Here is a 57,671-nt window from a genome sequence, read left to right as displayed (position 1 = left end):
TGATCCATAGCAAATTCCTTCTCTGTAATTGTTCCACCTTTATAAGTCGCAACTGCCTTGCTATCATCAGCACTACTACCGCATGCTGCTAGCATAGAAAAGGAAACCGCTGCTACCAATGAAACGAGCAGTACTTTCCATGATTTTTTTTTATTTAACGACATTGTGTAGTTCTCCCTTCGATTTAAAAGACTGTTTAGCTTCCTTAAGAAACTGTTCAAGCAAGTCAAGCAGCTGTTTATCACTTAAGTCTTTCGACTTCACTCGGATACTGGCTTTAGCATCTCTATCGAATTGTACACGTCTTTCGAAGCTATTTCCAACTTTGGCGAGTTTCGCCGTATCCAGAGCGCCAAGACTCCCCTCATAGAAATTCAGGGTAACCTCATCACCACGTCTGATCATGGAATCAATGCCATACATTTTTCCATACACTTTCAGACGAGCCACAGTTAATAGATTAACAACGGCTTCAGGCAGTTCTCCGAACCGATCCAAGAGCTCATCCTCAAGCTCAGAAGCATCATCAAAGGATGTTACTGCCGCAACTTTTTTGTAGATTTCAATTTTCTGAATACTGTCGTAAATATACTCGGATGGCAGATATGCGTCAATCGACAAATCAATGACGGTATTGCCCTCTTTGAGCGAGGTATCTTCCTCTCCAAGCACAGTAACCTTACGCTTGCGGATCTCCTCCGCCAGCATTTGTGAGTATAAATCAAATCCTACCGATGCAATAAAACCATGCTGTTCTGCACCAAGTAAGTTACCGGCACCACGAATAGATAAATCCCGCATCGCTATTTTGAAACCCGAACCGAGTTCCGTAAATTCCTTAATAGACTGCAGCCGCTTCTCTGCCACTTCAGTCAGAACCTTGTCCCGCTGATAGGTAAAATAGGCGTACGCAATCCGGTTGGACCGGCCTACACGTCCACGTAATTGATAGAGCTGAGACAAACCCATCTTATCCGCATCATGCACAATAAGTGTATTTACGTTAGGAATATCTACCCCCGTCTCAATAATGCTTGTGCTGACCAGTACATCGTATTCTCCATCAAGAAAATCAAGGATCGTCTTCTCCAGCTCCGCTTCCGACATTTGGCCATGTCCGATACCTACTCTAGCCTCAGGAACAAGCATGGAAATTTGAGCGGCCATTTCTTGAATGCCCTGCACACGATTATACAGATAGTAGACTTGCCCCCCACGGGCTAATTCGCGCTCTACAGCTTCCCGAGTAAGTGTCTGACTATGCTCGACAACATAAGTCTGCACGGGAAAACGATTCTCCGGTGGCGTCTCAATGACAGACAGATCACGCACTCCCAGCATCGACATATGCAGTGTACGAGGAATTGGCGTTGCTGTCAGGGTGAGAACATCTACATTCGTTTTTAGCTTTTTCAGCTTCTCTTTATGAGTCACGCCAAATCGTTGTTCCTCATCCACAATCAATAAACCGAGGTCCTTGAATACAAGGTCCTGAGACAACAAACGGTGGGTTCCAATGACCACGTCGACCGTTCCTGCCCGAACGCCTTTAATCGTCTCATTCTGCTCCTTACGGCTGCGGAAACGACTTAAGACTTGAATATTAAGCGGATAATTAGCGAAACGTTCCCGGAAGGTCTCATAATGCTGCTGGGCTAGAATCGTTGTCGGTACCAGCACAGCCACCTGTTTACCTTCAATTGCTGATTTAAAGGCTGCTCGTATAGCTACCTCTGTCTTCCCATAACCAACGTCTCCACAGAGGAGTCGGTCCATTGGACGGTTCTGTTCCATATCCTTCTTAATCTCTTCTATCGCTCGAAGCTGATCACGAGTCTCCTCATAAGGGAACATTTCCTCAAATTCACGCTGTTCCTGAGTATCCTTCTCAAAACCATACCCTGCTGCACTTTGGCGTTCGGCATACAGTTTGATTAGATCATCAGCAATATCCTGAACGGAAGAGCGGACCTTATTAGTCACCCGCGTCCATTCATTACCGCCTAATTTATATACTTTCGGCTCTTTATCTTCTGAACCGACATATTTCTGAATCAAGTCAATTTGCTCAATCGGAACCGAGAGCTTATCGCCACCCGCATATAAAATATGCATGTAGTCGCGATGAATACCGCTGACCTCCAGCGTACCGATCCCCATATACTTACCGATACCATGGTTCTGGTGAACAACATAATCACCAATTTTCAGCTCAGTATAACTCTTGATCCGTTCAGCATTATCTATCCCTTTAGAGATCTTCCGTGCCTTCCTCTGCTTCTGAGAGAACATCTCTCCTTCAGTGATAACGGCTAGATGAATAGAAGGCAGCTCAAAGCCTGAACCCAGGTTTCCTTGTACGATCGTTGGCTCATCAATACCATAGTCATAAAGGACTCTGCGTACACGTTCAATCCGTTCTTCACTGCTCGCAAGCATCATTACCTTTACACCAGACTTCTGCCAACGCTCCATTTCCGATTTAAGCACATTCATCTGACCATGGAAATCCTGCATCCCACGACTAATAAACCCAAGAATATTCTGTGGTTGAATGTGTGGCACCTGGCGCAAAAAGATCGACATAAACAGGCTTTGGAACGGACGTTTGTACATCACAACATCTGTCTCGACAGAGAGATCCAGATCCGGCAATGTTTTGCCGTTTTGCATCAGATGGAGGTTCCACTCCGATTCATCTCTTTCGAGCTGTTTTGCCGTTTCAAGCAGTCTTGTCGGCTCATCGAGAATAAGGATCGTATCCTGGGCCATGTAATCAAATAAATGAGAGCGTTCAGGGTATAAAAGACTGATATATTTATAGATTTCAGGAAAATAGGTTCCTTCGCGCAGCATTTCTAGCTCGCGTCCAATTTCTTCTTTTAGACGCAACTTAGCCTGCCGATCCGCCATTTTCTCAAGCTGTCGTTCCAGCATAACAGATGCTTCAGCAGAAGCGGATTCCTGGCGAAACCTGCTCGCAATGATCTCTTTAGCCGGTGTAATCTTCACACTTCGTACTTTATCAATAGAACGCTGATCCACTGGATCAAAAGTTCTGATGGAATCAACCTCATCATCAAACAACTCAACACGATATGCCAAAGGAGAAGTCATTGGATAAAAATCAATAATTCCACCTCTAACGCTCAGTTCACCGCGATTCTCAACCCGCTCTACTCTTTCATAACCCATTTCGATCATGGACATCAAGAATTCGTCCAGAGCAAGCGTTCCATCCTGAGAAACCGTAACCTGCGCCTCTGCCATAACCTCTGGTGCAGGGAGCAGTCTGCGCACTCCCGAGTAGGGAACTACAACAATACCTCGAAAGCCCTGAGCACATTTGGTCAGTACATCAATACGCTGGGCTAATGTCTCTGGACTTGAGACAGCAGCTTCCGCAGCCACAAGTTCATTAGCAGGATAGAGCAGAACTCGTTCCGGGGAAAGCGCTTCCTGTAAATCATCGGCCATTTTCTGAGCCGAAAACATATTATGAGTCACCACAAGCAAGGGACGAGCTGTCTCTTCATGCAGTGCTGCAAGCATGATCTGTCTAGCTGAACCTGTAAGCCCCGATATGAGCTGCTCTTTCATACCTGCAGCTACACCCTGGGTGATAGACTGGAAATCGGGATCCTTGGAAAAAGCTTCTATAATACCTTGTAACAACAGGCGCACCTCTCTTACTAAACAGGCTAACGGAAGTCAAAGCGACCGTCACCTATTATGATTGGAATCGAAAAGAAGCCTCAGCTGTAACGCCAAGGCTTGCGGATGACGATAGAGACAGGCGCTATCACCTACTGAAGCGGACTCGTCAGCAGGCTAAGCTCCGGATTATGCTCTAAAGCCTCCTTGCAATAGTCGCAAGTCACCTTTATCGTGATCTCACCTTCTGAATTATACGCTATTATATCTCTGCGCTCCGCAGGGGTCAAGGAATGAAGGCCCAACTGCATTTCTGTAACATCACTTCTATTAATGCTGCCTAGAGATGTCTTGCAGTGCCTACATACATAGTTTATTGCCATCTATATGCCTCCTGAAGGTACTATATACCTTCAGTATGTCCGGGGAGCATCATCTTTAGCCTCATAACAACAGAGTTTACAGATCAACCATTGAATTTTGCCATCGTCTGTTCGAATGAATTCTTTAAGCTAAACTCCAGTGCATCACAAGTATTAAGGATCATCTGCTTCAGAGGATCCCCTTCTTTTTTAGGAAAAGAAGAGAGAACATAATCCACTATTGCAAAACCCGGTTCAGGACGAGAAATACCCATTCGTACCCGATTAAAGCTTTGTGTACCTACATGCTGAATGATCGATTTAATTCCGTTATGTCCACCAGCACTACCTTGATAACGCAAGCGAATTTTCCCAATTTCGGTATCCAGATCATCGTAGACGACGATCATATCTTCTAGTTTAACTTTGTAATAATCCATATAAGCTCGAACAGCCTCACCGGACAAATTCATAAAGGTCATCGGTTTAATCAATACGGTTTTGACTCCCCCGATAACGCCTTCACCGATCACAGATTTACATTTGCTTTGGTTGAAAGAAATCCCGTTCTGAGCCGCAAGCTCATCCAATGCCATAAAACCAACATTATGCCTGGTTTTCGCGTATTGTGTTCCCGGATTTCCCAATCCGACAATCCATTTCATTATCGAACCTTTCCTTTCCATGCGGGCTCTCCGGCAAGAGAAGTCCGTTTTTGGTACAATAGATCTTATCTGCATACTCTTAAGCAACCAGAGCGAAATTATACTCCGAAGACAGGTGATAACCTATGCAACATCAAGGTGGAATCTTAACACATCAGCGCGATTTTCAGTACCATATCCAATATGCTGTGCCTGTGGAAATATACAGAGGCGACGTGCACATTGACATTGGTGTATTGACAGCAGTGGACGAAGGATTCGTGGAGCTGCAAGGGACACTCTATAACCGCAGCATATTCACCTTCGTCTCCCGCGCCGGGTATTGAAGCCAGCGCTTCTACCTGCATCACGCCGATAAGGGTTACATCTCCGAGAACGGAGGTGTAACCCTTTTTTACAAATATAAGAAAGTATAAGCTTCACATTATACTATATGTCTTATATTTCTCGCTTAAACGCTTACCGACCTTATAAGGACGGTAGAGCATTTATGCTTGTATTCATTGATTATATTTATTCAATTTCAAACAATTTACTAATCGACAACTCTTCATGAACGCGGATAATTGCCTCACCCATAAGTGGAGCCACGGACAACACTTTGAGTTTAGAAGTTGGGTTCGCGCTGCGAATTGGAATCGTATCTGTCACGATAATCTCTTTAATTGGAGAATTCTCCAGACGTTCATGTGCAGGACCAGACAATACCGGGTGTGTACAGCAAGCGTATACTTCTTTCACGCCGCCTTCCATCAAAGCATTAGCACCAAGTACAATAGTTCCGGCAGTATCGATAATATCATCGATCAGAATGGCTGTTTTACCTTCAATATTACCGATAATGTTCATGACTTCGCTGACATTCGGCTCTGGACGACGCTTGTCTATAATTGCAAGCGGAGCGTTCAGGAAGTCAGCAAGCTTTCTTGCACGTACTACACCGCCGTGATCTGGCGATACGACAACTGGGTTCTCGATTTGTTTGGAACGGAAATACTGAGCCAGGATGGGAACACCCAGCAAGTGATCCACTGGAATATCAAAGAATCCCTGAATCTGCATAGCATGGAGGTCCATCGTAATTACACGGTGAGCGCCGGCTTTTTCAATCAAATTTGCTACCAGCTTGGCCGTAATAGGGTCACGGGAACGAGCTTTCCGATCTTGACGAGCGTAACCATAGTAAGGGATAACCACATTGATGCTTTTTGCGGAGGCGCGTTTGAGTGCATCCACCATAACTAAAAGCTCCATTAGGTTGTCATTAACTGGGCCGCAGGTGGATTGAACAATATACACATGACAACCCCGAACGCTCTCTGACAGCTTGACCTGGATTTCTCCATCGCTAAAACTTGTAGTATGCGATTCACCCATCGGAATTCCGATGTAATCAGCGATTTGACTAGCAAGCTTTGGGTTGGAGTTACAGGTGAAAATCTTTAATTTGGAATCACAATAAGTCATAAAATTTAAACCCTCCGTGACGGAATTTAGCTTTCCAAAGGCGCCGGCGCGGAAATATAAGTCCGTCCGGCGCTTCTTAGCAACGCTTTACGATGGACTCGAGTGGTCTTTCTTCGCTTTTGCACGGGAACGGATCTTCTCTGCATATCCCGGTTTATTCTCCTGCCGTACTCTGGCAACAGCCAGATCGTTCTCTGAAACGGAACGTGTAATTGTCGAACCAGCTACAACAAAAGCCCCCTTGCCCACAGAAACCGGTGCGATAAGGTTAACGTTACTGCCAATAAAGGCATCGTCTTCAATTGTTGTCGTAAATTTATTATACCCGTCGTAGTTAACAGTAATCGCACCGCAACCGACGTTTACATTCTTACCCACAGATGCGTCGCCAATATAGCTAAGATGCGACACCTTAGAACCGTCACCTATCGTAGCATTCTTGATCTCAACGAAATCGCCAACCTTCACTTCTTCTCCAAGTATAGAACCTGGACGCAAATAGGCAAAAGGCCCAACGGTAGTCCGTGCGCCAACTTGTGCTTGATTCAATACGGACTGCTTAATCGTTGCGTCATCCATGATCTGACAATCTTCGATTTCACTTGCCGGTCCGATCACACAGTTCTCACCGATTACAGTTTTACCCTTCAAGATGGTTCCTGGATAAATCGTTGTATCTGACCCAATGACTACATCTGCTCCGATATATGTCGAGGCAGGATCGATTATGGTTACGCCACCCAGCATATGTTTGCGGTTAATACGTTGACGCATAATACCTTCCGCATCAGATAAAGCTAGACGGTCATTAACACCAATAGACTCGTTAGCATCCTCAGTCTGGAATGCTAGAACAAGATCACCTTGCTCACGCAGAATACTGATAACATCTGTCAAATAATACTCCTGTTGATTATTGCTGTTAGTAACCTTCTCTAAAGCTGAAAATAACTTGATGTTATCAAAGCAATAAATTCCTGTGTTGATTTCATGAATAGCTGCCTGTTCGGCATTACAATCTTTCTGTTCGACGATCTTCATTAAGCCGCCATCTTCACTACGTATAATCCGTCCTAATCCAGATGGATCATCCATTACTGCAGTTAATACAGTCGCTGCTGCCTGACGCTCCTCATGCAGAGCCATCAATCCTATCAGCGTCTCCGATGTAATAAGCGGAGTGTCACCATAAGCAACAATCGTCGTTCCTTCTTCACCACCGAGCAAATCCTTAGCTTGTTTGACAGCGTGACCCGTACCGAGCTGAGTTTCCTGCAGCACGTATTCCGCACTTTGCCCTACATAGGCCTTAACCTTCTCTGCGCCATGCCCAACAACAACAACGGTGCGCTGGCATCCGGTCGCTTCTACTGTATCAAGCACGTGCCCTACCATTGGCTTACCGCAAACGGGGTGCAGCACCTTATATAATTTAGATTTCATTCGCTTGCCTTGACCTGCGGCAAGAACTACAGCCATTCTTTTCAAGAATGCCAACCTCCTACTCTTGAACTCACTACTGAATATATCTCATTCCGGGCAAAAAGAAAAGAGAACCATGAAGTCATGGTTCTCTTTTCTATAAACCCCATGTTAGAAAAGCATTTATCGCTGCCTTTCGAAGATGTCGTCAAATCCTTCACTAGCGCTAGCTTTTCTTGCAAGATCAAGCTGCTTAAGTCATGAAGTATATTCGGTATGATCTTATCAAAAACGGCGGATCCTACGCCACCCAAAAGGTAGCCGTCTTCCGAGGTAGCCTAAGCTCCCTCTTCAATAACTTCTTCTTCTTCTTCAGTAGCGGCGCGATCGTACTCGGCCAGAACCGCGGATTGAATCTTCTCGCGTGTTCCCGAAGAGATCGGGTGAGCGATATCGCGGAATTCGCCATCCGGTGTACGCTTGCTGGGCATTGCAACAAACATCCCGTTATTACCATCGATGACGCGAATGTCATGAACAACAAACTCGTTATCGATTGTAATGGATGCGATTGCTTTCATTCTCCCCTCAGAGTTAACGCGGCGGAGTCTGACATCCGTAATTTGCATGTGTGTGTTCACCACCTTTTTCCATCAGAGACTTGGTGTATAATTCCACACAGCAAAGCGAATTCCTTCTTTTTGATTCCATAAAATACCTAAAAAAGAAATATATTTTTTAGGATTTGTTGTTTTCGACACGCATCGGGTCATTTTCTTAATATCTCTTACGTTTTCGACAATTTCCACGCTTTTTGAAAACAAAGAAATACCAATCTATCAAGAGGAAAAGTAGTTGCCCGGATGCGCGGAAATCCGCCGCTCTTTCGAGTCTACCTCGCTGAGCTTCACTAAAGAAACATAGTCATGCAACAGACGCTCTTCCGTCTCTACTGCGCCTGATTCGACCAATACACCCACTCCAGCAACTTCGGCATTGAACTCACCGAGTAAATCAACCATCCCTCGAACGGTTCCGCCTGCCTTCATGAAGTCATCTACAATGAGTACCCGCGATTTCTCCTTGAGTGCTCGTCTAGAAAGAGACATGGTGTGTATGCTCTTATGTGATCCAGATACATAATTAATGCTTACTGCTGAACCTTCTGTAACCTGATGGTCACGTCGTACCAGCACTACTGGCAAGCCGAGCTGCGCTGCCGTTGCATAGGCTAGCGGGATCCCTTTAGTTTCTACTGTCATCACCACATCGATTTCCGATCCATAAAAGGCCGTTGCGATGATCTTCCCCGCTTGCTCCATCAAAGATGGCAGTCCAAGCAGGTCCGACATATACAAGTAACCACCAGGCAGTATCCGATCTGTCTGTTCCAACTGCACACATAAACGTTTAACAAAAGAGAGCGCCATTTCTTTAGGCATCACAGGAATATAACGTACTCCACCTGCTGCACCGGCCAAGGTCTGAAGCTCACCAATGCCCTCACCTTCAAATACTTCTTTTATGATCGCCAAATCTTCACTGATGGAGGACTTAGCCGCTCCATACCGATCGGCAAATATAGACAGCGGCAGTAGGTCATGTGGCCGCTCAAGTAAAAACTGAGTCATGTCTACCAAACGTTGGCTTCTTTTTAATTTCTTCACGGAATGCTCCTCGCCAAAACCGAATATTTTATGAAAAATATATCACTTTTGTACGGGTTTACACAAGAGAAGCATACTAATTGAGTGATCTCACTGCATAGACTTCCTTGCAGAACCCACGCAGTCCATTATAAATTCTTGCTACTTTAGACTGCTTGGACACTAAACCGAATACAGTAGGTCCGCTGCCGGACATTAACACTCCGTCTGCTCCGAGCTTAACCATCGCCTCTTTGAGCTGCTGGACCTCTGGATGAAGCTTTAGGGTAACATCCTCAAGCACATTGCCTAAATGATTACATACGCCCCCAAAATCTCCAGCTTCGATCGCATCCTGCATCCTTCTAGCCGAAGGATGCACAGCTATATTATTGCTCCGAACACGTCCGTATACTTCCGCTGTCGATACATTGATAGGTGGCTTAGCCAAAACTACCCAGCATTGCGGAGGGTTCTTAATCGGCGTCAGCTTCTCGCCACGACCTGTTGCCAAGGCAGTACCACCTGTAACACAGAAAGGCACATCTGAGCCAAGCTCAGCGCCAAGCTCCTGCAGCTCCTGCGCAGGTATTCCTAGGCGCCACAGTCGGTTCAGGCCACGTAACGTAGCCGCTGCATCGCTGCTGCCGCCAGCCAGGCCAGCTGCAACCGGTATTCTTTTATCCAGATGGATATGTACACCACTCTTCACGTTATAACGCTCTTTAATAAGCCTAGCCGCTTGAAAGGCCAGGTTCTTCTCATCTAGAGGAATATAACCCGCTTGACTTGATATTATAATAGTATCCCTTGGCAGCTCAGACAGCTCTAAACGGTCTGCTAGATCTACCATGGTCATAATCATCTCCACCTCATGAAAACCGTCAGCACGCTTGTTCAGCACATCCAGCATCAAATTGATTTTAGCTGGTGCCTTCTCATACATTTTCAAGGCGTTCACCCACCTTCAGCTTTTCCCGTAAAAACAACTTAACATATTATATGAAAAACTTCTAATGAAGTCCAATAATAAAAGGGTGTCGCCAGTTGGACGCACCCTTTTTCGTTAAATAATTGTTCACACGCTAAAGATTAAGATTTCCGCGCGGCCTCTTCAGCGAGCTGAATCGCTCTTTTTACCATATTGCCGGCATCCTTCGCCCGTATTCCTCCCCAGCCTTCACGTTCCACAGTTTCGTAAAAACCAAGCTCCTTGGCTAACTCTGTCTTTAGTTCTTCCGACATCATGCCTCGTTTTCTGCGGCTCATTACGGAATTCCTCCCTTATGAAAGAAAATGATAAACCGATTGCTCAATTAGTATGCTTGCTAAGAACAAGGATCATTCACTGAATGTTTATCTGCACAAATAAAAAACAGCCCCCAAAGGAAGCTGCCCGTGAAACATTAAGCTTTAATATACATAATCCGCATCTGCCCATCATCTTCACATACTGTAATTTCCACAGATTCAGTCAGGATATCGGCATAGCTATAGGAGACTCGCTTGAATGTTTGCTGCTCCTGATCCAGTTTGACAATAAATACAGAAGGGTACGTTTCTTCCAGGACACCGGTGCGTTCTACGGTTTTACGACGACCTCCGTTTGCACGCAACGTGATCTTATGACCGACGTGAGCTTCGAGACTGCGTTTGATTTCCAACAGCGCGTTATTAGCCATTGCCTGACGACCACCTCTTTTCTTGTCCATTATACAACTTCCCCAGGTGTTTGTCAAAGCAAATAAATAATTATAGATGATGAATATTTGGTTGTCAACGGAATTTTTTTGCGGATAATCAGAGGCGAACTAATATCCTTGTTATCTGTAATAGGTTCAGCACAAAGCAAGAAAAATAACATTGTAGATTTTTAAAGATAACTACCATTTCACGCAAAAAAAGGGTTAAGCTCATCGCTCACCCTTTCTTCGCGTTACTCTATTCGGCCACTCCAAATTACCTATTAGCTTTGAAAAATATGATCAGTGCATGTCGATTAAATTGCGGAAGGTGTCACTTTTAGTTCTGACAGGTTCTGCAGACGCGGCATCCCAATACGGAAGCTGCCACGGGTCTCAATACCGCCGATTCCCTGATTACCACTAATGGTGTTGTTCAAAACCTCACTCAGATTCACCGTATCCCTAATGGGCGTGAACGACGATTTTGCCGCTACATAAACTGGGTCTAAGGCATGGATCAATATCCGTCCAGGAGAACTGGCGAAATTGGCCCCTGCCCCCAGCAGTGCTTCAAAATGTGACTGACAAGCACCTGCAACAATCGTCAACGCATCAAAATTTCGCTCATAGTCCCTAGCCACCCTAATAGCAGCTACGAAGTTTTGCGAATTTTTATAGCTGCTCAGACTGTGAAGATCGTAAGTATGCTGTTGCTTCAGCACCCCGTCATGACCGGTAATCACCACAATGTCTGGACGCACGCGGGGCAGCAGCCGGTATAAAGTGTCAGCCATTGCGGACTCATGAACATGATGACCTTCAGCAGGGATCCGCAATTGTTCGTATAAGCTAAGGCTCTTATTCAAATACGCTGGATCGCCATCCAGATGCAGTACTTTCCCCGGTACTTCAAAATAAGCAGCTTCCTTAGGCGATGGAGCCCATGCGCCTTCTGATAGAGCGCTCCCGCTCCGCTGACTTTGCTCCTGTCGGTCTTTCCGCAGCTGTGTCAGTGATTCATTCGCTTTAATCTGTGCCTGCTGTCCTCGTTCCGTAATCCGGGTAGGAGGCACTTGAACCAAGTCATTCAGAGGAGAATCCGCCAACAGACGGAAATCTGTGCCTTTGATGACCGCTCTGTCCTGCACAATATGATCTACACGAAAAGTCAAATCTCCGCCATAAGATTTACGAACGACCAAGTCTCCTAAATTCATTACAACCACCACCTCTACCCCATCGTATGGGCAAAGGCCTCAGTTGGTTCATAACTAGCTATGTTTTTAGCTTATTCAATTCCAGCAGCCAACAGAACACCGCTCAATCGGGCGTATTCTTCTAGACTTAACGTTTCTCCACGACGGGTTGGTTCAATCCCAGCTTCTGCGAGTAAAGCCTCCAGACGCTCACGTCCCTCTCCAGGGAAGTAACGAGCCTTGAGATTGTTAGCAATCGTCTTACGGCGCTGTGTGAAAGAAGCTTGGACGACCTCAAAGAAGTGCTTCTCACTCTCAACTTCTACCGGTGGACGCTCTCTTACCTTTAGACGGATTACAGCGGACTCCACATTAGGTTGAGGAATGAACACCGTACGCGGCACAATGCAGACGAGCTCAGGCTCGCTGTAGTACTGCACGGCAATGCTAAGGCTCCCATATTCCTTTCCTCCCGGAGAAGCAGCCATACGCTCCGCAACCTCTTTCTGAATCATTACAACGATGTTATCAAGTGGAAGCTTCTCTTCGAGCAGCTTCATCAGAATCGGAGTAGTCACATAATACGGCAGATTGGCAACTACGCTTACCTTGTTCACGGATGCAAAATCTTCTTTGAACAACTCCTGCAGATTTACATTCAGAACATCATCATTACGAACCTTAACATGCGGATAAGGGGAAAGTACGTCTCTTAAAATAGGAATCAATCTACGGTCGATCTCCACAGCGGTTACCGCTCCAGATGTTAGCGCCAAACGTTCTGTCAGCGCCCCAATGCCGGGACCGATCTCCAATGCCCCAGAGCCGCTATCTAGCCCGGCAGCGTCTACAATCTTGTCCAATATATTTTGATCAATCAAAAAATTCTGTCCTAAGCTCTTCTTGAACTTGAATCCATAACGTTGAATAATTTCTTTCGTCCGTTTTGGAGTTGAAATTTCCTCTCTACCACTCATGAAGTAATGCCCCCCTGATCAATTTGGGCGAGAGCTCCGGCAAATTCCTCCCGCGTAATTCCAAACATCGCCAGCCGCTTGTACAGCTGTTTGCCATTACAATATCCGATTCCAAGCAAATTACCAAGTGCCATACGTCTTTCAGCTGCCCGAGGGTGTACAAGCATTCCAGCGGCCATTAGATCATCAAGTCCGATTAAAGCAGGTGCTCCTTCAAAAGAGGTATGTACATTCCGCAGCGCATGACGAATCGCCTCTGGAGAAGCGTTCTCCACACCGATATCTCCTTTGCGGGTTGCGTCCTTCTCCGGAATGAAGGCATGCTTGCAGCCCGGCACCTTTGCAGACACAATCTTGCGGATTCGTTCACCGGCGTGATCCGGGTCCGTAAGAATAATCACCCCTCTACGCTCCATAGCAAGCGCGATCTTCGCAATTACGGTCCGGTCTACAGCCGAGCCCCCTGTTTCGATCGTATCTGCTTCTACAGCGCGTTTAACAGCGACGGTATCACTCTTACCTTCGACGACAATTAGTTCCTTAATCATATCTCTGACTCCTTCCAAAAAAAGCAAAAAAGAAGAGGTTTCGCTCCTCTTCTTTTGGTTAAAGAATGTATAAGTGATGAGCGGTTGCTCTGCGATCAACGAAATGATCATCTGGCGTTCCTTAACGGTTATCATCACTATAGCTTATCAAAGAATAATTTGCAAAAGCTTCAGCCTAGTTTAACTCCGGCTTCACAGGTCCAATCACATAAACGGTTCGTGATTTACGACCGAAATTACGAACATGGCTCAGTGAATCGTAGTAGACATCTACTTTATTGCCCTTAATGGCACCGCCAGTATCTTCTGCTCGGCGGAATCCAAGTCCCTCGATATATACCCACCAGCCAATAGGAATTACATTCGGATCTACAGCAATTGTGCGACCTTCCGTTACGCGTGTTCCGGAAGCCGTTTTGGTACCTATACCTGCCTCTTCTGACGAATAAGCTGTCATGGAGACATTCTTAATCATCTTCTTGTACTCAAAGTCTACGCCAGCCTTGCTTGTGACGTTATTAGTCTTGGCGCTAACTTTAGCCGTTTTTGAAGTGGTGTTTGATTTGGAAGTTGTTGTAGTCTTAGCTACAGCCGGCTTAGGAAGTGCTTTGGTACCAACGGCAATAATCTTATCTTTCGTTACCGTTTGTACTTCCTTACCAATCATGCGCATAGAGGCCAGTTCTCCGTCTTGGTAGATCTTTTCAATATGCTGAATCATGACGCCTGGTTTGCCTGCCTGTGCCACTCTAACTGTTCCCACAGTAAGGGAGGGGTCTGCTGTCTTGATGACTCTGAAGGGTAAGTCAGTTGTTCGCTGTACGGTCTGTTTGTTGATGCGAACAATCTTAACCTCCATGTTTGCAGAAATGGTGGTGTCTAACGAAGGGAAAATCTTATCATGACCTTCTAGGGTAATGCCCATTTTCTCAATTGCTTTACCAATTGTATCCTCGGTCGTATATAACGTTTTTGTTGCTCCATCCGCAGTAAGACTAATTTTCTGCGCACGATTGATAACGACACGGTCACCGTCTTTTATTTCATCACTCAGACCTAAAGATAGTTCATCATGCGGCTGTAGCGAAATTTGCTCTTTCTCCAACACATCACCAAGAAGCGCTTCCCGCGTTTCAAGCGTCTGTGTTTGCCCGTCTATTACTAAAAATAATTGTTTGTTACTTTGACCGTGTACGTACAGCAGAATAAGTAACGCGATAGCGACTGAAATCACGCCTGCAAGTAAAAGCACGCGAGTATTTACTTGCTCCCACCGTAATGCGAAAGACCTGCTGGATGACTGCGAATCATGGGATACTTCTGGTTGGAATACGCCCATTCTCTCCATCCTCCTTACATAGCCCCGTCGTCAATTGTATATCATGAGGACTGAATTCCTTTGACGAAACTATTTGAGATTGTCACAGGACACGCACGTAATAACTTAGCGTCTCCTGCTCATGGATCGCCTGCTCGGCACAGCTACTCCCACCCCTGTTATATAACAGTATGTGGGTAACATTCTATTTATTCAAAAATAAAAAAGCCTAAAAAGAGTTCAACTGAGGACTCTTTCGTGGCTTCTCCAATATCAGAATAGAGAATGCTTGTGCACGAGGTTGCCTCTCTTACTTGCGCTTACGGGGTTAGCTGTCGGGTTCGGACGAAAGAGAGACGCCCTATTTCAGGTCACCCGCTCATGGCGGTTGCCCTTAAATTCACCCCAAAGACCACGTGAAGAAATCAAATACTGTCCTACGGCACGTCTAAACCGTATTTTAAATACAGGCATGCGGCAGGTCAATATTGGTTCCCCCGTTCTCCATACGGAGACTCAGCGAGACGATCCATGAATATATGGCTGTCACTGTAACACAGCTCACATCACTGAAAAGATGATATCCTGTTTTGATGCATGTTGTAAAGGACGATTCAACCACGTTTAAGCAAAAATATGGTTAAAATATTGTAATATTCAGCTGTTTTTATATTAAAAAAGTTTAATATATCGGCCATTCTCTATTTTTCGCCTGTTTTTCTCCCGTTTTCACTCAATCCCAAATCGTTCCAGTGCGTTCGCATACGTTATTTTAGCCAATTCTTCCCATGTTAACCCTTTAATTTCAGCTGCTGCCTCTGCTACCAGCTTCACATGAGCGCTCTCATTTCGCTTTCCGCGGAAGGGGTGCGGAGTCAAATATGGAGCATCGGTTTCGATCAATAATCGGTCTAGAGGGGTCTGCGCAAGTACTTCTTTTGGCACTCTTGCATTTTTGAACGTAATAGGTCCTCCAAAGGATAAATGAAAACCAAGATTCAAGCACATCTTAGCCGTTTCCCAGCTTCCAGAGAACGAGTGCATCACGCCTCCAACCTCATTTGCTTTTTCCTCCCGTAAAATCCGTACAACATCCTCATGGGCATCACGATCATGAATACAAATCGGCATATTCAGTTCGCGGGCTAGTCCAATTTGCTTGCGAAAAACTTCATGCTGCACATCCTTGGGAGAAGTATCCCAGTAATAATCCAGTCCGATTTCACCGATCGCCACCACTTTCTTATGACTGCATAGAGAAGCGATCCAATCGAGATCTCCATCTTTCATATCAATCGCATCCTGAGGATGCCAACCCACTGCCGCATAAATATAATCGTAAGATTCCGCCAGCTTCATCGTTGAGGGAATCGTCTCCCGATTAAATCCGATATTAATCATCTTGCTAACTCCTGCTTCTACAGCACGAGCGATAACTTCTTCGCGATCCTCGTCGAATTGAGGCGCATCCAGATGCGTATGTGTGTCAAACAGATACATTTTAACCTTCACTCCTTGTCAAAAATGCTATATTTTTTTGTATTATTTTGCAAAAATCTCTGCGATAGAAGAAGGCAATCGTGTAAGCACTTTTCTCAACTTATCCTGAGGAAAATAAAGATGATATCTGCCACGGTGAATGCCGCTAATAGAACGTACAATATCGGATACCTCTGAAATTTCCCGCAGATGATCATGCCGATCAAGCAGCAGAATTTGTTTATTGTCAAAAGCTTCTCCCGGACGGAACACATCATAGGGCAGATCTGTCGGAAAATCAATCTCCAAATCATATTCTGGGTGAAGACCCGCTGCCGCAAAACTGCTGCGAATTTCAGTAATCATATCTGTATCGAGATTCTCCATCTCAACGTATTTATACAGTTTACGATGAATAAAACGGGTGCACAAGTCGCTTAGTAGCTCATCTTTTTCAAGCGTCCACTGCATAAAAGCCGTCTGTACCAGTGCTTCATCCAGCATTAAATATTGCTTTACTGTCACCTCACCACGGAACAAATCCTCCAGCGGATTAATCATGAAACTAAAATTGTACCCCTCTTGGAAAAGCTCCTTGGCTCTACGGAAAATTTGTCGCAAAATAATCTCTGAGCTACGTGTCACCGGATGAAAATACACTTGCCAGTACATTTGATAACGCGACATTAAATAATCTTCAATGGCATGCATTCCCGATTCTTTTACAACAACTCGACCATTATAAGGACGCAGCATTCTTAAAATCCGATCAATGTCGATCGTTCCATAGTTTACACCTGTATAGTACGCATCACGCAGCAAATAATCCATGCGATCAGCATCTAGCGGACTTGAAACCAGATTTACAACAATTTCATGCTCATAAGTTTTAGCGATTACTGAGGCTACTTTACGAGGAAAATCCTCCTCCACATCACGCAAGATCTCAGTAATCTCTGTGTCCTCCAGAATAATTCGACAAGTCCAATCCTCATGATTCATTTCAAAGGCTTCTTCTATAGAATGGGAAAATGGACCATGCCCCAGATCGTGCAGCAAAGCCGCACACAAGGTGAGCAGACTTTCTTCAGGAATCCAATCCTTATAACCGCTTCGTTCAAATTGCGAAATAATTCTACGTGTAATTTCGTATACCCCTAGAGAATGAGAAAACCGACTATGCTCTGCGCCATGAAAGGTGAGATACGAGGTACCCAGCTGGCGTATCCGGCGTAAACGCTGAAATTCCTTTGTATTTATTAGTCGCCAAATAATAGTATCCTGCACGTGGATATAATTGTGAACCGGATCTTTGAAAACCTTTTCTTCTGTGAGCGGCTGCTTCATGAGATCAACTCCTTTATTAAATTTAATATGATTTTAACCAATATAAGTATATAATAAGTAATTATGTCGTACTTTGTCGAATGATGACGTTTTTAGTCTTGGTAAATCGACAAAGTTTATTTTTACTTTTTTTTTAGAATTCGCAATTGGTATAGGCAATTCAAAGTTTTAGTGAAAAAGTTCTTAATTCAACCTATGAAAAAAGGTTGACTGTTTTGGGAATCGTTGGTATTATGAATATCATAAAACAGTGAACAATGTCGAATAATGACGTTTTTGGAACATTGAGAGGAGTAACGATTGGTATGATGAAATCAACAGGAATTGTAAGAAAAGTAGACGAACTTGGACGGGTAGTTATTCCCATCGAATTGCGCCGTACTCTTGGCATTGGTGAAAAAGACGCACTTGAAATTTACGTTGATGGTGAGCGCATTATGCTTAAGAAATATGAGCCTGCCTGCATTTTCTGCGGCAACGCTGAGAACGTAACTTACTTCAAAGGAAAAATAGTTTGTCATGAATGCATTTCTACTATCCCTACCCCTGTGACAAACTAAAATAAATAGTATATAATAGAACTAATCAAATTGTTAATTCTAACCTTTTCATATCTCCTTGACCTCCCGTGACCGCGGGAGGTATTTTTTTTCTGCAATCACCTGTGTTTCCCGCCCCAAAAGATGTCTACAAGGATTTACTCCCCCCATGATACCTAATAATGATGGGGAATGCGGTGAGAGCATGAAGTAAAACGAGTTTTTACCATGATCTGGTCTATATTGGGCTTCCTTTTGGGAACCACCTTCAGGCTAGAATCTCGTCAGCTTCGTAATACCCCTCCGCACCTTGTTAACCTCTTAGAATTAGAATCCGTCAATAACACTTACTGCTGCTCCGCTTTATCCAGAAGTGCGTTATAAATATCCCGCTTTGACACACCACGATCAGAGGCTGCTTTTTTCATAGCTTCTTTACGCGGCATATCTGCTGCTTCGTAATGAGCAACATGTTCTTCAATACTTAACTGGCGCCACCAAGCCGATTCCGCCATTTCAGCATCTTCCTTGCTCTCACCTTCAACGACAATGACATACTCACCAAGCGGTGGATGTTCAGCGAGCCAATCCGTACATTCCTCGATCGTCCCACGTAGAAACTCCTCATATCTCTTCGTCAGTTCACGAGCAAGCACAATTCGCCGATTGCCAAATGCTTCATGGAGATGAGCCAGTGTCTTCACCACGCGATGTGGAGATTCGTAGAACAATATAGTCCCTTGCGCCGAACGAAGTGGACTTAATACCGCACGGATATCTTTACGTTCTCGAGGTAAGAAGCCGATAAAGGTGAAAGTAGTCGTAGGCAGACCAGAGGCAATCAATGCTGACAAAGCTGCGTTAGCTCCGGGTATAGGAATTACTGGTATACCGTGACTTATGGCAAGGGCTACAAGGTCTGCACCAGGGTCGGAAATGGCTGGTAAACCGGCATCGCTGACGAGTGCCAAATTTTTTCCTTCTATTATATAGCGGATAAGTTCAGGTCCACTTGCAGCCTTATTATGCTCATGATAACTGAACAGCATAGAGGGTGTAATTTCAAAATGACTCAACAATTTCCGGGTTTGTCTTGTATCCTCAGCTGCAATAATATCGCATTCCTGCAATGTGCGAACAGCACGATAAGTCATATCCTCTAAATTACCGATGGGTGTTGCCACCAAAAAGAGTGAACCGGTTGATTCCTGCTTATGTGTATTGTTATTGTTCTGAAAACTGCTTTGGCATGATATCGTCATGATTTACCCTCTTTAGCACCATAGTAGATGTCCATAATTTCTGGACAGTATTGATTGTCCTCATTATATACAATGAGTGGTGGATGTAAACGAACCTCCGGCTTACCATCACGTATCGCTTCGATTAATACCATGTTAGCCTCCAGATGCGCACGTGGATGTACAAAGCGGATAATTTTGGGCTCGAGCCTATATTTTCTCATCAGACTAATAATATCGACCAATCGTTGTGGCTTGTGAACCATACTTACCTTTCCTCCGGTGCGAACCAGTCTCACACAGGCTTGAATAACCTCCTCCAGTGTACATCCGATTTCATGACGAGCCATAGCCTGATGAGTGTTCAGCTTGAGGTCACTGCCGTTAAGCGGCATATAAGGAGGATTGACTGTTATTGCATCATATACGCCATGTCCTGCTACTTTATATAACTCACGTAAATCGCCTTCATGGATCACAACCTGATCCTGTAGCCCATTTAGAGCCACGCTACGTCGAGCCATATCCGCTAAACGGGGCTGAATTTCAATCCCTTCTATAGAAGCTTTAGTTCGGGTCGTCATCAAAATAGGAATTACACCATTTCCAGTACAAAGATCCAGGACTCTCCCACGGGGCGGAACGCTGGCGAAACGGGCAAGCAGTACAGCATCCATAGAAAAGCTGAATACTTCATCACTTTGAATAATTCGCAAGTCATGCGTTAATAAATCATCCACCCGCTCCGTCGGCAGCAGAGGAACAGATATATCGTTAAAAGAATTTGTCATGTAGTAATCTCCTAAAAATTTTTGTTGAGCTAAAATCTCTGTGCATAATCATCGAAACAAGACTATCTTCATTCAGCTGAAATTCAAAAAAAACCGTAGGATCAATCTCCTACGGCTGGATATCCTCATTTATTAAGAAAAGAAAGACAGAACAGACAATCACCTTCCGTGCGTAAATGTCCAAAATAAACATTACAGATGTGAAAGCCTTCATGGTAAAGCCGGGCCAAGTTGTCATAACCTTCCCCGACAACCTCTTCTGTTCCCTCTCCGGCAGCTAAAAGAGCTTCCGCCTCCGCAGAATCTACGGTAGGATCCAAAGGTGCATCCCGCTTTAAAATTTTGCGAAGCTGTTCATTCTCCAGAGTTAACCTCTGATTCGCTTCCATCAGTTCTTTTACCGTCTGTTTCCATTCTCCAAGATTGGCGCGCATCGTTTCCATCTGTGCTTCCATATCCTGCATGTGTGCAAATATATTTTTCTTCTCCAAGTTTCCACCCCGAAAGTAACCTTATAATGGTTTACTTGACGACAACATCATCCATTGGAAGTTCCTTAACTTTGCCCACTTCAAACAACTGTACATGAACCGTACGGCTTCCGGCATTAAGTCCTACTACTTTGCCATCACCCAATGAGGTCACGACAATCTTGCCGACCGCTGGCATTTCTTCCTTCACACTCTCATAATTGTCATGCTCAAATTTCAAACAACACATCAGACGTCCACAAAGTCCTGAAATCTTCGTCGGATTAAGTGACAGGTTCTGATCCTTCGCCATTTTAATGGATACGGGTTCAAAATCCCCTAACCAAGATGAACAACAAAGTACTCGCCCACAAGGTCCAAGTCCACCTAGCATTTTAGCCTCATCACGCACCCCAATTTGCCGTAGCTCAATGCGGGTCCGAAAAATACTTGCTAGATCTTTAACCAATTCTCTAAAGTCGACCCGTCCTTCGGCCGTAAAGTAAAATATAATCTTATTACGGTCAAAAGTAAACTCTACATCGACGAGCTTCATTTTGAGACCATGGTCGCGTATTTTATTTAAACAGGTGGTAAAAGCCTCTTTAGCGGCCCCTTTGTTCTCTTCAACTACGCGTGCGTCGGTTTCTCCGGCAATACGCATCACTTTTTTGAGGGGCAAAACTACGTCGGATTCTTCCACCTCTTTTTTACCTACGACAACTTTACCGTATTCAACCCCACGTGCTGTCTCCACAATAACATATTGATCCCGTTCAATCGGAAAATCAAGTGGATCAAAATAATATATTTTACCCGCTTTTTTAAAACGGACACCTACTACGCTGTACAAAAATTAACCCCCTTGTTTGCCGGTAAAAGGAACCTATGGGCATGTCCGCTCCCTGATGATCCATGCTTGTCCTTCCTCGTCTGTTAAAACGATATTTCCAGGTAAAGCGACATCCGGAGGATATATCATAACTAATCCTTTAACTTTCCAGTCGGATTAAAAACTGCTCCAGACACAACTGGGCATTGGCATTGGATCGCAGCTTCTTCGAACTCTCTGCAGCAAATCCCATATAAGCCACCCATTGTTCCGCACTCCGCTCACGGGCATGCCTGGAAATAAAGTCTAACTGATCTATGAAAACGATACTCTCATGCTTACGATACAGGAAGTAAAGCATATCTTTAAACCACAGATGGAACATGCTGAAGAAGATATCCAAATGTTCAGCGAGTCCGGTCTTGAACAGCTTCTGCCCAGCAGTTGCTACAGCGGAGCTGCCCTTGCCTAAGGACTCCTTAGCTAATTGTAACATTACATTTCTCATTTCTGCAAACCAATTCTGTTCCAAAAGTTTCCTGCAACCATCAAATCCTGAACTAAGTGATACTGCACATCGAGCTAAGGGTATGGGAACGCCCTCACTTGCCAGAGCTTGGAGCATAATATCCGGGTTTAACGGACTAAATGGAATCCGCTGGGTCCGCGACTGAATGGTTGGCAATAAGGAACGGCTATTATCAGAAATTAAGATTCCAACAGCCGGAGCTGGTGGTTCCTCCAGAAATTTCAGCAGACTATTGGCAGCTTGTACCGTCATTTTGTCTGCTCCATCTATAATATATACTTTCGGATTCACACCCTCTGACCGATAGGAAAAGACGCGCTGCAGCTCACGGATTTGATCTATTTTAATACTTGCCCCATCTGGCTGCAGCAGTGACAAATCAGGGTGGTTTCCATGCTCTACTTTGCGGCACTCCAGGCATTCCCCACAGGCATCGTCCTTGCTCTGGGTACAAAATATAGCTTGGGCAAACATCAGCGCCGTTTTCATTTGTCCACTGCCTGCTGGCCCTGTAAATAAATAAGCATGACTCACAGCTTCTTTGCGCAAGGCATTTTGGAGTAGCCGCGTGGCGTTCTCCTGGCCTACTATATCATGAAAAGGCATAATTTCCTCCCAAAACTTTCAAACATAAACGCCTTCGGCGCCCTTATAAGGACGGTAAGTGTTTAATCAAGAAATATAAGGATAAAGTATAGTGTAAAGCATATACTTTCTTATATTTTAAAAAGAAAGGTTGATTAACAACCCGCGGATTTCTCCAACACGTCCCAACAAATCTATCCGGCCCTGCTCGCTATTCAGCAAATCATCTGCCATAGATAGCAAAGCCGAATCAATTTCCTCAAGCAGCTTGTAACGCTTGCCACGGCCACGCCGATCCCATCCGCGTGTTTCTTTCAGAGTAACGCCTCTTCGAGCCGTTTCTTCCAGAAACCTTTTGATCATCATCCGGTATATAGTGAGTTCACGAATCGTCATGGACTTAGATAAACGATCCCCTTGAGACTGTATCTCTTTGATCTGGCGATTTAGTTCGTCTTTGGTTTTCTGTTCACTTTGCTGCTGAAAAACATCAGAGAATGTTTTTTGCTGAACGGGTTTATTAGCCCCTTCTGCATTTGTCATTTCACTCTTCAAGGGCCTATACCCCGGATTGATCTTCAAAGGTTATCTACCGCCCTTTTTTGTAAATGACTTGCTACTCTATATTATACTTAATAATGTTCAAAACGATCTACAGGAAGTACGAATACAGTAGCTCCACCGACTTGTACTTCGACAGGAAGTGGCAAATACGAATCCGTTGTTCCACTCATCGGTGTTACCGGAGTAACTAATTGCTCACGGACTTTACAGCTGTTTCGGATTACGGTTAATACAGATTCAATCTGACTGTCTTCTACCCCGATCATAAATGTCGTATTCCCTGCCCGTAGAAATCCACCTGTACTTGCAAGTTTAGTAGCACGGAAATTGGCTTTGACTAGCTCGCTGGACAACCGGTTACTGTCTTTATCCTGGATAATTGCAATGATCAACTTCATCTTCGCATTCCCTCCCAATAATTTTATGGTGTATTACTACTGAAAGCCCTCTCGTAGTAACCCTTACATCATAAGCACATGCCTAATTATATGTCACTTCTCTTAGTATATTAGACAAAACACCCTAAAAACCCTTTAATACTCTCTCTTCAAGAGTTCTCACAATATCTTGTTCTACCATATGGATCGGGCGATTAGCATCCAGAACTACTATTCTGTCCGGATTGTCCTGGATTAATAATTGATAGCCTTCACGAACCTTTTGATGAAAAGAAAGACTTTCCAGATCCAGGCGATTGATTTCCCGTTCTTCATTCGCTGCAATTCGTGACAACCCTATCTCTGGATCTACATCCAGATAAAAGGTTAGATCCGGCATCCGGTTCCCAATCGCAAAACGATTAATACTCCATACCTCATCCACTCCGAGCCCTCTCGCATGCCCTTGATAAACAAGGCTGCTGTCTACAAAGCGGTCACAGAGCACAGTAAGCCCTTCTCTAAGAGCCGGTTCAACGACTTCAGCGAGATGTTGGCTTCTTGCTGCAGCGTATAGCAATGCCTCTGTACGCGCATCCATAGCTGTATGGGAAGGATCAAGAATAATGGAGCGAATCTTCTCAGCAATCTCAACGCCACCCGGCTCACGTGTAATTCGATAAGGCATGGACCGGTTCTGTAAATAGGCTGCTACTCTACCTAGTACCGTTGTTTTTCCGGAGCCTTCGCCCCCTTCTAATGATATAAAGAAACCTTCTTTTCCCACTTATGCTTCTCCGCCCTTCTTAATGTTATATACCTCAATACGCTGCAAGACCGGATCAGCACAAGCCTGAAATTTGGCGCCTCCTTTAGCTAAACTTGCCAGCCTTCTTTGGATCAGATCTGTGATCACTTCACCCGGATATAATATTGGGATGCCTGGTGGATAGGGAATAACCATCTCTGCCGCCACTCTATCCACACATTGTTTAAGATCAATGCTTTCAATCTCATTCGCTGACACCGGCTTCAATGAGAAGGGGACAGGATTTGAAATTTGCAAAGAATGGAAATTGTTCCACGTGGAAATATTGCGAGAACCTGATAAGTCGGGAGCGTTCAGTGATTCGTAAGGTTCCTCCGAATCTATTTCTCGCAGCGTCTGCAGCAGTTGATCTGCGTCTCCAGCCTTTGATCCAAGGCTGAACAACAGCACTACGTGCCGTTCGTCGCTCATCTCCGGCACGCAGCCCTTTGCTTCGAGCTTGTGCTGCAGCTCGAAGCCGCTCAGGACCCCGGTGGCGTCATAAATGACGACTTTAAAGGGGTCCTGTGTCACGTACGCCGCCAAAGAATCAGGCGGCGTATTCGGGTGCAGCGGCTTTGCCGGCTGCACTAGTCCGTAGCGCGGCAGCTCCGCGAGCCCGCGCCTCAGGACGTCCACGGCGGCCAGCCCCGCCGTGAAGGCATCATTGCCTCGGCTGTGCAACAGCCGCCGGGCAAGATCCAGCGACGCCATCATAGGATATGATGGGCTGGAGCTCTGCACCATAGCGAGCCGCTGCCGGAGCAGGGCGCGGTCGAGCCGCGGCCCCTGAACATGCAGCATAGCGCCCATGGTCATCGCTGTGAGCATCTTGTGCGTGGACTGCACGACGCCGTCCGCGCCACAAGCAAGTGCCCCGGCTGGCAGCGCCGGGTGCTGCCCGTAATGCGCCCCGTGCGCCTCATCCACAAGCAGCGGTACACCGCTGTCGTGACAAATACGCGCCAGGGACGCAAGATCACTACCCATGCCATAATAATTCGGCATGGTAACAAGCACAGCTGCGGCTTCGGGATAGGCTGCAAGTGCAGCCTTAACAGCTTCTGCCGCCGGCGCAACTGCCAAACCGCTAAGCGGGTCTATCTGCGGTTCCAGAAAAACAGCACGCACTCCGGCCAACATCAGTCCATGAATGACTGACTTATGCACATTGCGTTGAAGAATCATAATCATTCCAGGCTCGGGACAAGCGGTTAGAATAAGAGCCAGATTGCCTGCTGTACTCCCTCCAACCAGAAAAAAGCTTTCCTCTGCTCCAAAGCAATCTGCGGCTAACTCTTGCGCTTCCTTGATAACTCCCTCAGGATGATGAAGATCATCCGTTCCGGAAATTTCCGTAACATCATACTTCATTACCTCATCTAAAAAGCCAGCGCCTTCAACGCCATCAACGCCATCATATGCCTCTCCATTCTTATGACCTGGCACATGATATGATCTATTACCCATCATTCTATATTGTTCCAGCATTTCGTATATAGGCGCCCTACAACGTTCTAATTTATTCATATTAAATTCCTTCCCATAGGGTTCCTTCTATTTTAACGTAAATATTCGAAAACGCCTACGCTTCAGTGTAAAAGCAGCCCTTTGGACAACAAAACGGCTCCTCCCGCCTGAAGAACGAGGAAGCCGTGTATTGAATATTACTAATGCAGCCTTCGTATCTTTCATCCAGACCGCTCTCTTAATTGCATCATTTAACAGAGTTACTCTACTTAAGCATTCTTTTGCAATCCGATCTTCTTCATCCGGCCGATAAAAAAACGGTACTTGGCATCTTCAGCCTCGGTACGTATCATCTCAGCCTCACATTCCTCACAAATAAAATGCGAGACAATCACAATACCTTCCTCTTTTACCTGTCCACAAATGATACAAGCTTGCCCGGTTTGCTGTTCCATAACCATCCCACCTTGACTCTTTTAAGAACAGTATGATACACCTTCTATCATTTTAAACCTTTTCATAGTTTTTTCATATCCTTTGTATCGTGCATTATATATATTCCGTTGCAGTTATATCGGTGAATTTCCGCCGCAGTTTAATAAAATACATCCAATCGCCGATATTAAGAACATACGAATTCACGAGGAGGTTAGACTATAATCTATGGAACCCACTACCAAAGGTGCAGCTACATTCTATCAATATAAACTAATTAAAAAAGTCAATCTAACGGTACGCCTGCTGCCTATTTATATTATGCTTCCCTTAATAGTCCTTGTGCTCGAAACCGTATTTCTTTCCTGGTGGAGCATTCTCTACATAATCATAGCAGCGCCTGTAGCCTTCTGGGTTCAATATGTCATTTCACGCTCAGTTCTTTTAATCTCAGGACACCCCATTTCAAAAAGATGGTCTGTCTCATTTAAACTGCCTTGGTTAGGGTTTATGCCTGATCAACACATTAGCTACCGTATATTCCGTAAAGTACAGCTACATAATTTCTATATCGGTCTTTGTATTGCAGCACTCTTTATTTTCTGGTCACCGCCAGCATTTACAGTCTCACTGATCACTTGCCACTTATGGCTCCTACTGCCTCGTCTTTATACCCTGTTCAGACTGAATCGACAGGATCAGGGAGGTATGCTAAAATTCAATCCGACCGATGTATCCTATTACTCTCAGTAAAGTGCATCAGTACATCTCTTATTATTTTCACTTATTAAAAAATAAACCGCCATCCTTAGGGATGGCGATTCTTTATTTTGTCTTAAGGCCTTTAATGGAGGTCTTCTTTTCTTTAGGAATCATCACTACAAAATAATCATCATGCACTGTTAAATGAACCGTTAACCCATCCTTCAGAAAAACACCCGAAGAATCACTATCATCATCTTCCTGTTCTGTCCATCCCCAGGCTTTAATAGCTTCCAAATAAGGATCCGGAATACCATTCTTCTCCTTTAATCCAGGTAAAGAATAACGTACATAATCCATAGCAACGTTAGTAGTAGTCTGGTCTGGTGAGTTTGCTTCATGTGGGACAGGAAAGCTTTTCTCAATGAGTGCACTCTCAAAAGTATCCCACTTAGGTTCTTTAGTCCCGCAGCTTGCCAGTATTAAAGTTAAAATACAAGAAATCATTATTAACTTAAATATTTTTAATTGTTTCATGCCTTAAATCCTCCCTACCTCTACAATGCATCTAAAGACACAAGAAAATTCAAAGTTAGAATTTATGAGTAGTTCCTTCGTATTAAAGATATGCTAACTATTAGCACTTTTCTATTATACTTGTATCCACCGCAGCGTCGGTAACAAAAATGTCATTCCACAGTAACCTATACTAATGTTATTACTATCCTTAAATACTTGCATAATAAAAAAATAAAAAAAGCCACTGCTGATATTATCAACAATGGCTTAATCTGCTTGGCAACGTCCTACTCTCCCAGGACCCTTCGGTCCAAGTACCATCGGCGCTGGAGGGCTTAACGGTCGTGTTCGGGATGGGTACGCGTGGAACCCCTCCGCTATCGCCACCAAACATGCGTCTGTCAAACAGACGCTGTCGCGTGAAATTTGCTTCATCACAGAAGTGTGAATAAATTCCATAGCGTAATCCAGGCTTGATGCCTGAAAACTGAATCCGAATTGAATTTGCGTCTTAAGTATAGGATAAGCCCTCGACCGATTAGTATTGGTCAGCTCCATGCATTACTGCACTTCCACCTCCAACCTATCTACCTCGTCGTCTTCAAGGGGTCTTACTAATTGGGAAATCTCATCTTGAGGGGGGCTTCACGCTTAGATGCTTTCAGCGCTTATCCCGTCCGTACGTAGCTACCCAGCCATGCTTCTGGCGAAACAACTGGTGCACCAGCGGTACGTCCATCCCGGTCCTCTCGTACTAAGGACAGCTCCTCTCAAATTTCCTGCGCCCACGACAGATAGGGACCGAACTGTCTCACGACGTTCTGAACCCAGCTCGCGTACCGCTTTAATGGGCGAACAGCCCAACCCTTGGGACCTACTTCAGCCCCAGGATGCGATGAGCCGACATCGAGGTGCCAAACCTCCCCGTCGATGTGGACTCTTGGGGGAGATAAGCCTGTTATCCCCAGGGTAGCTTTTATCCGTTGAGCGATGGCCCTTCCATGCGGTACCACCGGATCACTAAGTCCGACTTTCGTCCCTGCTCGACTTGTAGGTCTCGCAGTCAAGCTCCCTTATGCCTTTGCACTCTTCGAATGATTTCCAACCATTCTGAGGGAACCTTGGAACGCCTCCGTTACTCTTTAGGAGGCGACCGCCCCAGTCAAACTGCCCGCCTGACACGGTCCCCGTACCGGATTACGGTACTAGGTTAGAACCTAGATACGATCAGGGTGGTATCCCAACGGCGCCTCCACCGAAGCTTGCGCTCCGATTTCTACGGCTCCCACCTATCCTGTACAGATCGTACCCAAATTCAATATCAAGCTGCAGTAAAGCTCCATGGGGTCTTTCCGTCTTGTCGCGGGTAACCTGCATCTTCACAGGTATTAAAATTTCACCGGATCTCTCGTTGAGACAGCGCCCAAGTCGTTACGCCATTCGTGCGGGTCAGAATTTACCTGACAAGGAATTTCGCTACCTTAGGACCGTTATAGTTACGGCCGCCGTTTACTGGGGCTTCGGTTCATAGCTTCGGGTTACCCCTAACCACTCCCCTTAACCTTCCAGCACCGGGCAGGCGTCAGCCCGTATACTTCGCCTTGCGGCTTCGCACAGACCTGTGTTTTTGCTAAACAGTCGCTTGGGCCTTTTCACTGCGGCCCCCTCGTGCTATTCACACTACCGGGGCACCCCTTCTCCCGAAGTTACGGGGTCATTTTGCCGAGTTCCTTAACGAGAGTTCTTCCGCGCGCCTTAGAATTCTCTTCTCGCCTACCTGTGTCGGTTTGCGGTACGGGCACCTTCTCCTGGCTAGAGGCTTTTCTTGGCAGTGTGAGATCATGACCTTCGCTACTGTAATTTTCGCTCCCCATCACAGCCCAGCCTTAACGATGTGCGGATTTGCCTACACATCAGCCTCACTGCTTAGACGGACATATCCATCAGTCCGCGTCACTACCCTCCTGCGTCACCCCATCGCTCATAGCGGATTACGGTGGTACAGTAATTTCAAACTGTTGTCCTTCGACTACGCCTTTCGGCCTCGCCTTAGGTCCCGACTTACCCTGAGCGGACGAGCCTTCCTCAGGAAACCTTGGGCTTTCGGCGGATCAGATTCTCACTGATCTTTTCGTTACTCATACCGGCATTCTCACTTGTATGCTGTCCAGCGCTCCTTACGGTACACCTTCAACCCACATACAACGCTCCCCTACCCCAGATACATACGTATCTAGCCATAGCTTCGGTGGTGTGTTTAGCCCCGTTACATTTTCGGCGCAGAGTCACTCGACCAGTGAGCTATTACGCACTCTTTCAATGGTGGCTGCTTCTAAGCCAACATCCTGGTTGTCTGTGCAACTCCACATCCTTTCCCACTTAACACACACTTGGGGACCTTAGCTGATGGTCTGGGCTGTTTCCCTTTTGACAATGGATCTTAGCACTCACTGTCTGACTCCCGGCAATAAGTATATGGCATTCGGAGTTTGACTGAGCTTGGTAATCCTTGCGGACCCCGCACCCAATCAGTGCTCTACCTCCACTACTCTTATACCGAGGCTAGCCCTAAAGCTATTTCGGGGAGAACCAGCTATCTCCGAGTTCGATTGGAATTTCTCCGCTACCCCCACCTCATCCCCGCATTTTTCAACATGCGTGGGTTCGGGCCTCCAGTGCGTGTTACCGCACCTTCACCCTGGACAGGGGTAGATCACACGGTTTCGGGTCTACGTCCACATACTCATTCGCCCTATTCAGACTCGCTTTCGCTGCGGCTCCGTCTTCTCGACTTAACCTTGCATGTTAAACGTAACTCGCCGGTTCATTCTACAAAAGGCACGCCATCACCCATTAATAGGGCTCTGACTTTTTGTAAGCACACGGTTTCAGGTTCTATTTCACTCCCCTTCCGGGGTGCTTTTCACCTTTCCCTCACGGTACTGTTTCACTATCGGTCGCCAGGTAGTATTTAGCCTTAGCAGATGGTCCTGCTGGATTCATACGGGGTTTCACGTGCCCCGCACTACTCGGGATCCGTCTCGGAGAGAACACAGTTTAGGCTACAGGGCTTTTACCTCTATCGCGGGCCTTTCCAGACCTCTTCACCTACCATATTCCTTTGTAACTCCATGTGAGACGTCCCACAACCCCTAAGAGCAAGCTCTTAGGTTTAGGCTGTTCCGCGTTCGCTCGCCGCTACTGACGGAATCACTATTGTTTTCTCTTCCTCAGGGTACTTAGATGTTTCAGTTCCCCTGGTCTGCCTCTACATCTCCTATGTGTTCAGAGATGAGTAACTGCGAATTACCACAGCTGGGTTTCCCCATTCGGACACCCCCGGATCAAAGCTTGCTTACAGCTCCCCGAGGCAGTTTCGTTGTTCGCCACGTCCTTCGTCGGCTCCTGGCGCCTAGGCATCCTCCGTGTGCTCTTATTAGCTTAACCTTCGCTCTGATGTTTCGCTTGTTTACACAATCGAAAATCTTCGCTTCCAGCTAATAACTAACATACTTGTTTACACAAGTTATAGCTAAAAGATGTTCTAAAACGCAAATTCGTTTCGGTATCCAGTTTTCAAGGATCAAGTCTTGCTTGAGAGCTTAAACTCTCAAAACTGAGCAACGAGTGAGTTGTGGAAGCTTAGCTTCCGATTTGAATGTCTCCATTGCAGGAAACGATTCTCCATAGAAAGGAGGTGATCCAGCCGCACCTTCCGATACGGCTACCTTGTTACGACTTCACCCCAATCATCTACCCCACCTTCGGCGGCTGGCTCCCTTGCGGGTTACCCCACCGACTTCGGGTGTTGTAAACTCTCGTGGTGTGACGGGCGGTGTGTACAAGACCCGGGAACGTATTCACCGCGGCATGCTGATCCGCGATTACTAGCAATTCCGACTTCATGCAGGCGAGTTGCAGCCTGCAATCCGAACTGAGACCGGCTTTGATGGGATTGGCTTCACCTCGCGGCTTCGCTTCCCGTTGTACCGGCCATTGTAGTACGTGTGTAGCCCAGGTCATAAGGGGCATGATGATTTGACGTCATCCCCACCTTCCTCCGGTTTGTCACCGGCAGTCACTCTAGAGTGCCCAACATTACTTGCTGGCAACTAAAGTTAAGGGTTGCGCTCGTTGCGGGACTTAACCCAACATCTCACGACACGAGCTGACGACAACCATGCACCACCTGTCTCCTCTGTCCCGAAGGCCGCCACTATCTCTAGTGGATTCAGAGGGATGTCAAGACCTGGTAAGGTTCTTCGCGTTGCTTCGAATTAAACCACATACTCCACTGCTTGTGCGGGTCCCCGTCAATTCCTTTGAGTTTCAGTCTTGCGACCGTACTCCCCAGGCGGAGTGCTTACTGTGTTAACTTCGGCACCAAGGGTATCGAAACCCCTAACACCTAGCACTCATCGTTTACGGCGTGGACTACCAGGGTATCTAATCCTGTTTGCTCCCCACGCTTTCGCGCCTCAGCGTCAGTTACAGCCCAGAAAGTCGCCTTCGCCACTGGTGTTCCTCCACATATCTACGCATTTCACCGCTACACGTGGAATTCCACTTTCCTCTTCTGTACTCAAGTCACCCAGTTTCCAGTGCGACCTCAGGTTGAGCCCAAGGTTTAAACACCAGACTTAAATGACCGCCTGCGCGCGCTTTACGCCCAATAATTCCGGACAACGCTTGCCCCCTACGTATTACCGCGGCTGCTGGCACGTAGTTAGCCGGGGCTTTCTTCTCAGGTACCGTCACTCCGATAGCAGTTACTCTACCGGACGTTCTTCCCTGGCAACAGAGCTTTACGATCCGAAAACCTTCATCACTCACGCGGCGTTGCTCCGTCAGACTTTCGTCCATTGCGGAAGATTCCCTACTGCTGCCTCCCGTAGGAGTCTGGGCCGTGTCTCAGTCCCAGTGTGGCCGTTCACCCTCTCAGGTCGGCTACGCATCGTCGCCTTGGTGGGCCGTTACCCCACCAACTAGCTAATGCGCCGCAGGCCCATCCCTCAGTGACAGATTGCTCCGTCTTTCATTCTTTCTTCAGGAGAAAAAAGAAATTATCCGGTATTAGCTACCGTTTCCGGTAGTTATCCCAGTCTAAGGGGCAGGTTGCCTACGTGTTACTCACCCGTCCGCCGCTAAGTTATTTTGAAAGCAAGCTTTCAAAATAACTCCGCTCGACTTGCATGTATTAGGCACGCCGCCAGCGTTCGTCCTGAGCCAGGATCAAACTCTCCAATTAGTATTGAAAAGAGCGATATGCTCATTTTGAAACATCTGACGAGAAAATTAATTCTCACGATGAAATTTCAAAAGCGTAAAATACGCTGTGAAACTCATCAGTTTTGGATTTCACTTTCGTGATTTCCTACTCACTCGTTGTTCAGTTTTCAAAGATCAAGTTCTCGTTGGCGCCGTTTAATGTCTCAGCAGCAACTCTTATACTATATCATGTTCGGCTATTTAATGTCAAGCTCTTTTTTAACTTCTTTTTCGAGCTCGGCATGTGTATTTCTTGGCCGGACTTAGAATATATCATGTATAGAGATTCATTGCAACACTTTTTTTCAAATATTTAAAAACCATAAATCAAGTATTAATGATTACACTCTATCTTTATATACTGTTGCCTTGTATACATTCCATAATATAAAAGAAAAACAACTGCAAAAGATATCAGTTGTTTTTAGAAGAGAGCTTAAAAGAATCTAAATTATTTCCGCTTCCTTCGCTCCAGTAATTACGGAAACGATACTGTTTCGAAGTATCTCCGCATTATAGGCCTGGTATGGATCAACATTGAAAATAACAGCATCTGCAATAAAACCCTCTGCAATCTGCCCCAGCTCATTTCCATTCCCTAGAATATCAGCAGCGCTTTTAGTAGCAGATTGCCATGCTTCTTTGCGTGTTAAGCCATAATCAATCAACGTATCCAGCTCTTGAAGGTTATAACCATGTAATGAAGGTGTAGCATAATCTGTACCGAATCCTATACGAACGCCTTCTCTTTTTGCATAATTAATGGCTTTGGAATGCGATTCAGCAGCGCGGGCAGCTCGTTCGCAAATAATCGGGTTCAAGGCTAGAACGCCTTTCGGATCTGCAGCAATGCGATAGATAGATGTAGTAGGTACAAAAGCCACCCCTGAACTAGCAAGTCTCCCTGCCTGATCTTCAGTTAGAAACATCCCATGCTCTATAGATTCCACGCCGGCCTGAATGGACCAGTCTATCGTTACTCCACCCCAGGTATGAACCAGTACCTTCTTATCATAAGCATGTGCATTACGAACAATGAATGCGAACTCTTCTTCGGAAAAGATCGGATCTACGACTTTCTCGGTGGGTGCCCCAAGACCGCCTGTGGCCATGATTTTTATCCAGCCCGCTCCTGTAGCAAAGATTTGCGCCATCCGTTGTTCCAAATACTTAAGTCCACGGGCATCTGCTGCTCCAAGCATCTCACTGCTCGTATGCACTCTTAAAGGCTGCTGATACTGCTGAACAAGATGCTTCACTGTGCTGGGGGTAATTCCTCCTGCATCCCGTACAGTCGTTACACCAGTCCTTAGAGTAGCCTCAAATGCTTGCGCCTGCATGACCTCGATCTGATGGGAGTCGCGCTTCAATTGGTCCGTATGATCAAAGTCTGTCCAAGCAAGATGCGTATGAAGATCAATAATACCAGGCGTTATCCATAGTTCTGTGCCTGTAGGAGTTGTATTATTTTGTTGCGGCTTCGCTTCAGTAATAGATGAAAAATAGCCATCCTTGATCACAACATTAAAACGTTTTCCTTCGATGCCTGCTATATGAATATCCATGAATGTATGTAGCTCTGGATGCTTATGGATCATCTTCATTCCCCCCAAGCCAGCCGAACAGCTTGTAATGCCTGATCAGGGTTTTGTTTCAACAACTCAGCAAGCGTTGACATGGCTTCCTCTACACTTTTACGAGCAGCATTTGTTCCAAAATGATTGATCCGCAAAAGATGTCCAAATAATTCTCCGTCTCCTGGAGCCACAATGCCTATAGGTTTTTCGATCTGCAAGTCTTGCCTTCCACCAATCCGAACCGTTGTAGTCAGTGTAGAATAATGTCTGCTGTCCTTTTGCCAAGGCTCAAGCCCCAAGCATTCTATACCCGCTAATGTAGCAGCTGCAGCCCTTTCATGACGCTGAATGATTTGCTCCAATCCCTCTTCTTCAATTCGTGTCAAGGTCAGGATCAAAGCTCTAGCCTCTAATGTCGGAATATTTGGAGCAACTCGTAGTGGCGCGGCGCCATCCAGCGAAGGTTTGAGATCCAGCAAGGACAAAATGGAGTTACGTGGTGCATTTTTATTAGACTCAAGAAAATTCCAGCCACGTGGTGAAATACTGACGGCGCTAACGCCGTTAGGTCCAGCCAAGGCTTTTTGCGCGCCTATCACAGCAAAATCAACTCCCCATTCATCGACCAGTAACACCTCTCCCCCAACCGCAGAAACCGAGTCCGTCACAGTAATGAGATTGTACTCCTTTGCAATCCTGAATATTTCTTTAGCCGGATTAGATCCACCTGTAACCACTTCAGCCTGAACAAAGGAAAGGGCACAAGGGTTAAACTCTTTAATTGCGGAAGCAACTTGGTCTCCAGTGACCACTTCATCAAAAGGAACCTTTACTTCAATTACCGTTGCTCCTCCCCGCTCAAGCCATTTTCCAAATAGACTTCCATAGGGACCTGTTACTACATTTACAATGGTTCGACCAGGCGCGGCTATTCCTGCAGCTACTGCCTCGATTCCCAGAATTGCCTCAGCTGGGATGATAACTGGTGGATGCTCAGTAAACAAGATTGTAGAAATTAATTCTGTAAGCTTATTATACTCAGTCACTGAAAGTGGCACATGTATATTATGTTCTGGGCTCATAAGAAACCTCCTGATGTACTTGATTTTGGCATTTTAGGAACCGCCGACAACAGCTCGTAACTATATTCATGTTTAGGCCGGATGAAGAATTGATCCTTGGGACTCTGCTCCACGAGCTTTCCTTGCCGCATAACTGCTACCGTATCGCTAATTGCATTGATAACTCCTAGATCATGGGAAATAAAAAGCATAGTGAGATTAAGCTCAGTTTTCAGCGTATTGAACAGCTCGAGCACACTAAGCTGCACAGATACATCCAGCGCGCTCGTAGGTTCATCGGCGATCAGGATATTTGGTTCAACGCTTAATGCACGAGCGATCGCTATCCGTTGCCGCTGACCACCAGAAAATTCGTGAGGGAATTTATCTAAAGCCTTTTGCTCCAAATGAACCTGGTTCAAAAGCTCTTTACATCTTTGCTCAACGCCCGAACGTCCCACTATTTTATGAAACAATAAGGGCTCGGAAAGAATTTGCCTAATCGAATGCTTTGGATTCAGCGATGCATCAGGATTTTGAAAGATCATCTGGATTATTTTACGATGCTCCCGGCTTCTTTTCTTTTTTAACTCTTGGGTACCTAACAGGATCTTTCCCTCATGCGGGGCAATCAGTCCAGCAATTACTCGAGCCAGCGTAGATTTGCCTGAGCCGGATTCTCCAACAAGTCCAAGAGTGGTGTGCTGCTCAAGATTCAGATTGATACAATCCAGTGCAGTAAATCCGCCATAGTGAACAGTTAAATCTTTTATTTGCAAGGCTAGTTCCATAAGTCTCTACTCCCTTCAAGCTCTGGCAAAGGAAGCACCGAATCAATCAGCATCTGTGTGTAAGGGTCGGATGGATTTTGCAAAATATCAAGGGTAGCGCCATGCTCAACAATCTGCCCTTGTTTCATTACACATAGGCGTGAGCATAAGCTGGCTGCAATCGCGAGATTATGGGTTACAAAAATCATGGCAAAACTGAGCTCCTGCTGGAGGTTCGTGATCGTTTCAATAATTTGCCGTTGAACCGTGACATCCAGCGCCGTTGTCGGCTCATCACAGAGAAGAATGCCTGGCTTGCATGCCAGTGCCAAAGCGATGACTACCCGTTGACACTGACCGCCTGACAGCTGACTTGGATATCGGTCCTTTTTCTTTAAAGAATCAGGGAGACCAAGCCTTTCGAGTAGCTCCAGCGCAATCATTCGCGAAGCCTTTCGGCTTACTCTCTGTCTGTAATACACGACTTCAGCCAGCTGATTGACAACCATACAGAGTGGATCAAGCGCACCTCTCGGGTCTTGAAACACCATCGCACTGCTTACGTCACTCTTAATGGTGCCACCTGTCTGTTCAACACCATTTGGAAGTAGTCCCAGAATTGCACGCAGCGTAAGCGATTTTCCTGAACCCGACTCACCTACTAATCCTAGACTCTCCCCTTTGCTCAGCGAAAAGCTAACATTGTTGACTAATCTCTCTTTTGACTTTGCAGCCAGCGATAGTGCATTTATTTCTAAAATGGGTTGTATAGACATCATTTTTTCCTCCATATGTCTGCCAAACCATCACCTAGGAGCGACAAAGCTATTCCGGTATACACCACTGCAAATCCTGGGACAGCTGAGAGCCACCAAGCTGTAGTGATGAAGGGTTGTCCATCCGAGATCATAGTTCCCCAGTCTGGAGTTGGCGGTGTAATACCGATCCCAAGATACCCTAGTGTAACAATGGCAACAAGCAATCCAATCATGTCTGTCATAAGAACGACCACGGCTTGCGGAAGCACATTGGGCAGCAGATGACGCAAAATAATTTTTACTCCGGGTAGCCCTAAGGTTTGAGCGGATGCCACCCATTCCTGATTGCGAAAAGATGCGCTAAGACCTCTCACTACACGAGCAAAAACAATCCAACCTACAAGGATAAACGTAATATAGATGCCTCGTTCTCCTGCTCCACTGGCAAAAGCCACGATAATGACGATTAGATAAAAAGGAAAAGCGATCAACGTATCTGACAGCAGCGTAATAACTGTATCAATCCATTTGCCGTAATATCCTGCTAGCATTCCTAGAAACACACCTATACAAAAGGGAATGATTTCTGCCAAGAACATGATTTTTAAATCCGTCCTCGCTGCATAAATCAATCTAGTAAACAGATCACGTCCCAGTTGGTCTGTTCCCAACCAATGCTCGGCTGATGGAGGCTGTAGAAAGGCACTCAAATTTTGCTCGGAGGGATCATAGGGACTTATATACGGTATGAATACAGTCAAGAACATAAGAGCTGCAAACATAATAATTCCCACTAGAAGTGAAGGGGTATTCCATATTCGCTTTAAGCCACTAGTCATCTTGCCACCCTCATACATTCGTGGCTCTAGTCTTATAGTTTTCATTGTTTTCCCTTCGTTCTGGGATCAAGCCACCAAGAAATGATTTCAATCAAGAGACTGATGATCACAACAGCTAACGCACAGTAAAGTGCTATTCCTTGAATAACCGGAAAGTCCCGTTTCGAAATTGAAGTGAATAACAAGCTGCCAATTCCCTTTATTCCAAACACCTGTTCAACGACCAATGTGCCGCCGATTAGATAAGAAATATTCACACCCATCAGCATCAGTGTTGGAAGAGCCGAATTACGCAGCACATGTTTAAATAAAATAACCCTGCTTGGTATTCCGGCAGCCTTAAGTGTAACTACAAAATCCGATTCTAACACTTCAAGCATCTGTGCTCTTAACGAACGGACCAGCGTAGGAATCTGTGAGAAAGCAACGGTGATTGCCGGAAGTGCAAGACTGTGCAAGGTTCCAATCCACCCTTCACTTACTCCCCCAACGGGGAACCAGCCAAGCCGGACACTAAAGAGCAAAATTAAAAGTAAGCCAACCCAGAAGATTGGCATACCCAAAGTTATTGTAGGAAAAATACGTATTAAATGATCCAGCAGTTTATCCTTATGCGTAGCTGCTACTGTAGCAAGCAGAAGCGATACCAAAATCGCCAACACACACGCTATTACTATGAGCAACAATGTGACAGGGGCTCGCTGCATAATCAACTCTCTTGTTGATGTACCCATAACAATGGAGTTTCCGGTATCCCCCTGAGTAAATAGCGTCTTCAGAAATCGCAGGAACTGCTCCCACAAAGGGAGGTCCAGCCCAAGAGTATGATGCATACTCTTAAGCGCCTCAGGGGTACTGTATTCTCCCAATATCATTTTAGCTGGATCTCCAGGCACAATCCGGATGATGAAAAAGACTGCTATCATTACGCAGCAGATTACTGCCAGCGCTTTTATAAGTGATATCACAAGCCAGTTGTAAGAGTCTTTGCTTCCTCTCGGTTGATTTAACACCTGCTTAAGATTCGTCATTGGCTGATGCGGACATCTTCGAAACGGGCGCTGCCGTTAGGTAGAACAACAAGGCCGTCGACTGAAGAACGGATACCTTTCAGAACATCTGGATAATAAAGCGGAATATACGGCACTTCATCAGCAAGTGTCTGCAGCAGCTTAGTATAGATTTGCGCACGGCCATCGCCATCCGCTGTTTTTTGGCCCTCATATAGCAGCTTCGTTACTTCATCATTCGTATAATGGGTCCAATATGATTTGCTGAAGCCTTCCGGATCAGTTTGAAAAGCAATAATCGAGTTCGCTTCTGGGGAGTCGGCTTGACCGCTGTTGAGCATTGCGGCGAAATCATATGCAAAGAACCGTTCACGGAAAGTAGCAAGCTCAATCGACTCAATCTCAATTGTAATCCCGATCGTTTGACCCGCTGCCTGAATAATTTGTGCTTCTTGTGCTCTTGTACTATTGCCGGAAGCTACAAGTAATTTAGTAGTGAATCCATTAGGGAAGGCAGATTTAGCAAGCTCCTCCTTGGCCGCCTCGACATTGAAGTTCAGAGCCTTAATTGTATCATTGGAGTTATAAGGAATCGTTGTTGGCAGCAATGAGTTTGCCGTCTGTGCATATCCAAAGGTTAACGCTTTGGTCAAGCCTTCACGATCAAGCGCCAGAGCCAGAGCGCGGCGAACATGCACATCCGAAAAATGTTTATCCAGCGTATTAAAGAACAATTGCTCTGTTACCCAACTACCATTAGTAATTACTTTTGTGTCAGCTCCATCTTTGATCTCATTGGCATTTTGCAGCGCTAAAGATTCAATAGCATTAACTTCTCCAGCTTTCAGCTGATTGATTGCTTGACTATCATCCTCAATCAACTTATAAACTAGCTTATCAATATATGGTTTACCTTCTTGCCAGTAGAATTTATTCTTAGTGAAGGTCAGATCACCCGCTGTATCCCATGATTCAACCACAAAGGGCCCCGTTCCGATGGGCTTCTTAAAGAATTCTTCTTCGGGAACTCCACCAAAATGGTTAGGCAAGATGCCATTTGAGAAATTGGATAGCTCTGAGATAAATGGTGTATAAGGCTCTTTAAGCGTAATAACAAGCGTTTTGTTATCTTGCGCTTTGATTGCGTCCACCTTTGCAGATATTGCCAGTGGGCCGCCAACCTTCAAGTGGCGCTCAAGGGAGAATACAGCATCTTCCGCAGTCACATCCGTACCGTTTGAAAACTTCAGACCCTCACGAAGTTCAAAAGTATACGTCAATCCATCCTCACTAATACTGTGTGACTTCGCAAGCCAATCTACAATTTCGCCCTTGCTGTCAAAAGCAACCAACGATTCAAATACTTTGTCGATAGCAAAAGCATTGTTGGACGTAATCTGGTTATGCAGATCCAGCGAGGTTACAGAAGCAGGCCGACCATAGACGAAGGTTCCTCCTGCTGCCGGCTCTGCTGCTTGAGGACTCTGAGTTGCTGCACTCGCATTTTCCGAAGCTTCCTTATTGGAATCAGCCTTATTAGTAGATCCGGAGCAACCCGCGATTACCATCAATAGTAATATTGATATTGCCCCAAACAGAAGCGGCTTCTTAAAAGATAAATTAAAATATGACATACTCCATTCCCCCTACAATTCATATATGTTTAGTATGAATTGTATTATGGGTTAAACACTGTAGTCTGTCAAACAAAATTTAAATCGTACTAACCCTTTAAGTAAATAAATACAACAAAAAGACCACTGTCGATGACTCAACAGTGGTCTTGCGTGCTTGGCAACGTCCTACTCTCCCAGGACCCTTCGGTCCAAGTACCATCGGCGCTGGAGGGCTTAACGGTCGTGTTCGGGATGGGTACGCGTGGAACCCCTCCGCTATCGCCACCAAACATGCGTCTGTGAAACAGACGCTGTCGCGTGAAATTTGCTTCATCACAGAAGTGCGAATAAATTCCATAGCGTAATCCAGGCTTGATGCCTGAAAACTGAATCCGAATTGAATTTGCGTTTTAAGTATAGGATAAGCCCTCGACCGATTAGTATTGGTCAGCTCCATGCATTACTGCACTTCCACCTCCAACCTATCTACCTCGTCGTCTTCAAGGGGTCTTACTAATTGGGAAATCTCATCTTGAGGGGGGCTTCACGCTTAGATGCTTTCAGCGCTTATCCCGTCCGTACGTAGCTACTCAGCCATGCTCCTGGCGGAACAACTGATGCACCAGCGGTACGTCCATCCCGGTCCTCTCGTACTAAGGACAGCTCCTCTCAAATTTCCTGCGCCCACGACAGATAGGGACCGAACTGTCTCACGACGTTCTGAACCCAGCTCGCGTACCGCTTTAATGGGCGAACAGCCCAACCCTTGGGACCTACTTCAGCCCCAGGATGCGATGAGCCGACATCGAGGTGCCAAACCTCCCCGTCGATGTGGACTCTTGGGGGAGATAAGCCTGTTATCCCCAGGGTAGCTTTTATCCGTTGAGCGATGGCCCTTCCATGCGGTACCACCGGATCACTAAGTCCGACTTTCGTCCCTGCTCGACTTGTAGGTCTCGCAGTCAAGCTCCCTTATGCCTTTGCACTCTTCGAATGATTTCCAACCATTCTGAGGGAACCTTGGAACGCCTCCGTTACTCTTTAGGAGGCGACCGCCCCAGTCAAACTGCCCGCCTGACACGGTCCCCGTACCGGATTACGGTACTAGGTTAGAACCTAGATACGATCAGGGTGGTATCCCAACGGCGCCTCCACCGAAGCTTGCGCTCCGATTTCTACGGCTCCCACCTATCCTGTACAGATCGTACCCAAATTCAATATCAAGCTGCAGTAAAGCTCCATGGGGTCTTTCCGTCTTGTCGCGGGTAACCTGCATCTTCACAGGTATTAAAATTTCACCGGATCTCTCGTTGAGACAGCGCCCAAGTCGTTACGCCATTCGTGCGGGTCAGAATTTACCTGACAAGGAATTTCGCTACCTTAGGACCGTTATAGTTACGGCCGCCGTTTACTGGGGCTTCGGTTCATAGCTTCGGGTTACCCCTAACCACTCCCCTTAACCTTCCAGCACCGGGCAGGCGTCAGCCCGTATACTTCGCCTTGCGGCTTCGCACAGACCTGTGTTTTTGCTAAACAGTCGCTTGGGCCTTTTCACTGCGGCCCCCTCGTGCTATTCACACTACCGGGGCACCCCTTCTCCCGAAGTTACGGGGTCATTTTGCCGAGTTCCTTAACGAGAGTTCTTCCGCGCGCCTTAGAATTCTCTTCTCGCCTACCTGTGTCGGTTTGCGGTACGGGCACCTTCTCCTGGCTAGAGGCTTTTCTTGGCAGTGTGAGATCATGACCTTCGCTACTGTAATTTTCGCTCCCCATCACAGCCCAGCCTTAACGATGTGCGGATTTGCCTACACATCAGCCTCACTGCTTAGACGGACATATCCATCAGTCCGCGTCACTACCCTCCTGCGTCACCCCATCGCTCATAGCGGATTACGGTGGTACAGTAATTTCAAACTGTTGTCCTTCGACTACGCCTTTCGGCCTCGCCTTAGGTCCCGACTTACCCTGAGCGGACGAGCCTTCCTCAGGAAACCTTGGGCTTTCGGCGGATCAGATTCTCACTGATCTTTTCGTTACTCATACCGGCATTCTCACTTGTATGCTGTCCAGCGCTCCTTACGGTACACCTTCAACCCACATACAACGCTCCCCTACCCCAGATACATACGTATCTAGCCATAGCTTCGGTGGTGTGTTTAGCCCCGTTACATTTTCGGCGCAGAGTCACTCGACCAGTGAGCTATTACGCACTCTTTCAATGGTGGCTGCTTCTAAGCCAACATCCTGGTTGTCTGTGCAACTCCACATCCTTTCCCACTTAACACACACTTGGGGACCTTAGCTGATGGTCTGGGCTGTTTCCCTTTTGACAATGGATCTTAGCACTCACTGTCTGACTCCCGGCAATAAGTATATGGCATTCGGAGTTTGACTGAGCTTGGTAATCCTTGCGGACCCCGCACCCAATCAGTGCTCTACCTCCACTACTCTTATACCGAGGCTAGCCCTAAAGCTATTTCGGGGAGAACCAGCTATCTCCGAGTTCGATTGGAATTTCTCCGCTACCCCCACCTCATCCCCGCATTTTTCAACATGCGTGGGTTCGGGCCTCCAGTGCGTGTTACCGCACCTTCACCCTGGACAGGGGTAGATCACACGGTTTCGGGTCTACGTCCACATACTCATTCGCCCTATTCAGACTCGCTTTCGCTGCGGCTCCGTCTTCTCGACTTAACCTTGCATGTTAAACGTAACTCGCCGGTTCATTCTACAAAAGGCACGCCATCACCCATTAATAGGGCTCTGACTTTTTGTAAGCACACGGTTTCAGGTTCTATTTCACTCCCCTTCCGGGGTGCTTTTCACCTTTCCCTCACGGTACTGTTTCACTATCGGTCGCCAGGTAGTATTTAGCCTTAGCAGATGGTCCTGCTGGATTCATACGGGGTTTCACGTGCCCCGCACTACTCGGGATCCGTCTCGGAGAGAACACAGTTTAGGCTACAGGGCTTTTACCTCTATCGCGGGCCTTTCCAGACCTCTTCACCTACCATATTCCTTTGTAACTCCATGTGAGACGTCCCACAACCCCTAAGAGCAAGCTCTTAGGTTTAGGCTGTTCCGCGTTCGCTCGCCGCTACTGACGGAATCACTATTGTTTTCTCTTCCTCAGGGTACTTAGATGTTTCAGTTCCCCTGGTCTGCCTCTACATCTCCTATGTGTTCAGAGATGAGTAACTGCGAATTACCACAGCTGGGTTTCCCCATTCGGACACCCCCGGATCAAAGCTTGCTTACAGCTCCCCGAGGCAGTTTCGTTGTTCGCCACGTCCTTCGTCGGCTCCTGGCGCCTAGGCATCCTCCGTGTGCTCTTATTAGCTTAACCTTGATTTTTCCGCAGGAAAATATCATACAATGACATTTCTCTTGGAATCATCTCACTAATAACATTTACTTGTTTACACAAGTTGCTAAAAGATGTTCTAAAACGCAAATTCGTTTCGGTATCCAGTTTTCAAGGATCAAGTCTTACTTGAGAGCTTAAACTCTCAAAACTGAGCAACGAGTGAGTGTTCGAACCCGAAGGTCCTATTTTGGAAGTTTAACTTCCGATTTGAATGTCTCCATTGCAGGAAACGATTCTCCATAGAAAGGAGGTGATCCAGCCGCACCTTCCGATACGGCTACCTTGTTACGACTTCACCCCAATCATCTACCCCACCTTCGGCGGCTGGCTCCCTTGCGGGTTACCCCACCGACTTCGGGTGTTGTAAACTCTCGTGGTGTGACGGGCGGTGTGTACAAGACCCGGGAACGTATTCACCGCGGCATGCTGATCCGCGATTACTAGCAATTCCGACTTCATGCAGGCGAGTTGCAGCCTGCAATCCGAACTGAGACCGGCTTTGATGGGATTGGCTTCACCTCGCGGCTTCGCTTCCCGTTGTACCGGCCATTGTAGTACGTGTGTAGCCCAGGTCATAAGGGGCATGATGATTTGACGTCATCCCCACCTTCCTCCGGTTTGTCACCGGCAGTCACTCTAGAGTGCCCAACTTTACTTGCTGGCAACTAAAGTTAAGGGTTGCGCTCGTTGCGGGACTTAACCCAACATCTCACGACACGAGCTGACGACAACCATGCACCACCTGTCTCCTCTGTCCCGAAGGCCGCCACTATCTCTAGTGGATTCAGAGGGATGTCAAGACCTGGTAAGGTTCTTCGCGTTGCTTCGAATTAAACCACATACTCCACTGCTTGTGCGGGTCCCCGTCAATTCCTTTGAGTTTCAGTCTTGCGACCGTACTCCCCAGGCGGAGTGCTTACTGTGTTAACTTCGGCACCAAGGGTATCGAAACCCCTAACACCTAGCACTCATCGTTTACGGCGTGGACTACCAGGGTATCTAATCCTGTTTGCTCCCCACGCTTTCGCGCCTCAGCGTCAGTTACAGCCCAGAAAGTCGCCTTCGCCACTGGTGTTCCTCCACATATCTACGCATTTCACCGCTACACGTGGAATTCCACTTTCCTCTTCTGTACTCAAGTCACCCAGTTTCCAGTGCGACCTCAGGTTGAGCCCAAGGTTTAAACACCAGACTTAAATGACCGCCTGCGCGCGCTTTACGCCCAATAATTCCGGACAACGCTTGCCCCCTACGTATTACCGCGGCTGCTGGCACGTAGTTAGCCGGGGCTTTCTTCTCAGGTACCGTCACTCCGGTAGCAGTTACTCTACCGGACGTTCTTCCCTGGCAACAGAGCTTTACGATCCGAAAACCTTCATCACTCACGCGGCGTTGCTCCGTCAGACTTTCGTCCATTGCGGAAGATTCCCTACTGCTGCCTCCCGTAGGAGTCTGGGCCGTGTCTCAGTCCCAGTGTGGCCGTTCACCCTCTCAGGTCGGCTACGCATCGTCGCCTTGGTGGGCCGTTACCCCACCAACTAGCTAATGCGCCGCAGGCCCATCCCTCAGTGACAGATTGCTCCGTCTTTCATTCTTTCTTCAGGAGAAAAAAGAAATTATCCGGTATTAGCTACCGTTTCCGGTAGTTATCCCAGTCTAAAGGGCAGGTTGCCTACGTGTTACTCACCCGTCCGCCGCTAAGTTAATTTGAAAGCAAGCTTTCAAATTAACTCCGCTCGACTTGCATGTATTAGGCACGCCGCCAGCGTTCGTCCTGAGCCAGGATCAAACTCTCCAATTAGTATTGAAAAGAGCGATATGCTCATTTTGAAACATCTGACGAGAAAATTAATTCTCTAATTTTGGATTTCACTTTCGTGATTTCCTACTCACTCGTTGTTCAGTTTTCAAAGATCAAGTTCTCGTTGGCGCCGTTTAATGTCTCAGCAGCAACTCTTATACTATATCATGTCCGGCTATTTAATGTCAAGCTCTTTTTTAACTTCTTTTTCGAGCTCGGCATGTGTATTTCTTGGCCGGACTTAGAATATATCATGTATAGAGATTCATTGCAACACTTTTTTCAAAATAATCTATAAATAAGAGACTGTACTATCAATCACCCTTTATATATTGGTGTATACCTGTTAGCACAGTCTCATTTATGGAGTCTCTTAATACTTCTTTCTCTAAGCAATGATCTCCTGAATATACAAATCTCGTTCCAACATTAGGTTAACAATCGTACCCTCTACCTTAATCATAGGACGTGTTGGATTAGCACGGTCAGTAAATATGATCTCTCCATGACGTCCATCGCTCAGACGTATTCTGGTTCCATTAAACAAATCTGTACTCTTCTGTATAAAGGTCTGTACAACAACTGGGTCAAGCTTACCGAAGCTTTCTGTCATTATCTGCTCTAACACTAAATAAGGAGACTGTGCTTTTCTATAAGCCCTTTCTAGAGTCATAGCATGGAATATATCTGCTACCGCTACTACTTTAGCGTAAAAATGAATCTGGCTACCTTCTAGCTTAAGTGGGTAACCAGACCCATCGACCTTCTCATGATGCTGCAATGCCGTTAGTCTTACCCCTTCATTAATCGCTGTGACATTACGCAGTAATTGATAGCCATATGTAGTATGTCTGCGAACCTCTTCTATTTCGGTACTATTAAGTGATTCCGGCTTATGTAAAAGAGAACTATCTACTTTCGCGTTTCCGATGTCATGTAGTAATCCAGCAAAAGCGATCTGCATCCAATCCTTTTGCGGATACCCGCACCACTGAGCGATCTTATAGGATGTTAACGCGGACAGCACGGCATTGTGATAGTTGTAATCCTCGTCTTTTAGCGTACGTGGAGAAAACTTCAACACATGATAATCCTTTAAATGACTAATTAGTAACTCTAACTGACTCCGCAACTCAAAAATAGGAAGTGAGGCTGCCGTTACCGAACGATAGCTGGTTCTAATAAGTGCGATCATTTTTTCATATTCATCATGTAGTGGGGAATTGTTCTTGATCAGCATCGATTCATTTATAATCGCTCCAGCTTTAAGTGCTGTCTGTTTGGCGTTTTTTTTGACAGCATCAGAGTTGGCCTCTCCCTGAACACCTTCGATCTCCACTTGCCCAACCAAAAAAGCTTCTAAAATTTCTAGATCACGGGGAAGTAGTATTTTTCCCTTAGTGAACAAAATTCCCCCCAGAGGTGTAGTTACATCTTTGGTTATCTTTGAGCCTGCTTTAACTTCTCCAGCCAACACACTTGGCATATACTCAGCCCCTTAATTTCTATAACAATAAGCTCAGGATTACCGAAATCTAATATGACAGATAATTTCTGAGAAAATAGTACTTTATATACTGATTTATACTCTATCGGCTAATTATAGTACGGATAAAAGGAAGCGACTAGTGAAATGAAAACTATTCTTATAAAAATTCTCATTAAATTTCATTAAATAACTTGCTATTAATTAATCACAGCAAAAAGAGCAAGGGACTCTGTAATAGAATCCCTTGCTCTTTATTGAATATAACCTACTCTAAGTTATCTTCTTGATCCTCAGCGATAGTTTCCGGTTGATCAATATCACCAGATTCATCTACTGTTACTTGTTCCTCGAGGCCTTCCATCTCTTCAGACATTTCGTCCTCTTCGTTCTTATCCGCTCTACACAGGGTAGCCACAGCATCATCCTCGCGGATGTTAATTAGCTTAACCCCTTGCGCATAACGGCCCATAGTAGAAATTCCATCCATGCTGGTACGGATCAAGGTACCGCTTGTAGTAATGATCATTAAGTCTTCGTCGTCTCTAACAACCTTAAGACCAACTACAGGGCCATTCTTCTCTGTGAGATTAATGGTCTTGATCCCTTTACCGCCACGAGTCTGAGAACGATAATCACCAGCTGGGGTCCGTTTACCATAACCCTTGCTAGTAACAATCAGGACCTCAAGCTCCTTATCAACACAGTCCATACCGATGACATGGTCATTACTGTCAAGCGTAATGCCCTTCACGCCAGTCGCGCTACGGCCCATAGAACGAACATCATTCTCTGAGAACGTAATCGACATTCCGCGAGCTGTACCGATAATAAGATTCTGCTGACCATCTGTCAGCTTAACCTCAATTAGGGAATCCTCTTCACGAAGATTAATAGCGATAAGTCCGCCCTTGCGGATGTTATTGTAATCCTCAAGTGGCGTCTTCTTCACGATACCTTCGCGGGTAGCAAAGAACAAGTACTTGTCACTATCGCTCTCTTCCACTTGGATTACGGCACTAATCTTCTCACCTTGTTCAATTTGAATCAGGTTGATGATTGGTGTCCCACGTGCAGTACGACCCAGCTCTGGGATCTCATAAGCCTTAATCCGGTACACCTTACCCTTATCGGTAAAGAACATCAGATAGTTATGAGAGTTACTCACGAAGAGATGCTCCACAAAATCCTGGTCCTTGGTGTCCATTCCTATAACTCCGCGCCCTCCGCGCTTCTGGCTGCGGTAGGTGCTGACAGGTAGACGTTTGATGTATCCCGTATGTGTAATAGTGATAACAACCTCTTCACGCGGAATAAGGTCTTCATCCAGGATACTTTCTTCACCAACCGTAATCTCTGTCCGGCGATCATCAGAATATCTATCACGAATATCCTGCAGCTCGTTGCTGATGATTTCCAGTACAAGATGCTCATTCGCCAAAATTTCACGGTACTCTGCGATTTTAGCGAGCAATTCGTTATATTCATTCTCGATCTTTTCCCGTTCCAGACCGGTCAGACGTTGCATCCGCATATCGAGGATTGCTTGAGCCTGTTCTATACTGAGGCTAAAGGTGCTCATTAATCCATCACGGGCGATATCCGTTGTCCGTGACGCGCGAATTAACGCAATAACTTCATCCAGATGATCCAGCGCAATACGCAGACCTTCTAAAATATGAGCGCGTGCTTCAGCTTTTTTAAGATCAAATATTGTACGACGACGGATAACTTCAATCTGGTGCTGCAAATAATGATAGAGCACATCACGCAGATTAAGAATTTTCGGCTCGTTGTTTACAATGGCAAGCATGTTGATCCCAAATGTGGATTGCATAGAAGTATGTTTATATAGATTGTTCAACACAACATTTGGATTCACATCGCGTCTCATCTCAACAACTACACGCATACCGTTACGGTCAGACTCATCTCGAAGATCTGTTATACCCTCGATCCGTTTCTCACGTACTAATTCTGCAATTTTCTCAACCAATCTTGCCTTGTTCACCTGATATGGCAGCTCATGTACAATGATGCGTGCCTTACCGTTGTTTTCTTCAATCGTTGCCTTAGCACGCATGGTCACTGAACCACGCCCTGTACGATAAGCTTGACGAATGCCCTCACGACCCAAGATATATCCAGCCGTAGGGAAATCAGGGCCTTGGATATACTCCATTAATTCCATAGGTGTGATATCAGGATTCTTAATCATCGCCTGCACACCATCGATAACTTCGCCTAGGTTATGCGGTGGAATATTAGTAGCCATACCTACAGCTATACCAGATACCCCATTCACGAGCAGGTTCGGATAGCGAGCTGGTAATACAACTGGCTCATTCTCTTCACCATCATAGTTGGGTGCGAAATCTACTGTTTCTTTGTTCAAATCTCGAAGCATTTCGCCTGCAATCTTGGAAAGACGGGCTTCTGTATAACGCATCGCTGCAGCCATATCACCATCGATCGAACCAAAGTTCCCGTGACCGTCCACAAGCATATAGCGCATAGAGAAATCCTGAGCCATCCGTACCATTGTTTCATAGACAGCTGAGTCACCGTGAGGGTGGTACTTACCGATAACCTCACCGACGATTCTTGCCGATTTCTTATGAGGCTTATCCGCAGACATTCCAAGTTCCGACATCGCAAACAAAATGCGTCGGTGAACCGGCTTGAGTCCGTCCCGCACATCTGGCAAAGCCCGGCTAACAATGATGCTCATTGCGTAATCCATAAAGGATTCACGCATTTCCACGCCAATGTCCCGATCTTTGACTTGTGGGTTATTTTGTTCAGCCATGAGTTGCTGGACCTCCTTCAGTTAAAAAACCGCTACCCTTAATTATATTACTTTCACAAAAGTAGCACAATTAAACATGATAGCCTTTTATCTTCTAATATTGATTTCTTTTGCGCTGATTAGGGTATTCGCCCTTTCCGCAAATGTCTTTAGTACATAGACTGTAAAGACAAGAAACACGGTTTTATTATCCTAGTATCGTTCGATAAGGCATAACCCCATATCCTTATATTATACCATTGTTTAGGTAGCTTGTCCTGATTTTCAGCTGCTAAAGATTATGCTTCCACAGCAAGTTTTGTACAAGGGAATTCAAATGAGCAATTGCTGCACAAAATTGTTAAGGAGGAAGATAATGAAGATTCAACGTGTCCCAAGTAAATGGGCTAAAACAAAAGTTATCCTTCAAAATCAATCTCTATCTCTATATGTGCCTGATACCCGTAAATACGATTTAAGTGTTCTTAAAGAAATGCTTGCGTTATATGCTATGGTCTATATAAAACCTGATCGCGGAAGCTTTGGTATTGGTGTAATGAGAGCTGAGCAGCGTACGGTGATTTTAAGTCCTAGCCAGCAAAAGACTGAAATAAATGTCACCGCCGATAACGAGGAGAGACAACAGCAAGAAGCACAGGTCCTATATATTCTAAGATATGCAAAGATGGCAGAAGTTTTCTTCTCCCCCGAAGAGCTGCATGAGGCCTTACAGAAACGAATTCAGAACCGTACCTACCTCGTCCAAAAAGGAATTGATCTCCTGCGTCACCAAGATCGTCCCTTCGACCTTCGAGTTCTTGCCCAAAAGACTCCATCAGGTGCATGGGAAACAACAGGAATGCTCGGAAGAGTAGCTGCCCCTCAGAAAATTGTCACCAATTATCATAGTGGAGGCAGTATTCAGTCAGTAAATACATTATTAAAAAATCATATGAACCCTTCTGAAACACTCTCCACGATTAATCAATTAAAATCTTTAGGCGTACAAATTGCAGGCCAATTGGAAACTACCTATCCAGGAATTAAAGAAATTGGTCTGGATATTGCCATGGATCAGCATATGGATATGTGGCTGCTTGAGGTCAACACGCTTCCATCTATTGTTGTATTCAAGTTATTTCCTGATAAATCTATCTATCGTAGAATACACCGCTATGCTGTAGCATACGGACGTGTAAAAGCTAGAAAATCGCCATATACTACCCGCAATAGACAATATATTAAAGCCTAAAAAACCGGATCTGAAAACAAAAAACCTCCAGCATTCTCATTCCATTAGGAACAGAAGCCGGAGGTTTTATTAAAATATAAGAAAGTATAAGTTTCACTTTATACATTATCCTTATATTTTCTTACACATCAAGGTATCTGACACTCTTCGCATGCTCATGGATAAAGTCACGTCTTGGTTCAACATTATCGCCCATCAGCGTATCAAAGATACTATCAGCAAGCATCGCATCTTCAATCGTTACTTGTAGCATCATACGAGCCTCAGGATCCATCGTCGTGTCCCACAGCTGGGTAGCATTCATTTCACCCAAACCTTTGTAGCGCTGGACATTGACCTTAACATTCTCACCAAAAGAGGCGATAATCTCATCGCGTTCCTTCTCGCTGCCTGCATAACGGATCACTTTGTTGCGTTCTATCTTGAACAAAGGCGGTTGTGCGATATAGATATAACCTGCATCTACCAGCTTCCGCATGTAACGGTAGAAGAATGTTAACAACAGAGTTCTAATATGAGCTCCATCGACGTCGGCATCCGTCATAATAACGACTTTATGGTAACGAGCCTTCGATAGGTCAAAATCTTCACTGATTCCTGTACCAAGAGCAGTAATAATAGCCCGGATCTCGGCGTTGGATAAAATACGGTCTAAGCGTGCCTTTTCTACGTTTAGAATCTTACCACGCAGCGGTAGAATCGCTTGGAAATGACGATCCCGGCCCTGCTTGGCCGATCCACCCGCAGAGTCACCTTCGACGATATACAGTTCGCTGATAGACGCATCCTTGGATGAACAGTCCGCAAGTTTACCAGGTAGTGCACTGACTTCAAGCGCACTCTTACGGCGGGTTAACTCACGAGCCTTACGAGCGGCTTCTCGTGCACGTGAAGCTGAAAGCGACTTCTCAAGGACACGGCGTGATACTGCCGGATTCTCTTCCAGGAATTCCTGTAATTTCTCTCCGAACAGTGATTCTACTATTCCACGGACTTCACTATTTCCGAGCTTAGTCTTCGTTTGACCTTCGAACTGCGGCTCTGGAATTTTGACAGAAATAATGGCTGTCAATCCTTCACGCACGTCGTCGCCAGTCAGGTTTGAATTACCATCCTTCAGCACACCCGCTTTACGGGCGTAATCGTTGATGATACGTGTTAGAGCACTTTTGAAGCCGGATTCATGCGTTCCGCCCTCATGGGTATTAATATTATTCGCAAAAGAGTAGATGTTCTCTGTATACGAATCATTATATTGGAGAGCTACTTCAACCTGAATCATATCCCGTGAGCCTTCCACGTAGATTGGATCCTCGTGCAGCGCTTCTTTTTTCTCATTCAGATATTTCACATATTCAACGATACCGCCCTCGTATTTGAACACGTTGGTGACATCGGTCCGCTCATCATGGAGTGAAAGCTCAATTCCTTTGTTAAGAAAAGCTAGCTCCCGAATACGAGTAAGCAGTGTCGCATATTCAAAGACCGTGGTTTCAGTAAAGATCTCAGGATCCGGATGGAAAGTTGTAGTCGTACCTGTCTCGTCCGTATCTCCAACAACTTTAATCTCATACTGTGGTGCACCACGTCTGTATTCCTGCTGATAAATATGCCCATCACGCTTAACATTAACAACAACCTTCTCAGACAAGGCATTTACTACGGAGATACCCACACCGTGTAAGCCGCCTGATACTTTATATCCGCCGCCGCCGAATTTACCGCCTGCATGCAGTACTGTCATTACAACTTCAAGCGTCGACTTTTTAAGTTTTTCATTTTCACCTACAGGTATGCCACGTCCATTATCGATAACAGTAATCCCGTTATCCTCATGAATAATCACTTGAATCCGGTCACAATAACCTGCTAGGGCCTCATCGATACTATTATCTACGACCTCCCACACCAAGTGATGGAGACCTTTAGAACTAGTGGAACCAATATACATGCCCGGACGTTTCCGGACAGCTTCTAGCCCTTCCAGTACCTGAATCTGGCTCTCATCATATGTCGGTTGATTCATTGACATGCCTTCACCTACTTCTTTCAGATTATCTCTTTGTTACTAAACGTAAGTTATATTTCGAGCAAAATTTTGGCTCTTTTTTTGAGAGTGGAGGAGGAAATGGGGGAGTAATACACGATATTTTTAGTTACGACAATAGATTTTGCTTCCTCTTCACCAATCCGCTCAAGCTTCTTGTCCTGCTCAGAGTGAATGACGAATTGCTTAGACACCTTGGAAGATTTCTCAATCGAAATATCAAATATTGCAATTAACTCCGAAGAGCGAATAATCTTCTCCCCGCCCAAATGAATATACATGATCTTCCTCCGCTCTTTATAACTCCACTTTTCCATCATGAACATGATATAGGCTGGCGCCCTTTAATTTATCGGCATTCAGACCCTCAATCCCAGTAGCGGTAATGAATGTCTGTACCTTGCTTTGAAAGGTTTCAATAAGCTGGGTCTGTCGGTAAGGATCAAGCTCGGATAAAACATCATCAAGAAGCAGCACAGGATATTCTCCGATTTCTTCATGGATCAGCTCGATTTCCGCCAGCTTGAGCGATAAAGCCGTTGTACGCTGCTGTCCCTGAGAACCGTAGACCTGAGCTTCCCTTCCGTTGATAAAAAAGGACAGGTCATCCCGATGGGGACCCGTCAGCGTCATGCCGCGCCTGATTTCTTGTTCTCTCGTTTGTGATAACTTTAACATAAAATTGTCTAATAAGACAGCTTCATCTTCCTCATCCCGATCGCCGAAAGAGGGGACATAGAGCAATTTCAGTTCTTCTCCGCCGTTCGTAATCCCCCGGTGTATGCTTTCAGCCCATATTTGCAGCTTCTTTATGAATTGTTTCCTTTTTTTTACGATTTTAACACCGTGCTCCACAAGTTGAGCATCCCAGATTTCCAAAAGGTCTTTTCCCGCTGCCTCTTTTCCCCACAACTGCTTTAGCAAATTGCCCCTTTGTAAGAGGATTTTTTGATACTGCTGGAGGTGAAAGAGATAACTAGGCTGGACTTGGCCAATCTCCATATCGAGAAAACGCCGTCTGATCCCAGGTGTGCCTTTTACGATCTCTAAATCTTCCGGTGCGAACATGACCACATTGAGTGATCCCACAAACTCACTAAGACGTCGTTGTTCTAAACCGTTAATCTTAGCTTTTTTACCTTTGGCAGATAGGGTGAGCTCTAGCTTGAGATCGCCGTACTTACGTTCTACCTCAGCAATGATCTGAGCAGCGTCTCCAGGGGCATCGAATGAGATAAGTTCGCGATCCTTCGAGGTGCGGTGGCTTTTGGTCATCGCCAGGACGAACAATGCCTCCATGAGGTTTGTTTTGCCTTGGGCGTTCTGACCCAGAATCAGATTCACATCGCCCAGGCTCTCCAGACGCAGCAGCCCGTAATTTCGATAATGCTGCAGACCGATATTTTTAACAAACACGAAATGGTTCCTCCCCTAGCCTACTCCTCTTTAACTCCTCCGCCTTCAACCTGAAATGTGCCGTTATCCTGCACTTCAATTTGATCACCCGGATAAAGCTTTCTTCCACGCCGTTCCTCTACTTCTCCGTTAACCAGCACATGTCCTTCTTGCAATAAAGCTTTAGCCATTCCACCTGTGGATACACAATCGGAAAGTTTCAGGAATTGATCTAGCTTGATATATCCACTGTGGATAAGTATTTTTTTCATGATTTTTATCCTTTCAGCCACTTATCCACATGTTCATGAATGTTGGCATTAATTTGTTGTACGGTAAGGCAAAATGATATACAAGCTATTGGTTTGATCGAGTGGCTTCAAAATGATCGGACTCATCATCCCTGTGAAGGCTATAACAAGCTGCTCACTCTCAATAACTTTTAGGACATCGAGCATATATTTGGAGTTGAAAGATATTTTGAGTGGTTCACCTTTGAAATCAATGACTTCAAGTTCCTCACGAACTTTACCAAGCTCGGAAGAGCTAGAAGAAATTTCAATGCCGCCTTGATCAAGTGTCTGCATGCGCACAATATTCGTTTTTTCTTCACGGGACAGCAAATAAGCACGATCAATTGATTCACTTAATTTTTTTGTGTCCAAAGTTAGTTCTGTTTTGTAGGTTGTTGGAATAATTCTAGAAGTATCCGGATAAATTCCATCGAGGATCCGTGAATAGAACAGAACTTTGTCGAGTTTAAAAAGAACTTGATTGTCCGCAACGACAATATCAACGAGCATATTTTGATCAGGGATAATTTTGCTTAGCTCATTAAGGGTTTTACCAGCGATTACGATATTGGCAAATTGGACATTCTCCGTACCTTCTAGTCTTGCTGCTCTTGTAGCTAAGCGATGACGGTCAGTCGCTGTAAACTTAAATTCATTATCGGCCAGATTCCACAGTATACCTGTTAAAATCGGAGTTGTCTCTTGGGTAGAAATAGAAAAAGCAGTTTGTTTAATCATATTTTTCAGCAAATCACCTGGTATAGAGATAGTTTCGTTCTCCTCAATACTCGGTAGCACCGGGAATTCTTCAGGGTCTAAACCTACAATCTGAATCTCAGTGGATCCAGAAGAAATATATGTTTGGAATCCTTCTTTAACTTCCATGTGAATCTCTTTGGAGGGCAGCTTCTTAATAATCTCTACGAAAAATTTAGCGGGAAGAACAACACTTCCGGGCTGATCTATTTTCACGATCGTATGGCTGTCATTCTCTGCTGGAATAAACGATTGGATGGAAATATCGGTGTCGCTTGCAGTTAATGTGACGCCTTGATGGCTAACTTCCAGCTTAATACCGGTCAGAATAGGGATGGTTGTTCTACTGGAGATTGCTTTGGATACGTGTTGAATGGATTCGTTGAGTTCATTTTTAAGAATGCTTATTTTCATGATTTCACTCCTAGCTGAAAAATTGGGAATTTCGTTGTATTTTGTTGCTCGTTATTACGCGTCTTTACATGATGAATTATTATAGTTATTTAATAGTATTAGTAGTAGGGGCGTCTAATATGTGGATAACCCTATCAAATAGCATAAAATTAAGCCTACCCACATGTGTATAGATTGTGTATAGGCTCTTTGTTCCTCTTAGGAAGGATTTTTAATTTTCTCCGCAAGATTATTTACCACTTTGTACAACTCCTGATCGACCTTTAATGACTGTGTAATTTTATCATGCGCGTGAATTACGGTCGTATGGTCACGTCCTCCGAACGCCTCACCAATCTTAGGCAGCGAATAATCTGTTAGTTCACGGGAGAGATACATTGCGATTTGACGTGGAAACGCTACGGCTTTTGTACGTTTTCGTGCTTTGAAGTCTTCAAGGCGCAAATTGTAGTATTCACCGACTTTTTGCTGAATATCAGCGATGGTAATCATTTTTGGGCGGCTGGAAGGAATGATATCCTTGAGTGCTTCAGCTGCCAAATGAGTGGTTACATCCTGGTTGGTTAGCGAAGAGTAAGCAACAACCCGGATTAATGCACCCTCAAGCTCACGAATATTGGTATCAATCTGATTAGCAATATACATCATGGCCTCATTAGGGATATCAAGGTTCTCTGCCTTCGCCTTTTTGCGCAAAATCGCAATTCGGGTTTCTAGATCGGGTGGTTGAATATCCGTAATCAAGCCCCACTCGAACCGTGAACGCAGTCGTTCTTCCAGTGTGGGAATTTCCTTTGGCGGTCGGTCGCTGGAGATGATAATTTGCTTGCGTTCTTCGTGGAGCGCATTGAACGTATGAAAAAATTCCTCCTGCGTGGACTCTTTTCCGGCGAGGAATTGAATATCGTCAATAAGCAAAATGTCAACGTTACGATACTTATTGCGGAAGCTTTCACCGCGGTTATCACGGATCGAATTGATAAATTCATTCGTGAATTTCTCTGATGAGATGTAAATAACCTTGTTATTCGGGTTATGTTCTAGAACATAGTGCCCAATGGCATGCATTAAATGGGTTTTGCCCAGACCTACACCACCATATAAAAACAAGGGATTGTATGCTTTGGCCGGCGCTTCGGCTACTGCCAGTGAGGCTGCATGCGCAAAACGGTTGCCGGAGCCGATTACAAAAGTGTCAAAAGTGTACTTGGGATTGAGGAGATGCGTTTGCGCTTCTTCTCGTGATACTACGGGAGTGGGGGCGGATTGTTGAACCACAAGCTCAGGTGGCTTGCTTTCTTCAATCACGAATTTTACATCCACTTGTTTCCCAGTGACTTCGTAGACCGTTGCTCCTACTAGTTTGGTGTAGCGACTTTCCAGCCATTCTACTGCGAACGTTGTAGGTGCCGAGATAATGAGAACCTGGGAGTTGAAGGTTATCGCTTTAGTAGCCTTAAACCAGGTATCAAAGCTCGGCTTGCTTAATTTGGTTTGAATAATCGATAAAATTTGCTGCCATAATTCGGAAGTATGGCTGTCCAC

47 protein-coding genes, 6 rRNA genes and 1 riboswitch (1 of these 54 running past the window's edge) are annotated in these 57,671 nt (G+C 45.6%); of the genes, 4 read left to right on the top strand and 49 right to left on the bottom strand.

Going from position 1 to position 57,671, the window contains the following annotated elements:
• The 4 genes from MHB64_RS00265 to pth all read right to left on the bottom strand — a co-directional run.
• Positions 1-164, bottom strand: partial view of a peptidylprolyl isomerase gene (locus MHB64_RS00265; RefSeq protein WP_094872010.1) — the start only. 880 nt of this gene lie to the left of the window's left edge; only the first 164 of its 1,044 coding nucleotides appear in the window; its start codon is at positions 162-164; its stop codon lies off the left edge, out of view.
• On the bottom strand, positions 151-3,675 hold the full coding sequence (mfd, locus tag MHB64_RS00260) for a transcription-repair coupling factor (protein WP_094872011.1): 3,525 nt from the start codon (positions 3,673-3,675) through the stop codon (positions 151-153). The genes MHB64_RS00265 and mfd overlap by 14 nt, the downstream gene beginning before the upstream one ends.
• A 131-nt stretch (positions 3,676-3,806) precedes the next feature.
• Positions 3,807-4,037, bottom strand: coding sequence for an anti-sigma-F factor Fin family protein (locus MHB64_RS00255; RefSeq protein ID WP_094872013.1), 231 nt, complete (start codon positions 4,035-4,037; stop codon positions 3,807-3,809).
• A gap of 83 nt (positions 4,038-4,120) precedes the next feature.
• A complete protein-coding gene (gene pth / locus MHB64_RS00250; protein ID WP_094872044.1) occupies positions 4,121-4,681 on the bottom strand; it encodes an aminoacyl-tRNA hydrolase in 561 nt (186 codons plus the stop codon).
• Positions 4,682-4,806: 125 nt separating this feature from the next.
• On the opposite strand from pth, the gene MHB64_RS00245 reads away from it, so the two are divergent.
• Positions 4,807-5,007, top strand: coding sequence for a hypothetical protein (locus tag MHB64_RS00245; protein ID WP_094872014.1), 201 nt, complete (start codon positions 4,807-4,809; stop codon positions 5,005-5,007).
• 187 nt (positions 5,008-5,194) lie between these two features.
• On the opposite strand, the gene MHB64_RS00240 is transcribed toward MHB64_RS00245, so the two are convergent.
• From MHB64_RS00240 to MHB64_RS00180, 13 genes are all read right to left on the bottom strand, one after another.
• Positions 5,195-6,148, bottom strand: a complete 954-nt coding sequence (locus MHB64_RS00240) for a ribose-phosphate diphosphokinase (protein WP_036678796.1) — start codon at positions 6,146-6,148, stop codon at positions 5,195-5,197.
• An 87-nt stretch (positions 6,149-6,235) separates the two neighbouring features.
• A complete protein-coding gene (glmU, locus tag MHB64_RS00235) occupies positions 6,236-7,636 on the bottom strand; it encodes a bifunctional UDP-N-acetylglucosamine diphosphorylase/glucosamine-1-phosphate N-acetyltransferase GlmU (RefSeq protein ID WP_042183845.1) in 1,401 nt (466 codons plus the stop codon).
• Positions 7,637-7,908: 272 nt separating this feature from the next.
• Positions 7,909-8,199 (bottom strand): septation regulator SpoVG, encoded by a 291-nt coding sequence (gene spoVG, locus MHB64_RS00230; protein WP_042123119.1) that lies wholly within the window; start codon positions 8,197-8,199, stop codon positions 7,909-7,911.
• Between the two features lie 210 nt (positions 8,200-8,409).
• The gene (gene purR, locus MHB64_RS00225) at positions 8,410-9,237 is read right to left on the bottom strand and encodes a pur operon repressor (RefSeq protein ID WP_042183840.1); all 828 of its coding nucleotides are present in this window, start codon (positions 9,235-9,237) and stop codon (positions 8,410-8,412) included.
• A gap of 76 nt (positions 9,238-9,313) precedes the next feature.
• Positions 9,314-10,168 (bottom strand): 4-(cytidine 5'-diphospho)-2-C-methyl-D-erythritol kinase, encoded by an 855-nt coding sequence (gene ispE, locus MHB64_RS00220; RefSeq protein ID WP_341136033.1) that lies wholly within the window; start codon positions 10,166-10,168, stop codon positions 9,314-9,316.
• A gap of 140 nt (positions 10,169-10,308) precedes the next feature.
• Positions 10,309-10,485, bottom strand: coding sequence for a small, acid-soluble spore protein, alpha/beta type (locus MHB64_RS00215; protein ID WP_042183837.1), 177 nt, complete (start codon positions 10,483-10,485; stop codon positions 10,309-10,311).
• Between the two features lie 137 nt (positions 10,486-10,622).
• Positions 10,623-10,898: a biofilm formation stimulator Veg gene (veg, locus tag MHB64_RS00210; protein ID WP_019914493.1), complete on the bottom strand. Its 276-nt coding sequence runs from the start codon at positions 10,896-10,898 to the stop codon at positions 10,623-10,625.
• Between the two features lie 317 nt (positions 10,899-11,215).
• Entirely contained in the window at positions 11,216-12,118 is a 903-nt protein-coding gene (gene yabG / locus MHB64_RS00205) for a sporulation peptidase YabG (protein WP_094872024.1), read from the bottom strand.
• A 71-nt stretch (positions 12,119-12,189) separates the two neighbouring features.
• Positions 12,190-13,074, bottom strand: a complete 885-nt coding sequence (gene rsmA / locus MHB64_RS00200) for a 16S rRNA (adenine(1518)-N(6)/adenine(1519)-N(6))-dimethyltransferase RsmA (protein ID WP_094872025.1) — start codon at positions 13,072-13,074, stop codon at positions 12,190-12,192.
• Positions 13,071-13,622: a ribonuclease M5 gene (gene rnmV, locus MHB64_RS00195; protein WP_042183831.1), complete on the bottom strand. Its 552-nt coding sequence runs from the start codon at positions 13,620-13,622 to the stop codon at positions 13,071-13,073. Before rnmV ends, rsmA begins: the two co-directional genes overlap by 4 nt.
• Positions 13,623-13,797: 175 nt before the next feature.
• The gene (locus MHB64_RS00190) at positions 13,798-14,961 is read right to left on the bottom strand and encodes a 3D domain-containing protein (protein ID WP_094872027.1); all 1,164 of its coding nucleotides are present in this window, start codon (positions 14,959-14,961) and stop codon (positions 13,798-13,800) included.
• 281 nt (positions 14,962-15,242) lie between these two features.
• Positions 15,243-15,472, bottom strand: a riboswitch (cyclic di-AMP (ydaO/yuaA leader).
• A gap of 197 nt (positions 15,473-15,669) precedes the next feature.
• The gene (locus tag MHB64_RS00185; RefSeq protein ID WP_094872028.1) at positions 15,670-16,440 is read right to left on the bottom strand and encodes a TatD family hydrolase; all 771 of its coding nucleotides are present in this window, start codon (positions 16,438-16,440) and stop codon (positions 15,670-15,672) included.
• 42 nt (positions 16,441-16,482) lie between these two features.
• Positions 16,483-17,766: an HD domain-containing protein gene (locus tag MHB64_RS00180; protein ID WP_094872030.1), complete on the bottom strand. Its 1,284-nt coding sequence runs from the start codon at positions 17,764-17,766 to the stop codon at positions 16,483-16,485.
• A 305-nt stretch (positions 17,767-18,071) separates the two neighbouring features.
• On the opposite strand from MHB64_RS00180, the gene MHB64_RS00175 reads away from it, so the two are divergent.
• Positions 18,072-18,326: an AbrB/MazE/SpoVT family DNA-binding domain-containing protein gene (locus MHB64_RS00175; RefSeq protein ID WP_042123095.1), complete on the top strand. Its 255-nt coding sequence runs from the start codon at positions 18,072-18,074 to the stop codon at positions 18,324-18,326.
• Between the two features lie 326 nt (positions 18,327-18,652).
• Here MHB64_RS00175 and rsmI read toward each other — a convergent pair whose 3' ends face one another.
• The 10 genes from rsmI to MHB64_RS00125 all read right to left on the bottom strand — a co-directional run bounded on the left by rsmI (position 18,653) and on the right by MHB64_RS00125 (position 26,427).
• Positions 18,653-19,567, bottom strand: a complete 915-nt coding sequence (rsmI, locus tag MHB64_RS00170) for a 16S rRNA (cytidine(1402)-2'-O)-methyltransferase (protein ID WP_094872031.1) — start codon at positions 19,565-19,567, stop codon at positions 18,653-18,655.
• A complete protein-coding gene (locus MHB64_RS00165) occupies positions 19,564-20,337 on the bottom strand; it encodes a tRNA1(Val) (adenine(37)-N6)-methyltransferase (RefSeq protein WP_042183822.1) in 774 nt (257 codons plus the stop codon). The genes rsmI and MHB64_RS00165 overlap by 4 nt, the downstream gene beginning before the upstream one ends.
• Positions 20,338-20,462: 125 nt before the next feature.
• Positions 20,463-20,828 carry a DNA replication initiation control protein YabA gene (yabA, locus tag MHB64_RS00160; RefSeq protein ID WP_042123089.1) on the bottom strand — a complete coding sequence of 122 codons (366 nt, stop codon included), beginning with the start codon at positions 20,826-20,828 and terminating at the stop codon, positions 20,463-20,465.
• A 31-nt stretch (positions 20,829-20,859) separates the two neighbouring features.
• On the bottom strand, positions 20,860-21,660 hold the full coding sequence (locus MHB64_RS00155; protein ID WP_042123087.1) for a PSP1 domain-containing protein: 801 nt from the start codon (positions 21,658-21,660) through the stop codon (positions 20,860-20,862).
• A gap of 139 nt (positions 21,661-21,799) precedes the next feature.
• A complete protein-coding gene (gene holB, locus MHB64_RS00150) occupies positions 21,800-22,774 on the bottom strand; it encodes a DNA polymerase III subunit delta' (RefSeq protein WP_094872033.1) in 975 nt (324 codons plus the stop codon).
• 117 nt (positions 22,775-22,891) lie between these two features.
• On the bottom strand, positions 22,892-23,335 hold the full coding sequence (locus tag MHB64_RS00145; protein WP_094872035.1) for a YaaR family protein: 444 nt from the start codon (positions 23,333-23,335) through the stop codon (positions 22,892-22,894).
• A gap of 50 nt (positions 23,336-23,385) precedes the next feature.
• Entirely contained in the window at positions 23,386-23,715 is a 330-nt protein-coding gene (locus MHB64_RS00140) for a cyclic-di-AMP receptor (RefSeq protein ID WP_042183817.1), read from the bottom strand.
• 124 nt (positions 23,716-23,839) lie between these two features.
• On the bottom strand, positions 23,840-24,481 hold the full coding sequence (gene tmk / locus MHB64_RS00135) for a dTMP kinase (protein WP_341133470.1): 642 nt from the start codon (positions 24,479-24,481) through the stop codon (positions 23,840-23,842).
• Positions 24,482-26,032: an aminotransferase class I/II-fold pyridoxal phosphate-dependent enzyme gene (locus MHB64_RS00130; protein ID WP_341133469.1), complete on the bottom strand. Its 1,551-nt coding sequence runs from the start codon at positions 26,030-26,032 to the stop codon at positions 24,482-24,484.
• A gap of 209 nt (positions 26,033-26,241) precedes the next feature.
• Positions 26,242-26,427: a sigma factor G inhibitor Gin gene (locus MHB64_RS00125; RefSeq protein WP_042123074.1), complete on the bottom strand. Its 186-nt coding sequence runs from the start codon at positions 26,425-26,427 to the stop codon at positions 26,242-26,244.
• Between the two features lie 208 nt (positions 26,428-26,635).
• On the opposite strand from MHB64_RS00125, the gene MHB64_RS00120 reads away from it, so the two are divergent.
• Complete coding sequence (locus MHB64_RS00120) at positions 26,636-27,160, top strand: hypothetical protein (protein WP_341133468.1); 525 nt, start codon at positions 26,636-26,638, stop codon at positions 27,158-27,160.
• 72 nt (positions 27,161-27,232) lie between these two features.
• Here MHB64_RS00120 and MHB64_RS00115 read toward each other — a convergent pair whose 3' ends face one another.
• The 16 genes from MHB64_RS00115 to gyrA form a co-directional block, all read right to left on the bottom strand.
• Positions 27,233-27,646, bottom strand: coding sequence for a hypothetical protein (locus MHB64_RS00115; RefSeq protein ID WP_094877212.1), 414 nt, complete (start codon positions 27,644-27,646; stop codon positions 27,233-27,235).
• A gap of 256 nt (positions 27,647-27,902) precedes the next feature.
• Positions 27,903-28,019, bottom strand: a 5S ribosomal RNA gene (gene rrf, locus MHB64_RS00110).
• A 127-nt stretch (positions 28,020-28,146) separates the two neighbouring features.
• A 23S ribosomal RNA gene (locus MHB64_RS00105) occupies positions 28,147-31,075 on the bottom strand.
• 243 nt (positions 31,076-31,318) lie between these two features.
• Positions 31,319-32,876 (bottom strand): 16S ribosomal RNA (locus tag MHB64_RS00100).
• Together the 16S, 23S and 5S rRNA genes form the textbook arrangement of a ribosomal RNA operon.
• Before the next feature lie 466 nt (positions 32,877-33,342).
• Entirely contained in the window at positions 33,343-34,494 is a 1,152-nt protein-coding gene (locus MHB64_RS00095) for an amidohydrolase family protein (protein ID WP_341133467.1), read from the bottom strand.
• 2 nt (positions 34,495-34,496) lie between these two features.
• Positions 34,497-35,555, bottom strand: coding sequence for a pyridoxal-phosphate-dependent aminotransferase family protein (locus MHB64_RS00090; protein WP_341133466.1), 1,059 nt, complete (start codon positions 35,553-35,555; stop codon positions 34,497-34,499).
• Positions 35,552-36,325: an ABC transporter ATP-binding protein gene (locus MHB64_RS00085; protein ID WP_280789134.1), complete on the bottom strand. Its 774-nt coding sequence runs from the start codon at positions 36,323-36,325 to the stop codon at positions 35,552-35,554. The genes MHB64_RS00090 and MHB64_RS00085 overlap by 4 nt, the downstream gene beginning before the upstream one ends.
• Positions 36,316-37,080, bottom strand: a complete 765-nt coding sequence (locus MHB64_RS00080; RefSeq protein ID WP_094874771.1) for an ABC transporter ATP-binding protein — start codon at positions 37,078-37,080, stop codon at positions 36,316-36,318. Before MHB64_RS00080 ends, MHB64_RS00085 begins: the two co-directional genes overlap by 10 nt.
• Positions 37,080-37,946, bottom strand: coding sequence for an ABC transporter permease (locus MHB64_RS00075; RefSeq protein ID WP_341133465.1), 867 nt, complete (start codon positions 37,944-37,946; stop codon positions 37,080-37,082). The genes MHB64_RS00080 and MHB64_RS00075 overlap by 1 nt, the downstream gene beginning before the upstream one ends.
• Positions 37,943-38,932 carry an ABC transporter permease gene (locus tag MHB64_RS00070; RefSeq protein WP_256990722.1) on the bottom strand — a complete coding sequence of 330 codons (990 nt, stop codon included), beginning with the start codon at positions 38,930-38,932 and terminating at the stop codon, positions 37,943-37,945. Before MHB64_RS00070 ends, MHB64_RS00075 begins: the two co-directional genes overlap by 4 nt.
• Complete coding sequence (locus MHB64_RS00065) at positions 38,929-40,545, bottom strand: ABC transporter substrate-binding protein (RefSeq protein WP_094874769.1); 1,617 nt, start codon at positions 40,543-40,545, stop codon at positions 38,929-38,931. Before MHB64_RS00065 ends, MHB64_RS00070 begins: the two co-directional genes overlap by 4 nt.
• Before the next feature lie 155 nt (positions 40,546-40,700).
• Positions 40,701-40,817: ribosomal RNA gene (gene rrf, locus MHB64_RS00060) — 5S ribosomal RNA — on the bottom strand.
• Between the two features lie 127 nt (positions 40,818-40,944).
• Positions 40,945-43,873 (bottom strand): 23S ribosomal RNA (locus MHB64_RS00055).
• A gap of 264 nt (positions 43,874-44,137) precedes the next feature.
• A 16S ribosomal RNA gene (locus MHB64_RS00050) occupies positions 44,138-45,695 on the bottom strand.
• A gap of 388 nt (positions 45,696-46,083) precedes the next feature.
• Positions 46,084-47,181, bottom strand: a complete 1,098-nt coding sequence (locus tag MHB64_RS00045) for an HD-GYP domain-containing protein (protein ID WP_341133464.1) — start codon at positions 47,179-47,181, stop codon at positions 46,084-46,086.
• Between the two features lie 268 nt (positions 47,182-47,449).
• Positions 47,450-49,990 (bottom strand): DNA gyrase subunit A, encoded by a 2,541-nt coding sequence (gyrA, locus tag MHB64_RS00040; protein ID WP_094874790.1) that lies wholly within the window; start codon positions 49,988-49,990, stop codon positions 47,450-47,452.
• A 355-nt stretch (positions 49,991-50,345) separates the two neighbouring features.
• Between gyrA and MHB64_RS00035 the strand changes: the two genes are divergently transcribed.
• Positions 50,346-51,221: a YheC/YheD family protein gene (locus MHB64_RS00035; RefSeq protein WP_341133463.1), complete on the top strand. Its 876-nt coding sequence runs from the start codon at positions 50,346-50,348 to the stop codon at positions 51,219-51,221.
• Between the two features lie 121 nt (positions 51,222-51,342).
• Here MHB64_RS00035 and gyrB read toward each other — a convergent pair whose 3' ends face one another.
• From gyrB to dnaA, 6 genes are all read right to left on the bottom strand, one after another.
• Positions 51,343-53,253, bottom strand: a complete 1,911-nt coding sequence (gene gyrB / locus MHB64_RS00030) for a DNA topoisomerase (ATP-hydrolyzing) subunit B (RefSeq protein ID WP_094869718.1) — start codon at positions 53,251-53,253, stop codon at positions 51,343-51,345.
• Positions 53,254-53,300: 47 nt separating this feature from the next.
• Positions 53,301-53,549 (bottom strand): extracellular matrix regulator RemB, encoded by a 249-nt coding sequence (gene remB / locus MHB64_RS00025; RefSeq protein WP_036677731.1) that lies wholly within the window; start codon positions 53,547-53,549, stop codon positions 53,301-53,303.
• A 16-nt stretch (positions 53,550-53,565) separates the two neighbouring features.
• Positions 53,566-54,684 carry a DNA replication/repair protein RecF gene (gene recF, locus MHB64_RS00020; protein ID WP_042123050.1) on the bottom strand — a complete coding sequence of 373 codons (1,119 nt, stop codon included), beginning with the start codon at positions 54,682-54,684 and terminating at the stop codon, positions 53,566-53,568.
• Between the two features lie 20 nt (positions 54,685-54,704).
• Positions 54,705-54,935, bottom strand: a complete 231-nt coding sequence (gene yaaA / locus MHB64_RS00015) for a S4 domain-containing protein YaaA (RefSeq protein ID WP_042123047.1) — start codon at positions 54,933-54,935, stop codon at positions 54,705-54,707.
• Between the two features lie 48 nt (positions 54,936-54,983).
• On the bottom strand, positions 54,984-56,126 hold the full coding sequence (gene dnaN, locus MHB64_RS00010) for a DNA polymerase III subunit beta (protein ID WP_094869719.1): 1,143 nt from the start codon (positions 56,124-56,126) through the stop codon (positions 54,984-54,986).
• A gap of 198 nt (positions 56,127-56,324) precedes the next feature.
• Positions 56,325-57,671 carry a chromosomal replication initiator protein DnaA gene (gene dnaA, locus MHB64_RS00005; protein WP_042183777.1) on the bottom strand — a complete coding sequence of 449 codons (1,347 nt, stop codon included), beginning with the start codon at positions 57,669-57,671 and terminating at the stop codon, positions 56,325-56,327.

This window comes from Paenibacillus sp. FSL K6-2859 (assembly GCF_038008265.1).
Taxonomy (GTDB): domain Bacteria; phylum Bacillota; class Bacilli; order Paenibacillales; family Paenibacillaceae; genus Paenibacillus_AQ; species Paenibacillus_AQ nitricinens.
Note: the sequence above shows the minus strand (reverse complement) of the source record. Positions and strands in the feature narration are given on the sequence as shown.

What these genes read in the sequence shown, in the direction of transcription:
- MHB64_RS00255 (WP_094872013.1), bottom strand. Translation starts at nt 4,037, where the DNA reads ATGGCAATAAACTATGTATGTAGGCACTGCAAGACATCTCTAGGCAGC.
- pth (WP_094872044.1), bottom strand. Translation starts at nt 4,681, where the DNA reads ATGAAATGGATTGTCGGATTGGGAAATCCGGGAACACAATACGCGAAA.
- MHB64_RS00245 (WP_094872014.1), top strand. Translation starts at nt 4,807, where the DNA reads ATGCAACATCAAGGTGGAATCTTAACACATCAGCGCGATTTTCAGTAC.
- MHB64_RS00240 (WP_036678796.1), bottom strand. Translation starts at nt 6,148, where the DNA reads ATGACTTATTGTGATTCCAAATTAAAGATTTTCACCTGTAACTCCAAC.
- spoVG (WP_042123119.1), bottom strand. Translation starts at nt 8,199, where the DNA reads ATGCAAATTACGGATGTCAGACTCCGCCGCGTTAACTCTGAGGGGAGA.
- MHB64_RS00215 (WP_042183837.1), bottom strand. Translation starts at nt 10,485, where the DNA reads ATGAGCCGCAGAAAACGAGGCATGATGTCGGAAGAACTAAAGACAGAG.
- veg (WP_019914493.1), bottom strand. Translation starts at nt 10,898, where the DNA reads ATGGCTAATAACGCGCTGTTGGAAATCAAACGCAGTCTCGAAGCTCAC.
- yabG (WP_094872024.1), bottom strand. Translation starts at nt 12,118, where the DNA reads ATGAATTTAGGAGACTTGGTCGTTCGTAAATCTTATGGCGGAGATTTG.
- rsmA (WP_094872025.1), bottom strand. Translation starts at nt 13,074, where the DNA reads ATGAGTGGTAGAGAGGAAATTTCAACTCCAAAACGGACGAAAGAAATT.
- rnmV (WP_042183831.1), bottom strand. Translation starts at nt 13,622, where the DNA reads ATGATTAAGGAACTAATTGTCGTCGAAGGTAAGAGTGATACCGTCGCT.
- MHB64_RS00190 (WP_094872027.1), bottom strand. Translation starts at nt 14,961, where the DNA reads ATGGGCGTATTCCAACCAGAAGTATCCCATGATTCGCAGTCATCCAGC.
- MHB64_RS00185 (WP_094872028.1), bottom strand. Translation starts at nt 16,440, where the DNA reads ATGTATCTGTTTGACACACATACGCATCTGGATGCGCCTCAATTCGAC.
- MHB64_RS00180 (WP_094872030.1), bottom strand. Translation starts at nt 17,766, where the DNA reads ATGAAGCAGCCGCTCACAGAAGAAAAGGTTTTCAAAGATCCGGTTCAC.
- MHB64_RS00175 (WP_042123095.1), top strand. Translation starts at nt 18,072, where the DNA reads ATGATGAAATCAACAGGAATTGTAAGAAAAGTAGACGAACTTGGACGG.
- rsmI (WP_094872031.1), bottom strand. Translation starts at nt 19,567, where the DNA reads ATGACGATATCATGCCAAAGCAGTTTTCAGAACAATAACAATACACAT.
- MHB64_RS00165 (WP_042183822.1), bottom strand. Translation starts at nt 20,337, where the DNA reads ATGACAAATTCTTTTAACGATATATCTGTTCCTCTGCTGCCGACGGAG.
- holB (WP_094872033.1), bottom strand. Translation starts at nt 22,774, where the DNA reads ATGCCTTTTCATGATATAGTAGGCCAGGAGAACGCCACGCGGCTACTC.
- MHB64_RS00140 (WP_042183817.1), bottom strand. Translation starts at nt 23,715, where the DNA reads ATGAAGTTGATCATTGCAATTATCCAGGATAAAGACAGTAACCGGTTG.
- MHB64_RS00130 (WP_341133469.1), bottom strand. Translation starts at nt 26,032, where the DNA reads ATGAATAAATTAGAACGTTGTAGGGCGCCTATATACGAAATGCTGGAA.
- MHB64_RS00125 (WP_042123074.1), bottom strand. Translation starts at nt 26,427, where the DNA reads ATGGAACAGCAAACCGGGCAAGCTTGTATCATTTGTGGACAGGTAAAA.
- MHB64_RS00120 (WP_341133468.1), top strand. Translation starts at nt 26,636, where the DNA reads ATGGAACCCACTACCAAAGGTGCAGCTACATTCTATCAATATAAACTA.
- MHB64_RS00115 (WP_094877212.1), bottom strand. Translation starts at nt 27,646, where the DNA reads ATGAAACAATTAAAAATATTTAAGTTAATAATGATTTCTTGTATTTTA.
- MHB64_RS00095 (WP_341133467.1), bottom strand. Translation starts at nt 34,494, where the DNA reads ATGATCCATAAGCATCCAGAGCTACATACATTCATGGATATTCATATA.
- MHB64_RS00090 (WP_341133466.1), bottom strand. Translation starts at nt 35,555, where the DNA reads ATGAGCCCAGAACATAATATACATGTGCCACTTTCAGTGACTGAGTAT.
- MHB64_RS00085 (WP_280789134.1), bottom strand. Translation starts at nt 36,325, where the DNA reads ATGGAACTAGCCTTGCAAATAAAAGATTTAACTGTTCACTATGGCGGA.
- MHB64_RS00080 (WP_094874771.1), bottom strand. Translation starts at nt 37,080, where the DNA reads ATGTCTATACAACCCATTTTAGAAATAAATGCACTATCGCTGGCTGCA.
- MHB64_RS00075 (WP_341133465.1), bottom strand. Translation starts at nt 37,946, where the DNA reads ATGAAAACTATAAGACTAGAGCCACGAATGTATGAGGGTGGCAAGATG.
- MHB64_RS00070 (WP_256990722.1), bottom strand. Translation starts at nt 38,932, where the DNA reads ATGACGAATCTTAAGCAGGTGTTAAATCAACCGAGAGGAAGCAAAGAC.
- MHB64_RS00065 (WP_094874769.1), bottom strand. Translation starts at nt 40,545, where the DNA reads ATGTCATATTTTAATTTATCTTTTAAGAAGCCGCTTCTGTTTGGGGCA.
- MHB64_RS00045 (WP_341133464.1), bottom strand. Translation starts at nt 47,181, where the DNA reads ATGCCAAGTGTGTTGGCTGGAGAAGTTAAAGCAGGCTCAAAGATAACC.
- gyrA (WP_094874790.1), bottom strand. Translation starts at nt 49,990, where the DNA reads ATGGCTGAACAAAATAACCCACAAGTCAAAGATCGGGACATTGGCGTG.
- MHB64_RS00035 (WP_341133463.1), top strand. Translation starts at nt 50,346, where the DNA reads ATGAAGATTCAACGTGTCCCAAGTAAATGGGCTAAAACAAAAGTTATC.
- gyrB (WP_094869718.1), bottom strand. Translation starts at nt 53,253, where the DNA reads ATGTCAATGAATCAACCGACATATGATGAGAGCCAGATTCAGGTACTG.
- remB (WP_036677731.1), bottom strand. Translation starts at nt 53,549, where the DNA reads ATGTATATTCATTTGGGCGGGGAGAAGATTATTCGCTCTTCGGAGTTA.
- yaaA (WP_042123047.1), bottom strand. Translation starts at nt 54,935, where the DNA reads ATGAAAAAAATACTTATCCACAGTGGATATATCAAGCTAGATCAATTC.
- dnaN (WP_094869719.1), bottom strand. Translation starts at nt 56,126, where the DNA reads ATGAAAATAAGCATTCTTAAAAATGAACTCAACGAATCCATTCAACAC.